Below are 56435 nucleotides of genomic sequence, written 5' to 3' on the forward strand. Positions count from 1 at the left end.
TCACCGAGGCGGTGCGGCAGGTGCTGGCCCGGGCGCGCCAGGCCTGGCGCGAGCAGGCGGGCGACGCGCCCCTGCCCGATGAGGCCACATTGCGCCAGTCGGTGCAGCAGCACCTGGCCCGGCGCTTTGCGCCCCGCTTGCGCTCGGTGTTCAACCTCACGGGCACGGTGCTGCACACCAACCTGGGCCGGGCCCTGCTGCCGCAAGAGGCCGTCGAGTCTGTGGTGCAGGCCCTGACGGCCCCGGCCAACCTCGAGTACGACCTGGCCACCGGCGGCCGGGGTGACCGCGACGACCTGGTCGAAGACCTGCTGTGCGAGCTGACCGGGGCCGAGGCCGCCACGGTGGTCAACAACAACGCGGCCGCCGTGCTGCTGACCCTGAGCGCGCTGGCCGCCGGCCGCGAGGTGATCGTCTCGCGCGGCGAGCTGGTCGAGATCGGTGGCGCCTTCCGCATCCCCGACATCATGGCCCGCGCTGGGGCCCGCCTGGTCGAGGTGGGCACCACCAACCGCACCCATGCCCGCGACTACGAGAACGCCGTGGGCGAGCAGACCGCGCTGCTGATGAAGGTGCATTGCAGCAACTACGAGGTGACCGGCTTCACCAAGAGCGTGCCCGAAACCGAGGTGGCTGCCATTGCCCATGCCCGCCAGCGCCCCCTGGTGGTGGACCTGGGCAGCGGCACCCTGGTCGACCTGCGCCCCTGGGGCCTGCCCCATGAGGTGACGGTGCGCGAAACCATCGCCGCCGGCGCCGACCTGGTCACCTTCAGCGGCGACAAATTGCTGGGCGGCCCGCAGGCCGGCCTGATCGTGGGCCGAAAAGACCTGATCGCCCAGATCAAGAAGAGCCCGCTCAAGCGCGCCCTGCGGGTGGGCAAGCTCACCCTGGCGGCCCTGGAACCGGTGCTGCGCCTGTACCTGTCGCCTGATCTGCTGGCCCAGCGCCTCACCACTTTGCGGCTGTTCACGCGCCCGGTGGCCGACATGCAGGCCCAGGCGCAGGCTTTGCTGCCCCTGGTGCAGGCCGCCGTGGGCCCGGGTTGGGTCGTGGAGGTGGCCGCCATGAGCAGCCAGATCGGCAGCGGCGCCTTGCCGGTGGATCTGCTGCCCAGCCAGGGCCTGCGCCTGAGCCCTGTGCAGGCGCGCCAGGCCGGTCGCCAGTTGCAGCAACTGGAAGCCGCGCTGCGCCAGTTGCCCCGGCCCGTGATCGGCCGCACACAAGACGACGCCCTGTGGTGGGATCTGCGCTGCCTGGAGGCCGCCGACCAGGCCGCCTTCGAGGCGCAGTTGCCGCAGCTCGGCGCCGCATTGAATCACTGAGCCGCCCATGATCATCGGTACCGCAGGCCACATCGACCACGGCAAGACCACCCTGGTGCGCGCCCTCACCGGCGTGGACACCGACCGGCTCAAGGAAGAAAAAGAGCGCGGCATCTCGATCGAACTCGGCTATGCCTACACCCCGCTGCCCAATGGTGAGGTGCTGGGCATCATCGATGTGCCCGGGCACGAGCGCTTTGTGCACACCATGGCCGCCGGTGCGGTGGGCATCGACCACGCCCTGCTGGTGGTGGCCGCCGACGATGGCCTGATGCCGCAGACCCGCGAGCACCTCGACATCGTGCTGCTGCTGGGGGTGCGCCAGGCCACCGTGGCCCTCAGCAAGGCCGACCGCGCCAGCCCCGAGCGCCGTGCCCAGGTGCGGGCCGACATTGCCGCACTGCTGGCGCCCACCTGGCTGGCCGGGGCCCCGGTGTTTGAAACGGCGGCCCAGCAGCCCGACGACCCTGGCGTGGCCGCCTTGCGCCAGCATCTGCACACGCTGGCCCAGGCGGCGCCCGATCGAGCGCGCGATGGCCTGTTCCGGCTGGCGGTGGACCGGGTCTTCACCCTGGCCGGCCAGGGCACCGTGGTCACCGGCACCGTGTTCGGCGGCCAGGTGCAGGTGGGCGACACCCTCCAGCACTCGGCCAGTGGCCTCAGCGTGCGCGTGCGCAGCCTGCATGCCCAGAACCAGAGCCGCCCCGAAGGCCATGCAGGCCAGCGCTGCGCCCTCAACCTGGTGGGCATCGACAAGGCCGAGATCCACCGCGGCGACTGGATCGCCGATGCCCGCGCCCTGCAGGCCAGCCAGCGCATCGACGTGCGCCTGCGCCTGCTGCCCGACGCCCCGGCCCTGGCCCAGTGGGCCCCCGTGCACCTGCACCTGGGCACCGCCCACCTCACGGCCCATGTGGCCCTGCTGCAGGGCGAGCGCATCGAGCCCGGCACCGAGGTGCGCGCCCAGCTGGTGCTCGATGCGCCGGTGTTTGCGCTGCCCGGTGACCGCCTGATCCTGCGCAATGCCCAGGCCAGCCGCACCATCGCGGGCGGCTGCGTGCTCGACCCCGAGGCCCCCGAGCGCAAGCGCCGCAGCCCCGAGCGCGTGGCCACCCTGGACGCCCTCGAAGCCCTGGTCACCACGGGCGATGCCCGCCCCCTGATCGCCAGCGCCCCGCTGGGCCTGGCGCGCTCGCAACTGCAGCGCCTGATGGGCCGGGCGCTGGCGCCCGATGAATTGCAGGACATCGCCCTCGCCATCCCCCTGGGGGCGGATGACGCCTTGCTGATCCACCCCGGGCGTTGGCAGCCGCTGCGCGAGCAACTGCTGGCCCGGCTGGCCCAGTTTCACGACAAGAACCCCGACGAGCCGGGCCTGAACGCCGCGCGCCTGCGCCGCATGGCCCTGCCGGGCTTGGCGCAGTCCCAGCACGATGCCCTGTGGCGGGGCCTCGTCGACACCTTGCTCGGCGAGCACCAGATCGAGCAGACGGGGGCCTGGCTGCATCGGCCCGGCCACCGGGTGCAACTGAGCGCTGCCGAGCACACCTTGTGGCAACAGGTGCAGGGCAGCCTGCAGGCCGGCCGCTACGACCCGCCCTGGGTGCGTGACCTGGCCCGCGACCACCACGGCACCGAAGAGGGCGTGCGCCAGCTGCTGCGCAAACAGGCCCGTCAGGGGCTGGTGTTCCAGGTGGTGAAAGACCTGTTCTATGGCGCCAGCGCGATGGACGAGCTGGCCGCCCTGGTGGCCCGCCTGGCCGCCGAGCAGCCTCAGGGCCTGGTCGAAGCCGCCGGCTTTCGCGATGCCACCGGCCTGGGGCGCAAACGCGCCATCCAGATCCTGGAGTTCTTCGACCGCGTGGGCTACACCCGCCGCGTGCGCGACGCCCACCTGCTGCGCCCCGACGCGCATTGGCAGGGTAGCCCCCTGCCCACAACCTTAGCCCCGGTGGCCTGAAAGCAGGGCAGGGCACCGGTAGAATCCTGCCACCCTGCACCGGCCCCGCGCCGCTGCAGGGGCTTCATTTCTGACCCAGGTCGCCCACCCGGCGGCCTGCGGCACTGGAAGGCATACACACCCGGTGGTGTGCCCGGGCTTCAAACCCGGTCAGGGGCGTCAGCCGCTCCTGGGTAGGTTCGACTCCTGCTGCTTTCCGCCCCCAAGCCCACCCGCTGTTCCGTTCTGCCCATCGGGCGCTGAACCAGAGTGGGCCGCAGGGGGAATCCCCTCTCGCTCCCACACGCAAATCATGGCCTGATCACAATGCCCAGCGCAGGTCTGCCCGGCTGCTCGCGCGCCGTGCCTGCCGCGCCCACACCCCCCACAGAAAGGCGTTCCATGCAGCTCAACTTGAATGGCAAAACCGTGTCACTCGACATCGAGACCGACATGCCCTTGTTATGGGCCATCCGCGATGAGGCCGGCCTCACCGGCACCAAGTTTGGCTGTGGCGTGGCCATGTGCGGTGCCTGCACCGTGCTGCTCGATGGCGAGCCGGTGCGCTCGTGCAGCCTGCCGTCCAGCGCGGCCGTGGGCCGCAAGATCACCACCATCGAGGGCCTGCGCGGCACCTCGGCGCTGCAAAAGGCCTGGATTGCCAAGCAGGTGCCGCAGTGCGGCTACTGCCAGTCGGGCATGCTGATGGCCGCCACGGCCTTGCTGGCGCGCAAGCCGCACCCCACCGATGCCGACATCGACGCCGCCATCACCAACCTGTGCCGCTGCGGCACCTACCCCCGCATCAAGGCGGCCATCCACGAGGCCGCCCAACTGGGCAAGGCCCGCGCTTGAGGAGGCCCGCATGAACACCCCCATCCTTCCCCTCATCCCCACGGGCGCACGGCCCACCTCGCGCCGCAGCTTCCTGAAGGCCGGTGCCGCGGCTGCCACCGGCTTCACCCTGGGCTTTCACCTGCCGGCCATGGCCCAGAAAGCCGGCTCGGCCCCCTCGGACGCTGTCGATATCAATGCCTGGATTCGCATCACGCCTGACAACCAGGTCGTCTGCGAGGTGGCCCGCGCCGAAATGGGCCAGGGCACCAGCACCAGCCTGCCCATGATGCTGGCCGAAGAGCTGGAATGCCAATGGGCCGATGTGCGCATGGAGTTCGCCTCGGTCAGCGAGCACATTGCCCGCAACAAGGTGTACGTGACTTTTGCCACCGGTGGCAGCCGTGGCACCCGCGATTCGCAGGCCGTGATGCGCAAGGCCGGCGCCGTGGCCCGCGAGATGCTCAAGGCCGCCGCCGCCCAGCAGTGGGGCGTGCCGATCGCCGAGGTGGTGGCCAAGGCGGGCCGCGTCAGTCACCCGGCCAGCCAGCGCAGCCTGAGCTACGGCGCACTGGCCGCCCAGGCAGCCCAGCAGCCGGTGCCCGAGTCGGTCAAGCTCAAGGCGCCCTCGGAGTGGAGCCTGATCGGCAAGCCCATCCCGCGCCTCGACATCCCCTCCAAGGTCAATGGCAGCGCGGTGTTCGGCATCGATGTGCGCCTGCCCGGCATGTTGTATGCCGCCATCGTGCAATGCCCGGTGTTCGGCGGTGCGCCGGCCAGCGTGGACGATGGCGCCGTGAAAAGCCGCCGTGGCGTGAAGAAGGTGGTCACCGGCCCCGACTTCGTGGCCGTGGTGGCCGACAACTGGTGGCGGGCCCAGCAGGCCGTCAAGGCCCTCAAGGTGAGCTGGGACTACAAGGGCCAGGACAAACTCGATGACGCCGCCGTGCGCAAGTTGCTGGAGGCCGGTACCCAGGCCGCACGGCCCCTGCGGCAAGAGGGCGACTTTGCCAAGACCCAGACCGAGGTGGGGGCCGGCAAGGTGGTCGAGGCCGAGTACTTCGTGCCCTACCTGAGCCACTTCACCCTGGAGCCGCAGAACTGCACCAGCCTGCTGCAGGGCGACACGCTGGAGGTCTGGGCCCCCACACAGAACGCCGAGGCCACGCTGGCGGTGGCGGCCAAGACCGCCGGCCTGCCGGTGCAGCAGGTGAAGGTGCACCGGCCCTACCTGGGCGGTGGCTTTGGCAGGCGCGGCGGTTTTCAGGACTTTGTGCGCCAGTCGGTGCAAATCGCCCAGGCCCTGCCGGGCGTGCCGGTCAAGCTGCTGTGGAGCCGTGAGGAGGACATGCAGCACGACTTCTACCGTCCCGCCGCCCTGTACCGCCAGCGAGCGGTGATCGACGCCAGCGGCCAGTTGGTGGCCTGGCAGGCGCTGCTGGCTTCGCAATCCATCGTGGCGGCCATCCGCCCCGAGGCCCTGAAAAACGGGCAAGACTTCCAGGCCGGCGAGTCCTTTCACGACATGCCCTACCAGGTGCCGGCCCTGGACGTGCGCCATGGCCTGTGCGACATCAACGTACCGGTGGGCTTTTGGCGCTCGGTCTTCCACTCCCAGAATCCGTTTGCCCGCGAATGCTTTCTCGACGAAGTGCTGGCCGCCGCCGGCAAAGACCCGCTGCAAGGCCGCCTGGACCTGCTGCCTGCCAACAGCCGTGACCGCCAGGTGCTGCAGGCTGTGGCCAGCGCGGCCCATTGGGGCAAGCCCCTGCCCAAGGGCCGGGTGCAGGGCCTGGCCGTGCAGGACGCCTACGGCAGCTACGCCGCAGCGGTGGTCGAGCTGTCGGTGTCGGCACAAAAAGCGGTCACGGTGCACAAGGTGTGGGTGGCGGTCGACCCCGGCCATGTCGCCAACATCGACTCGGCCCGGGCCCAGATCGAAGGCAATGTGATCTACGCGTTGACCACCATGTTCATGAGCGAGATCAACCTGCGCGACGGCCGGGTGCAGCAGAGCAACCTGCCCGACTACCCGCTGCTGCAACTGCGCCAGACCCCGCAGATCACCCCCATTCTCGTGCCCACGGGCGGCGAGGTCTGGGGCGGCATGGGCGAGCCGCCCTATGCGCCCATGACCGCGGCGGTGGCCAACGCCATTGCCAAGGCCACGGGCGAGCGCCTGCGCCAGACACCGTTCTCGCATGCGGGGTATGGCTTGGCCTGAGGGTCGGGACGCGGGTGGGGGGGGAGGGCTCGAGCCGGCCTTTGCCTGCCAAAGCCCATTTCTCGAACCCCAAAAGAAAACGCCCAAGTTGTCGAAACAACTTGGGCGGATAACTGGCGGAAGCGGTGAGATTCGAACTCACGGACCCTTTCGGGCCGCCGGTTTTCAAGACCGGTGCAATCGACCACTCTGCCACACTTCCTTCGCCGCGCATTGTAGCCGGCCTTGGAGGCGTCTTTGGGCTTGGGAGCGGGTGAGGTGGGTTCGGTGAAGGGGTTGCAGGCCGGGTAGGTGGAGGTCCTTCAACTGTCGCTACCCCCCGTACTCAGGGTATGTCAGGACTGTAAGAAGATGCTTACAAACCACGTTTCTAAGCCTGGAACAGGCGGGTATTCAGGGTCTATTTGACTGGCTTGAAGGGGTGCGGCGGTGCGTAGACTTCGGCGTCTTTCGCTCTCGATTGCCCATGCAACACATCCTCGTGGTTGACGATGATGCAGACATCACCCAACTGCTAGCCCAATACCTGTCGCGCTTTGGTTTCACGGCTCACACGGCGCGTGATGCCGACACCATGCGCAGGGTGCTGGCAGCGCAGCCGGTCGATCTGGTGGTGCTGGACGTGATGCTGCCCGGCACCGATGGCCTGGCCCTGGCGCGTGAGCTGCGCTCGCGTTCGCGCATCCCGATCATCATGCTGACGGCCCGGGGCGATCCTTACGACCGGGTGATCGGGCTGGAGATGGGGGCCGACGACTACATGAGCAAGCCCTTTGAGCCACGTGAGCTGGTGGCGCGCATCCAGACGGTGTTGCGTCGCATCACGAGCGGGCAGGCGCCGCCGCCCGAGGAGTCCGAGGTGGTGCACTTTGATGGCTGGCAGCTGCACCGCATGGCGCGTCACCTGATCACCCCAGAGGGGGTGGTCACCCCCTTGTCGAATGCCGAATTCAGGCTGCTTTGCACCTTTTTGTCGATGCCGCGGCGCATCTGCAGCCGTGACCAGTTGATGGAGGATGCACGTGGCCGGTCGATGGAAGTGTTCGAGCGCAGCATCGACCTGCTGGTGTCGCGACTGCGCCAGAAGCTGGGGGACGATCCGCGCGAGCCCCGTTTCATCAAGACCGTGCGTGGGGCAGGCTACCTGTTCAATGTGCGCCACGTGCAGGGGCGCATGGGCTGGCAGCCCTGAGCCCGTACAACCGAGTTCAAAGCCATGTTCACCCTGGTGCTCCAGCCGCTGCTGCATCCCTCGCGCTGGCGCGCCTGCCTGGCGCGCGGCCTGGTGCGTTGCCTGCCGGCCTCGCTGTTTGGCCGCCTGGCCTGGGTGATGGTGGGGATGGCGGTGGTGGGCCAGTTGCTGTTGGGGCCCTTGCTGCTGTCTTTGCACGCCTGGGTGTTCGACCTGGAGGGGGCGGCCCAACGGGCCTCGTCGCCGTTGGCCTGGCAGGGTGCGCTGGAGTGGGCGCTGGGCCTGCTGGCTGCGGTGCTGGCGGCCTGGGTGGGTGCCCGCTGCTGTGCCGCACCGGTCGAGCGCCTGGTGCTGGCCGCACGGGCCATGGGTCAGGGCCTGGAACGCCCCCCTTTGCCAGAGGAAGGCAGCGCCGAGTTCCGTGAAGCCAGCCGGGTCTTCAATCAGCTGCAGAGCACGCTCCAGCAACGCCTGCAGGAGCGCGACCGGGTGGTGGCCTCGGTTTCGCACGACTTGCGCACCCCACTGACCCGGCTGCGCCTGCGGGCCGAGCGCCTGCTCGACCCGGCCGACCGCAGCCTGTTCCGGCGCGACATTGCTGAGATGGATGCGCTGATCACCACCACGCTGGACCACTTGCGCGGTGTGGCCGCTCCCGAGCCACCGGTGTGGCTGGACATCAAGGCCCTGGTTGACAGCCTGGCCGATGACCAGCAGGCCTGCGGGCACTGGGTGCCGGTGCATGGGCGGGCCGGCGCCTTGCTGGTGCAGCCGCTGGCCTTGCGGCGCTGTCTGGGCAACCTGCTGACGAATGCGATCCGCTACGGTGTGCAGGCCGAGATTTTTCTTTGGGACGATGGCCGCGAGGTCGGGATCGAGGTGCGCGACCACGGCCCCGGGCTGCCCGAGGCCGAACTTGAGCGTGTGCTGCAGCCCTTTGTGCGCCTGGAGAGTACCGCCCAGCGGCACCGTGGCGGCATGGGGCTGGGCTTGTCGATTGCGCGAGACATCGCACTGCGCCACCAGGGCCTGCTGCAACTGCGCAACCGGCCGGATGGCGGGGGCTTGTTGGCTGTGGTGCGGCTGCCGCGGCAGGGCGTGCCCCCGGCCCGCGCGGCCTGACTGCTCACACAGCGGGCGTGAGGCTGGTGCCGCAGTGCCTGCACTTGATGGCGTCTTCTTTCACCTTTTCGCCGCATTTCGGGCAATTGAGGAGTGAGAAGCCTCGCACCAGCAATTCACTGTCGAAGTACCCGCTTTCCTCGCCGTCGGGCAAGGTCACCTCGGGTTTCTTGATGGCCATCACCAGGGCAGCCACCCAACCCAGCACGGTCCAGCCGAGAAACAGGTTCAACAGGGCGATGGTCAGGCGCTTGGGTTGCCGGCTTCTGAAGGCCTCGTAACTGGGCAACAGATAAAGCATGGGGCCGAACACGAGCAGCGAATAGGCCACCACGGTGTTGAACCCGTGGTTGCGGGTGTTGGGCGACACACCAGCGTAATAGCTGAACGCCACCAGAACCATCAGCACAAACAAGCGGATGTACATAGCCCCTCACGTCGTATCGGGTAATTAATGACTCGTTACGAACTTAACAGGAGAAGGGAGCAAAAACAAGCATTTGAAACGGATGCCGGCAGGCGCACCCGTGCGTTGTCGACGAACAAACCCGTTCCGGCAGGCCGTGTCAGGCCTGCCGCTGCAGCGGCGATTCAGGCCTTGAGCATGCCCTTGGTCTCGATGAACTCGACCACCTGGGTCAGACCGCTGAGGGTTTTCAGGTTGGTCATCACATAGGGCTTCTTGCCGCGCATGCGCTGGGTGTCGGCCTCCATCACGGCCAGGTCGGCACCCACATGGGGGGCCAGATCAGTCTTGTTGATCACGAAAAGATCGCTTTTGGTGATGCCAGGGCCCCCCTTGCGCGGGATTTTTTCGCCCGCAGCCACGTCGATCACATAGATCGTCAGGTCGCTCAGCTCGGGGCTGAACGTGGCGGCGAGGTTGTCTCCGCCCGACTCGACAAACACCACGTCGGCGTCAGGGAACTGCGCCAGCATGCGGTCGATGGCCTCCAGGTTGATCGAGGCGTCTTCACGAATGGCCGTGTGCGGACAGCCGCCGGTTTCCACCCCCAGGATGCGTTCGGCGGGCAGGGCGCCGCTCACGGTCAGCAGGCGCTGGTCTTCCTTGGTGTAGATGTCGTTGGTGATGGCGATCAGGTCGTACTGTGGGCTCATGGCCTTGCACAGCATTTCCAGCAAGGTGGTCTTGCCCGAGCCGACGGGGCCGCCGATGCCCACGCGCAGGGGCGGAAGTTTCTTGGTGCGGCCGGGGATGTGGTGCAGGGCGGTGCTCATGTGGGGTCTCGGTAAAAGGCAGGGCGGGGGCAGGGTGGGGCTCAACTTCTGAAAAGCCGGGAATACTGGGTTTCGTGGCGTGCCGAGAGCACGGCCAGCCGCGGCGTGAAGGCCTGGCGGTCGGCATCGTCCAGGGCCATGGCACCGGCCACGGCGGCCGGGATCTCGGCCGCCAGCCGGGCCAGGATGCGCTGGCCCGCACTTTGGCCCAGGGGCACGGCCTTGATGGCAGTCTGGCTCATGTTCTCGCACCAGCCAAAGGCAAAGGCGGCACAGATGTCGGCGGCGCTGGCAGGGCTTGCGGCGGCGGCCGCGGCAAAGGCCACCGGGTAGGTCAGGCCCAGGGCCTGTACGCGTTCTGCCTGGGCGGGCTGCAGGTTGCGCAGCCAGTCGATCAGCGAGCGGCCCATCTGCACGCTTTGCAGGCGCAGCTCGCTGGTCTCGCGGGTGTGCAACACCCATTGGTTGAGTTCGGCCAGGCGGTCCAGTCGGTCGGCACGCAAGGCCTCCACGCTGGCCGCCAACACGGCCAGATCGCCGCGGGCCAGGCCCAGGTGCAACTGGTCCAGCAGCCAGCCGGCCGCCTGGGCTTCGTTGTCGACCCCGGCCCATTCGACCGCAGCCTCCAGCCCTTCGGAATAGGAAAAGCCGCCCACCGGCAGGGCCGGCGAGGCCAGCCAGATCAGCGACAGCAGGCCGGCCGTGCCCGGGCTTGGCTGGGCCGGACCAGGGGCTTCAGTGACGGTGCCCATGGTCGTGATCGTGGTCGTGGTCGTGGTTGCAACCCGGGCCGTGTTCATGGCCGTGATCGTGGTCGTGGGTGTGTTGATGCCCGTGCTGATGCCCGTGCTGGTGGTCGTGCCCATGGTCATGGCCGCAATCCTGGGTGTGCTCGTGCGGGGCATCGGGGCCGGGTTCGTGGGCCGCGTGCTTGTGATCGTGGCCGTGGTGCTCATGGCCGTGGTCATGGTCGTGTCCATGGCCGTGGTGGTGCCCGCCGTGGTCGCCATAGGCACCCGACTCGGGTTCGAACGATTCGTCCACCGGGTTCACGATCAGGTGCATGCTGCGCAGCATGTCGGCCAGCACATGGTCGGGCTCGATCTTCAGGTGGTCGGGCTTGAGCTCGATCGGCACATGGCGGTTGCCCAGGTGGTAGGCGGCCCGCACCAGGTCGAAGGGGCTGCCATGGCTGCTGCAGGGCGTGATGCGCAGCACAGGCTGGGGGGCCGCGATCACGCGCACCAGCGAGCCATCCTCAGCCACCAGCACGTCGCCGCCGCGCACCGTGGTGCCGCGCGGCAGGAAAACGCCGAGGTGGCGACCACCCGAGTCGGTGGCATCGAAACGGCTTTTCTGGCGCACGTCCCAGTCCAGTTCGAGGGAGTGGGCGCGCTTGAGCAGCACGGGCGCCAGGCCCTGGCCACCGGGGATGATTTTGGAGATCTGCAGCATGGTCGGCAATCCAGACGGGAAAGTGAGAACGGGGGCCGAAACTTTAACGCTTCGGCCCCGACCCTGGCCGGGTCTCAGGGGATCGACCCGGTCTCAGAACAGGAAATAGCGCTGCGCCATCGGCAGGCTGGTGGCGGGCTCGCAGGTCAGCAACTGGCCGTCGGCCCGCACCTCGTAGGTCTGGGCGTCCACTTCCATGCGCGGCGCATAGTCGTTGAGCAGCATGTCCTTCTTGCCCACAGTGCGGATGTTCTTCACCTCGGCCAGGGTTTTGTGCAGTCCGTAGCGCTGGTCGATGCCTGCCGCCATGCCCGCTTGCGACACAAAGGTGAGCGAGCCCTTGGCAATGGCCCCGCCGAAGGCGCCGAACATGGGCCGGTAGTGCACTGGCTGGGGCGTGGGGATGCTGGCGTTGGGGTCGCCCATGGCGGCCATGGCAATGAAGCCGCCCTTGAGGATCAGCGAGGGCTTCACGCCAAAGAAGGCCGGGTTCCAGATCACCAGGTCGGCCCATTTGCCTTCCTCGATGCTGCCCACGATGTGGCCGATGCCGTGCGCGATGGCCGGGTTGATGGTGTATTTGGCGATGTAGCGCCGAGCCCGGTAGTTGTCGTTGCGTGCCGTGTCGGCGGGCAGCTTGCCGCGCTGCTGCTTCATCTTGTGGGCGGTCTGCCAGCAGCGCAGGATCACCTCGCCCACCCGGCCCATGGCCTGGCTGTCCGAGCTGAACATGCTGATGGCGCCCAGGTCGTGCAGGATGTCTTCGGCTGCGATGGTCTCCTTGCGGATGCGGCTCTCCGCAAAGGCCAGGTCCTCGGCGATGTTGGCGTGCAGGTGGTGGCACACCATCAACATGTCCACGTGCTCGTCCAGCGTGTTGATGGTGTAGGGCCGTGTCGGGTTGGTCGACGAGGGCAGCACATTGGCCTCGCCCACCACGCGCAGGATGTCGGGGGCATGGCCGCCGCCCGCGCCTTCGGTGTGGAAGGTGTGGATGGTACGGCCCTTGAAGGCGGCCACCGTGTCCTCGACAAAGCCCGATTCATTGAGCGTGTCGGTGTGGATGGCCACCTGGGTGTCGGTCAGCTCGGCCACGTTCAGGCAGTTGTCGATGGCGGCGGGCGTGGTGCCCCAGTCTTCGTGCAGTTTCAGGCCGATGGCGCCGGCGTCGATCTGCTCATGCAGCGCTGTGGGCAGGCTGGCATTGCCTTTGCCCAGAAAACCCAGGTTCATCGGAAAGGCGTCGGCCGCCTGCATCATGCGTTCGATGTTCCAGGGGCCGGGGGTGCAGGTGGTGGCAAAGGTGCCCGTGGCCGGGCCGGTGCCGCCGCCGATCATGGTGGTGATGCCGCTGCACAAGGCCTCTTCGATCTGCTGCGGTGCGATGAAGTGGATGTGGGTGTCGATGCCCCCGGCGGTGACGATCTTGCCTTCGCAGCTGATCACCTCGGTGCCCGGGCCGATGATGATGTCCACGCCGGGCTGGGTGTCGGGGTTGCCGGCCTTGCCGATCTTCACGATGCGGCCGTTCTTCATGCCGATGTCGGCCTTCACCACGCCCCAGTGGTCCAGGATGACGGCATTGGTCAGCACGGTGTCGACGGCGCCTTCGGCGCGGGCGCGCTGGCTTTGTGCCATGCCGTCGCGAATGGTCTTGCCACCGCCGAACTTCACCTCTTCGCCGTAACTGCCGGCGGCCAGGGTGTGGTCGTGTTCGATCTCAAGGATCAGGTCGGTGTCGGCCAGGCGGATGCGGTCGCCCGTGGTGGGGCCGAACATTTCCGCGTAGGCGCGGCGTGAAATGGAACTCATGGTGTGTCCTTTGCCTGCAGGCTTTAGAGGGCGCCCTGCACCAGGCCGCGAAAACCGTAGATGTGGCGGCTGCCTGACACGGCCACCAACTCGACCGTGCGCTCTTGCCCGGGCTCGAAGCGCACAGCGGTGCCCGAGGCAATGTTCAGCCGCATGCCGAGCGCCGCGGCGCGGTCAAAGCCGAGCGCCGCATTGGTTTCGGCAAAGTGGTAGTGCGAGCCCACCTGGATCGGGCGGTCGCCCGTGTTGCGCACCAGCAGGGTCACGGTGGGGCGGTCGGTGTTGAGGGCGTGCTCGCCCTCGTCAATGATCAGTTCGCCGGGAATCATGGTCGTTGTTCTCCTGTCGCGGATGTCATGGAATCGGCTGGTGGACGGTCACCAATTTGGTGCCGTCAGGGAAGGTGGCCTCGACCTGGATGTCGGGAATCATTTCGGGGATGCCCTCCATCACCTCGTCGCGGCTGAGCAGGGTGCGCCCTTCGCTCATCAACTGGGCCACGGTCTTGCCGTCCCGCGCGCCTTCCATCACGGCGGCACTGATGTAGGCCACAGCCTCGGGGTAGTTCAGCTTCAGGCCCCGCGCCTTGCGGCGCTCGGCCAGCAGGGCAGCGGTGAAGATGAGCAGCTTGTCTTTTTCCCGGGGGGTCAATTCCATGGGGATGCCTCGATAAGGGTCGGTCTGAATGTCTCCAAATGTTAAAGCAGGAACCTTGCCTGGTGGTGCACCATGCTGGTGCCCGCAACGCCAGAATTCAGTGCATGTCAAGGCCGTGTAGCGGTCTTGTCACGACGCTGAAACAGCCGCTCCGTACGGTGTGGGGTTTACCGAGGACGGAGAACCCACCATGAAAAAAATCCAACAGCACCCCCTGGTCTGGCTGGCCGGCTTGTCCACCCTGGGCGCGGCCCTGGTGCTGCCCGGCTGCAGCGGTGACAGCACCCCCGATGCCGCCAGCGGCGACGCCAACATCCAGGCGGCCTGGGTAGAAATGGGCGACAGCAACCAGGCCATCGCCCGTGTGGTCACCAGCTACACCCCGCCCACCGCGGCTGGCACCAGCGCCAATGCCGCCTGCCCACTGCTGGTGGTGGATGGCAACGCCACTCGCATGAACCTGCGCGTGGGCCCCGGTACGGCCGCACAGCGCACCACGGCCAGTGACCCGGTGGATTCCAAGCCCTCGGCCTTCCCGGTCTCGGTGTGCGAAGCCAACCTGCCGGGTGGGGCGCAGAAGGTGGCCGTGGCCAACCGTGTGCTGCCCGTGCCCAAGGCCAATCCCCAACGCGTGCTGGTGCTGGCCGACACCGGCTGCCGCATGAAGAAGGCCGGCGCCGCCTGGCAGGCCTGCAGCGACCCGGTGGCCTGGCCCTTTGCCAGCCTGTCCAAGGTCGCGGCCTCAATGACGCCTGACCTGGTGCTGCACATCGGCGATTACCACTACCGTGAAAACGCCTGCCCCAGCGACGTGGCCGGCTGCCAGGGCAGCCCCTGGGGTTACGGCTGGGACACCTGGCTGGCCGACCTGTTCCAGCCTGCCGCCCCGCTGCTGTCTGCCGCCCCCTGGGTGGTGGTGCGTGGCAACCACGAAGAATGCGCGCGCGCCGGCCAGGGCTGGTACCGCTTCATGGACGTGCGCAGCTACTCGGCCGCCCGCAACTGCGACGACCCGGTCAACGACGGCACGGCCAACTATGCCGACCCCTACGCGGTGGCTTTGGGCACCGACTCGCAGATCGTGGTGTTCGATTCGGCCAAGACCGGCTCGGCCGCCCTCAAGCCCACCGATGCCCAGTTCGCCCTCTACCAGAAGCAGTTCCAGACCGTGGGCAGCCTGGCGGCCAAGACCGGCGTGGTCAACACCATCTTCACCAACCACCACCCGATCCTGGCCTTTGCCCCGGTGGCCGGCAGCACCCCGGCGCCCGGCAACCTGGCCCTGCAGTCGGCCATGAGCAGCCTGAACGCCCAGGCCTACTACCCGCCGGGCGTCAACGTGGCCCTGCATGGTCACGTGCATGACTTCCAGGCCATCAACTTCGCCTCGGGCCACCCGGCCACGCTGGTCACCGGCAACGGCGGCGACTCCCTGGATGTGGCGCTGCCTGACCCGCTGCCCGCGGGCCTGACGCCCGCCGTGGGGGCCACGATCGACCGCATCACGCACAGCGCCAGCTTCGGCTTCATGGTGATGGACCGCAACGCGGCCCCTGCCACGGGCTGGACCTTCAAGGCCTACAGCGCCGCCGGCAAGCTGATGGCTACCTGTGTGCAGTCGGGCAAGGCACTGAGCTGCGACAAGACCGGCTTCCTGACACCGTGAGGTCGCTGTTGGCGGGCGCCTGGCGCCTTTTGGGCGGACTGCTCGCAGGCAGCCTGTGTGCCGGGGCGCTGGCCGCCCCTGAAAGCGTGGTCCTGGTCTCGGGCGGTGGGGCGCAGAAGGTGCTGGCCGCGATCGGCCGCAGCCCGCTGTTGGCCGCCAAGTACGACGCCACCAGTGCCCGCTTTGCACCCGACCCGGCCCTGGTGGCCCTGGGCCGGCGCCTGTTTGTCGAGCCACGCCTGTCCGAACCGGCGGGTGCCTCGTGCGCCAGCTGCCACGACCCGGCCCGCGCCTTCATGCCGGGGCCGCAGGCCGTGGCCGGCGGGCCCGGCACGCCACGTGGCAGCCGCGCCGGCGAGTTCAGCCTGCGCAACGCGCCCTCGCTGCTGTATGTGCGCTATGTGCCGCGCCGCCACTTCTACCAGGACGACGACGCGCCTTATCCGTCGCCCTTTGGCGGCCTGATGGCCGATGGCCGTGCCGACACCCTGGCCGAGCAGGCGCGCGGGCCCTTGTTCGACCCGCACGAGATGAACAACGGCAGCCCGCGGCAACTGCTGCAGCGCCTGCGCCGCAACGGGCTGGCCCAATCCCTGGCCGACAGCGGGGTGGCCCCCTTCGGCCCGGCCGTGATGCGTGACCCCGAGACCCTGGTACGGGCCCTGGGTGCGGCCTTCGAGGCCTACCTGCAAAGCGATGAGATGGCGCCCTTCAGCTCGCGTTTCGATGCCTACCTGCGCGCGCGCCAACCCTTGAGCCCCACCGAGATGCGCGGTCTGGCCCTGTTCAAGAACCCAGACAAGGGCAACTGCGCCTCGTGTCACGCCCTGTCGGACACGGCTTCACGGCCCGAGCGTTCGCTGTTCACCGATTTCGGCTATGACGCGATTGCCGTGCCACGCAACCGGGCCCTGGCACCCAACCGCCGGGCCGGGCACTTCGATGAGGGCTTGTGCGCCACGGCGCGGGCCCAGCAGTGGCCCGAACCGCAGCAGTGGTGCGCCTACCTGCGCACCCCCGGGCTGCGCAACGTGGCGCTGCGCCAGAGCTTCATGCACAACGGCGTGCTGCACTCGCTGCGCGACGCGGTGGCCTTCTACAACACACGTTCGATCAAACCCGGCCAGTGGTATGCCTCGGGCAGTGTGTTCGAAGACGTGGCCCCGGCCCACCACGGCAACGTCAACGTCAACTCCCCGCCGCTGAACCGCCGCCCCGACCAGCCGCCCGCCTTGAGCGAGCAGGACATTGATGACCTGGTGGCCTTTTTGCGCACCCTGACCGATGCGCCCTACGTGGCGGCCATGCCGCCACCTTGAGCCTGTCTGGCGGCCATGCCACCCCCTGAGAAACCTCGCAGGTTCACAGGGGGGCAAAGGCTCATACCGCGCTGCCGTCGCGGATGCGGTGGGTCTCGTCGATGTCCACCACCCAGACCAGACCGTCCCCGATCTGGCCGGTCTGGCAGGCCTGGGTGATGGCCTGGCGGATGGTCTCCACCATCTCGGCCTGGGCCAGCACCGACACCATCAGCTTGGGGCTGAAGTCGGTCAGTTCTTCGCGCACGCTGCGTTTGTCCACCGCGGCCGGGGCGGTGAAGCCCTCGGCCCGGAAGATGGTCACCCCCGGAAAATTGGGGATGGCGCGCAGCGCATCGCGCAGGCGGTTCAAGCGGCTGGGCCGCACGATGGCTCGGATTTCCTTCATGTCGGCCTCCTTCAGGCTTCGGTGGGCTTTTCGTCGAACCAGCGGTACAGCGTGGGCAGCACCACCAGGGTCAGCAGGGTGGAGGAGATCAAGCCCCCGATCACCACGATGGCCAGCGGGCGTTGCACCTCAGAGCCCGGGCCGGTGGCAAACAGAAACGGCACCAGACCCAGCAGGGCCACGGTGGCCGTCATCATCACGGGGCGAAAGCGCTGCACGCAGCCTTCGCGCACCGCGGCGGCCACCTCCAGTCCGTCTTCGCGCAGGCGCCGGATGCAGGTCACCAACACCACGCCATTGAGCACCGCAATGCCCCACAGCGCGATGAAGCCCACCGAGGCCGGCACGCTCAGGTACTCGCCCGTGACGAACAGGGCCACCAGGCCCCCGATCGAGGCAAAGGGCAACACCAGGATGATCAGGCTGGCCAGCCGCACCGAGTTGAACAGCAGGAACAGCAGGAAGAAGATGGCCGCGATGGTCAGCGGCACGATCACCGCCAGCGTGCCCATGGCGCGCTCCATGTTCTCGAACTGCCCGCCGAAGCGGAACTCATAGCCTTCGGGCAGGCGCACCTCCTGGGCCAGGCGTTGCTGCACCTCGGCCACGTAGCCGGCCAGGTCGCGCCCTTCCACGTTGGCGCCCACCACCACGCGGCGCTTGCCGCTTTCACGGCTGATCTGCGCCGGGCCGTCCACCAGTTCGATGCGCGCCACCGAGTACAGCGGCACCTGGGCGCCGTCAGTCGTGGTCAGCAAGGTGTTGCCGATGGCCTCGGCGCTCTGCCGCGCCGCGGCCGGGAAGCGCACCACCACGTTGTAGCGGCGCTCGCCTTCGTACAGGGTGGTCACTTCCTTGCCTCCGATGGCGGTCTCGATCAGGCTGTGCACGTCGGCCACATTGATGCCGTGGCGGGCGATGGCCTTGCGGTCGATGTCCACCGTCAGTGCCTGCTGGCCTGACAGCCGCTCGATGCGGATGTCTCGGCTGCCGTCCACGCTTTTCAGCACCCGGGCCACCTGCTCGGACAGGCGTTTGAGTTCGCCCAGTTCATCCCCGAAGACCTTGATGGCCAGCTGCGAGCGCACCCCGGTCACCATCTCGTCGACCCGCTCCGAAATCGGCTGCGAGAGCACGATCTGCACCCCGGGGATGGTGGACAGGCGTTGTCGGATGTCTTCGTCGATCTCGTCCTGAGTGCGGTCCGATTTCGGGTCGAGCAGCACGATGGGGTCGGACTCGTTGGGGCCGGCGGGGTCGGCGGGCGACTCGCCCCGGCCCAGCTTGGACACCACCATGCGCACCCCGGGCACCTCGGCCACGGCCTTCATGGCGTCCATTTCCATGCGGATGGATTCGTCCAGCGAGATGCTGGGCACGCGGTTGATCTGTGGCGTCAGCGCGCCTTCCTTCATGGTGGGCATGAAGGACTTGCCCAGCAGCGGGAACAGCGCCAGCGATCCCAGCAGCAGGCCCACGGCCACCCCCAGCGTCAGGCGGCTGCGCAGCGTGGCACCGTCGAGCAAGCGCAGGTAATGGCGCTTCAGGAAGGCGATCAGCCGGGTGTCGTGGTCAGCCCCGCCCTTGAGGAAGTAGGCGCACAGCACCGGTGACAGGATCAGCGACACCACCAGCGACACGGCCAGGGCCATGGCGATGGTCAGGGCCAGCGGCGCGAACATCTTGCCCTCGATGCCTTGCAGCGTCATCAGCGGCAGGAACACCAGGATGATGATGGCCATGCCGAAGATGGTCGGGGTGGCCACCTCGGTGGTGGCGTCCAGGATGGCGCGCACCCGCGCGCCCATGCTTGCGCCGGCCTGACCCACGCGGTGGTACACGTTCTCGACCACCACCACCGTGGCGTCCACCATCAGGCCGATGGCAATCGCCAGCCCCCCCAGCGACATCAGGTTGGCCGAGATGCCATAGCGGTTCATCAGGATGAAGGTCGTCAGCGGAGCAATCACCAGGGTGGCCACCACGATCAGGCTGGATCGCACGTCGCCCAGGAAGATGAACAGGATCACCACCACCAGGAAGATGCCTTCGACCAGCACCTTGCCCACCGTGAACAGGGCCGAATCGACCAGCTCGGTTCGGTCGTAATAGGGCACGATCTGCAGCCCGTCGGGCAGCAGGCCCTGCCGGTTGATCTCGTCCACCCGATCCTTCACCCGGCCGACCACCTGCTTGGCGTTGCCGCCCCGCATCATCAGCACGATGCCCGACACCCCTTCGGTGTAGCCGCCCTTGATGATGGCGCCCTGGCGCACTTCACTGCCCAATTGGACCGTGGCCACGTCGCGCACATACACCGGCACGCCGGCCTGTTCCTTCACCACGATGTTGGCTATGTCGTCCAGGGTGCGGATCAGCCCCAGGCCGCGGATCAGGTACTGCTCGGTGAGCTGCGGCAGGATGCCGCCGCTGGCATTGGCATTGTTGCTGGCAATCGCCTGCACCACCTGCTGCACCGACAGCCCGTAGTGGCGCAGCCGACCGGGGTCGACCAGGGCCTGGTACTGCTTGACATAGCCGCCCTGCGAGTTGATCTCGGCCACACCCGGGATCGAGCGCAGCATGGGGCGGAGCACCCAGTCCTGCACGGTGCGGCGTTCGGCCAACTCTTCGGGGGTCAGCGCACGCTGCCCGTCGTCGGGGCGCTCCAGCGTGTATTGATAGACCTCGCCCAGGCCGGTGGAGACCGGGCCCAGCACCGGCACGATGCCGGCGGGCATGCGTGGCGTCACCTCGATCAGGCGCTCAGTCACCAGCTGGCGCGCAAAGTACACGTCGGTGGTGTCTGTGAACACCAGGGTGATGATGGACAGGCCGCTTTTGTTGAGCGAGCGCATCTCGACCAGGCCGGGCAGCCCGGTCATGGCGATTTCCAGTGGCACGGTCACAAAGCGCTCGATCTCTTCGGGCGAGCGGCCGGGCGCTTCGGTGGCCACTTGCACCTGCACATTGGTCACGTCGGGGAAGGCGTCCACCGACAGCCTGGTGGCTTCACGCACGCCGAAGGCACACAGCACCAGGGCCAGCACCACCACCACCAGGCGCTGGCTCAGCGCAGCACGGATCAGGGAGGCAACCATGGCTTACTCCAGTTCGGCGCGCTTGCGCTCGTTGTTCAGGTGGAAGGCCCCTTCGACCACCACCTCGCTGCCCTCGGGCAGGCCCTTGAGCAACGGGCGCTGGGCGCCGCTGGCGGCCCCCAGCTCGACCGGCATGAGGCGGTAGCGGCCCTCGGCCTGGCGCACGAACACGTGGTCGCGGTCGTTCTCGCGCACCACGGCGGCGGCGGGCACGGCCAGCACCTGCTGGGGTGCGGCGGCGATGCGCATGGTGGCCAGCATCTGTGGCTTGAGGTCGCGACGGGCGTTGTCGACCTGGGTGCGAATGGTGACGGTGCGGGTCTCCGGCGAGACGGTGTCGCCCACGTAGACGATCTTGCCTCGCAGGCGCTGCGCCCCCAGGGCCGGCACCTCGATCTCCACGGCCTGGCCCGGCTGCACCGAGCGTGCCGCCTGTTCGGGCAGGCCGCCCACCACCCAGACATTGCCCAGGTCGGCCACGGTGAACAGGGGGTCACCCGGCTGGGCCACCTGGCCTCGGCTCACCTGGCGTTCAATCACCACGCCCGACAGCGTGGCCACCACGGCCGTCTTGGCCGCCAGCGTGCCCTGGCTGCGCAATTGCTCGATGGCGCCCGTAGGCAGTCCCATCAATTGAAGTTGGTCGCCGGCGGCGCGCAATTCGGCGCGGGCGATGCTCAGCTCGGATTCGCGGCGCTGCAGTTCGGCCGAGCCGATCACGTCGGCCTGGATCAGCTGACGAGCGCGCTCCACAGCCCGTTCGGCCAATTGGCTGGCGGCGTGGGCGCGCAGGTAGGCCAACTGGGCCGTGGTCAGCTCGGGGCTGGCCACGTGAGCCAGGGCCTGGCCGGTCTTGACGCGGTCGCCCACCTCGGCCAGCACATCGGTCACCCGGCCGGTGACCGAAGCCCCGATGCGGGTCACCAGGCGGTCATTGGCCTCGATGCGGCCGGCCACGTCCTGGGTGGGCACCAGGTCGACCGGGGCCAGTTTCTGCACCTTGAACTGGACCGCCATCTCGGGCTTGACGCGCACCTCCATCGGGTCGGTGGCGGGGGCCTCTGCGACAGGTGCGGGCTTGTCGGCCGGGCCGCAGGCGCTCAAGGTGAAGGCGCAGAGCAAGGCCAATGTCAGCGTGCTCAGGGTGGCCAGGGGAGGGAACGTGAATGCGTTCATGATGGGTTTCATGGAAAGAGGGGGCGTCAGGGCTGGTGGGAGGTGGCGGTCGGGCCGGCCGGCGTGGGGGGGGCGGTGGTGGCGGCGGGGAACTCGGGCTCGCCGTGGCGGCCGGCCAGCAGTTCGAGTTCGATGCGCGCCACTTGCTGTTGGTAGCGCGCATCCAGCAGGTCGGCGCGCACGCTGCGCAGCACGCGCTGAGCGTCCAGCACATCGAGGATGCCGCGCTCGCCATAGCGGTAGGCGGCCTGGGCCACGCGCAGCGCAGCCTCGGCTTCTCGCACGGCGCCCTGGCTCAGGGCCTCGGTGCGCCCGCGGGCCAGCTCCAGGGATTTCCAGGCCAGCAGCACCTGCTGGCCCAGTTCGGCGCGGCGCCCGTCCAGGCGGCCCTGCAGGCGCAACAGCTCGGATTCGGCCTCGGCACGGGGGCCGCTGCGCGTGTCCAGCAGCGGGATCTGCACACTCACCCCCAACTGGTTCTGGCGGATCTCGGGGTCACGGGTCTGGCTGTAGCGCAGTTCCAGCCCTGGCCAGCGGCTGGCCCTGGCCTCGGCCAGGCGGGCCTGGGCGCGCTCGATCTCGGCCTGCAGGGCGCGCAGTTCCGGGTTGCGCTCATGGGCCTGGGCGCGCAGCGCGCTCAGGCTGGGCAGCGTCGGTGCATCGTCCAGCGAGGCCTGCAGTCGCCAGCGCTCGGGCAACTGGCCGGCGGCCAGGCGGTTCAGACTCAGCAAGGCCTGTTCGGCCTGCAGGGCCGCGCTTTGCTGGCGCTGGCGGGCGTTGATGATTTCAGCGTCGGCCTTGATGATTTCGTAGCGCGGGGCCTCGCCGCTGTCCACCCGCAGGCGCACGCGTTCTCGCACCTGCTCCAGCAAGGCCAGCGATTCGCTGGCGCTGGCGGCTTCGGCCTGGCGCAGCAGGGCTTCGTAGGCGCGCAAATGCACCTGGGCGATCAGGGCCTGGCGCGTGATTTCGGCCTGTTCGGTGCTGCCCTTCACCCCGGCCCGGGCGGCGTCCTGGCGGGCGCTGCGCAGGGCCGGGTTTTCGATCAACTGCGACACCGCCCAGGTTTGCACTTGGCCCGGTGTGGCCGCGGGCAGGCGGGCACTGTTGTGGCCGCCGCTCACCTCCAGCCGTGGGTTGGGCAGGGCGGCGGCGCTGGTGACGCCGGCGGCGGCGGTCTGGCGCGCCTGCAGGGCGGCTAGCAGTTCGGGGTTGTGCTCCAGCACCCGTCGGGTGAGTTGTTCCAGGCTCATCACCGGCGTGGCGTCTGTGCGGTGGCTGGGCGTGGGCATTGTCTGGGCCTGGACCAGATGGGGGGCGATGCTGCCCAGCGACAGGGCTGCGGTGAGCAGCGCCAGTCTGGGCAGGCGCCGTGGCAGGGAAGAATCAAAAGCGTGCATGGCTTGGGCGGCACAGGGCCGTGAAGAAAAGCGGGTGGGCCGGCCCACAGGCGCCAAGCCTGGGGCCGTGCGTGCGCAACGCGCTCAGGCGTTGCGGGTCCGGCGCTCGCGTCAGCGGCGGCCGGATCGGCAGGCGATGTCAGTCGACAGGGAGGGGGGGGAGGGTGGCGCCGGGCCGTCAGGCGGGCGCGGGCCTCAGGCGGCCAGGCGTGGCGGGCGCAGCAGGGGCCGGGGGCAGACGCTGCTCAGCCGCACCGAGAAGAGCGCGGGGGCGCTGGTGTGGAGAGGGGTGTCCAGGTGGGGCTCTTCGGGCGCCCAGAACATTTCGGTGCGGTCGTCGTTGGTGACCGGGGGTTGGTACAGGCGCACGGCCGTGCGCAGCTCTTCGTCCAGCGTGTCTGGCTCGTCGGCCATCACCTCGCAGGGCGAGGTCACCAGCAGCACATCCCCTTGCAGCAGCTCGGGCTCGCCTGCCCAGGCCGTGTTCTCGCTCTGCAGCAGGGTCGAGCCGAGCAGCAGCACTGAGAGCAGGCAAAGCAGAAGCAGACGCATGGTGAACGGGGAAGAGCCGGTTTTCTGGAGTGGGAACACGCTGGATTGTGTTCGCTGCAGCGCACAAGTTCCCGCTCGATGCAAAAAAACCTGGCAGATCGCAGGGATGCGAGCGTTTCGCGGCGCATGGCATGAATGCTGCACCGCTCTGGGGCATGGCAGGGGACCGGGGCGGTACCCGGAGGCCCGCGACAGGATCAGACCAAGGAGTTCAGCACGCATGAGGGCATCCGAAAGACCCATCGGGCAGAGCGGTTCAAGTGGCCCCAGCGGGCCAGGTGGCCCATTGGGCCAGCCCGCCTTGCTCTCGGCCGGGCCGGACGTCGACGCGCCCGTGAGCGCCGATGCCGGCGCGCCGCAGCAGGTGGTCAAGATCCGCCGCGATTACAACAGCTGGGTGGTGCGCGAGACGCTGGAGGACTACGCCTTGCGCTTTGCGCCGCAGCGCTTTCGGCGCTGGTCGATCTTCCGGGTGGCCAACACCGCCTTCGGGGCCGCCTCGTTCCTGATCCTGGAGGCCGTGGGCGCCACCTTGCTGGTTCAGTATGGCTTCGAGAACGCCCTGTGGGCCATTCTGGCCACCGGCCTGGTGATCTTTCTGGCCGGCCTGCCCATCAGCGTGTACGCGGCGCGCTACGGCGTGGACATGGACTTGCTGACCCGTGGCGCGGGTTTTGGCTACATCGGGTCGACGCTGACCTCGCTGATCTATGCCTCGTTCACCTTCATCTTTTTTGCACTGGAGGCGGCCGTCATGGCCTATGCGCTGGAGCTGGCGCTGGGCATCCCGCCGTCCTGGGGCTACCTGGTGTGTGCGCTGGTGGTGATTCCGCTGGTGACGCACGGGGTGTCGGTGATCAGCCGCCTTCAGGTCTGGACCCAACCGCTGTGGATCGTGATGCTGGTGGTGCCCTTTGTGGCGGTGCTGCTGCGCGATCCTGGTGCGTTTGCCGGCATCACGCACTACGGTGGTGAGGGGCGGGATTTTGCGGGCTTTGATTTGCACCTGTTTGGTGCGGCATCGACGGTGGGGATTGCGCTGATCACCCAGATGGGCGAGCAGGCCGACTACCTGCGCTTCATGCCCCGGCCCGACCCGGCGCACCCGGGGCGGTGGTGGGCGGGCGTGCTGGGCGGCGGGCCGGGCTGGGTCTTGGTGGGCGTGGCCAAGATGCTGGGCGGGGCCCTGCTGGCCTACCTGGCCATCACCCACATGGTGCCGCCCGACCGGGCGGTGGACCCCAACCAGATGTACCTGGCCGCCTATGAGTATGTGTTTCCGCGCTATGGCTGGGCGGTGGCGGCGACGGCCATCTTCGTGGTGCTGTCGCAGCTCAAGATCAACGTGACCAACGCCTATGCGGGGTCGCTGGCGTGGTCCAACTTCTTTTCGCGCGTCACCCACAGCCACCCGGGGCGGGTGGTGTGGGTGGTGTTCAACACCCTGATCGCCTTCATGCTGATGGAGATGAATGTGTTCGAGGCCCTGGGCGATGTGCTGGGGCTGTACTCGAACATCGCCATCGCCTGGATGATGACGGTGGTGGCCGATCTGGTGATCAACAAGCCCCTGGGCCTGAGCCCGCCGGGCATCGAGTTCAAGCGGGCGCATCTGTACGACATCAACCCGGTGGGGGTGGGGGCCATGGCCCTGGCCTCGGCCCTGTCGGTGAGCGCCCACCTGGGGCTGTTCGGGCCCTTGGCCCAGGCCTTCTCGGCCCTGATCGCCTTGGGCACGGCCCTGCTGACCTCGCCACTGCTGGCCTGGCTGACCGGGGGGCGCTACTACATCGCCCGCCACAGCGAGGCCCCCCCTGTGGCGGGGGCCGACCCCAGCACCGCCCTGCGCCGCTGCGTGATCTGCGAGAGCGAGTACGAGGCCCCCGACATGGCCCATTGCCCAGCCTACCGCGGGCCGATCTGCTCGCTGTGCTGCACGCTGGACGCGCGCTGTGGTGATCTGTGCAAGCCCCACGCCAGCCTGTCGGCCCAGTGGTCGGGGGCCTTGCGCTGGCTGCTGCCGCGCCGCATCTGGCCCTACCTGGACACCGGGCTGGGCCATTTTCTGTTGCTGATGCTGATCATCGTGCCGCTGCTGGCCACGGTGTTCGGCCTGCTCTACCACCAGGAGTTGCGCACCCTGGGCGACATGCTGCCGGCCGAGCCGCTGGGGCAGCTGTCGCTGCGCACCGGCTTTCTCAAGGCCTACATGGCCATGCTGGTGATTGCGGGCATCGTGGCCTGGTGGCTGGTGCTGGCGCACAAAAGCCGCCAGGTGGCGCAGGAGGAGTCGAACCGCCAGACCCGCCTGCTGATGCGCGAGATCGAGCTGCACCGCCAGACCGACGAGGCCCTGCAGACCGCACGCCAGGTGGCCGAGCGGGCGCGCCAGCAGGCCGACCAGGCCAATCAGGCCAAGAGCCGCTACATCAGCGCCATCAGCCATGAGCTGCGCACGCCACTCAACAGCATCCTGGGCTATGCCCAGCTGATGGGCGAGGACCCCGGCGTGCCGCCGCACCGCAGGCAGGCGGTGAACGTGATCCGGCGCGGCGGCGAACACCTGCTGACCCTGATCGAGGGCACGCTGGATGTGGCGCGCATCGAGTCCGGCAAGATGACGCTGGAGGTCCGCCCCATGCGCTTTGCCGACTTCGTGCACGACGTGGCGGGCCTGTTCGAGCTGCAGGCGGCGGCCAAGGGCCTGCGCTTCCAGTTCGAGGCCCAGGGCGAGTTGCCCGAGGTGGTGCGCGCCGACGAAAAGCGCCTGCGCCAGATCCTGATCAACCTGCTGGGCAATGCGATCAAGTTCACGGCCCGCGGTCAGGTCACGTTCCGGGTGCGCCACGGCCGCGAAATGGCCACGCTGGAGGTGCATGACACTGGACCGGGCATGAGCGCGGCCGAGTTGCAGCGCATCTTCGAGCCTTTTGCACGTGGCACCACGGCCAGTGCCGGCTCGGGCGGGGCCGGCCTGGGCCTGACCATCGCCAAGATGCTGACCGACCTCATGGGCGGCGAGTTGTCGGTGGACAGCACGCCCGGTCAGGGCTCGGTGTTCCGGGTACGGCTGTTTTTGCCCGAGGTGCACGACAGCGCCCTGCAGCACCCGCCGGCCCAGGCGCCAGCCGCAGCGCAGCGCTCCGGATACCTGGGGCCGCGCCGGCGCCTGCTGGTGGTGGACAACGAAGAGCCCGACCGCGAACTGCTGGTGCAACTGCTGCAGCCCCTGGGGTTTGAGTTGCGCACCGCCGCCAGCGGCCACGATGCGCTGGACCTGCTGGCCGCCGGCTACGCGCCCGATGCGGTGTTCATGGACCTGGCCATGCCCGGCATCGATGGTTGGGAGACCGTGCGCCGCCTGCGTGCCGCGGGCCATACCCGGGCCCAGGTGGCCATCGTGTCGGCCAATGCCTTCGACAAGGGCCTGGAGAACGACGTGGCCATTGCGCCTGAGGATTTTCTGGTCAAGCCTGTGCGCCACAGCGAGCTGCTCGACTGGCTGGAGCGGCGCCTGGGCCTGGTTTGGCAGGGGCCGGGCCAGGCCCAGGACGCTTCGGACGAGGCCAAGCCGGCCCAGATGGGCGTGGAGGCCGAGCCCCTCACGGAGCCCCCGCCCGACGCCGGTGCCCGTCCGAGCGAGCCTCGCCTGAAGGTGTTGCTGGAGGCCGTGACGTTGGGCTACTACCGCGGCGTGATGAACGCCCTGGCCGACATCGAACGCCACGAGCCCACCTGTGCGGCCTGGGTCGAGGGTTTGCGCCCGCTGGCGCGGGGCTTCCAGTTTGAAGCGCTGGCCGAGGCCATCACGGCACAATCGACCTCTTCTGCTTCAGAGCCCGCCCGCCCGACCCCGCCACCATGAACGCGCCCTCTTACGATCAGACCCTGGACCGTGCCAACAGCGATGTGGTGCTGGTGGTGGACGACGTGCCCGACAACCTGGCCATGCTGCACGACGCGCTGGACGAGTCGGGCTACACCGTGCTGGTGGCCACTTCGGGCGAGGCCGCGCTGCAACGCGCCAGCCAGGCCCTGCCGGATGTGGTGCTGCTGGACGCCATGATGCCGGGCATGGATGGCTTTGAAGTGGCCCGCCGCCTGAAGGCCGAGCCGCGCACGGCGCACATCCCCATCATTTTCATGACCGGGCTCACCGAGACCGAGCACCTGGTGGCGGCGCTGGAGAGCGGTGGCGTGGACTACGTGACCAAGCCCATCAAGCCCAAGGAGGTGCTGGCCCGCATGAGCGTGCATCTGCAGGGCGCTCGCCAGGCGCGGCAGGCGGCGCGGCAGGCAGGGCAGGCGCGCAATGCCCTCGATGCCTTTGGCTACGCCAGCATCACCGTGCGGGTGAGCGATGGGCGGCTGATGTGGCAGACCCCGTTGGCGCGTGATCTGCTGATGCGTTACTTTGGCACGGCGGCACCGGTCACGCCCGAGCCGGTGGTGAGCTGGCTGAGGCGCCACCTGCCTGACGCCCAGGCCAGCATCGAGCCGCCGCGCCTGAATCACGACCAGGGCCCGCGCCGGCTCACCTTCCGCCTGCACCAGCAGACCGGCGACAGCGAGGGCGGTGGTGACTGGCTGATCGTGATGCAAGAGGTGTCGGACGACGCGGTGATCGAGGCCATGAGCCTGAGCTTCAAGCTCACGGCGCGCGAGGCCGAGGTGCTTTACTGGGTGGTCAAGGGCAAGATCAACCGCGACATCGGCGACATCCTGGGGGCCAGCCCGGCCACCGTGAAAAAGCACCTGGAGCGGGTGTACGCCAAGCTCGGCGTCGAAACCCGCACCGCGGCGGCCGGCATGGCCATGAACCGCATCCGGCAGTTGCACCCCCAGTTTGAGGGGTAAGGGCCCCAGCCCCGCCTGACGAGGCCGGGGCCTTCAGGGCTCGGCCACGGCAAACGCCGGATCGAAGCGGTCCAGGTCGCCGAACAGCGCCCGCACCAGGGCCGCGTCGCCACTGACTTCGATGGATCCGTCGTCGATGGCGTCGGCCAGACCGTCGGCACTGGCCAGGGCCCGCGACAGGGCGGCCCGCCGGCAGCGCAGGGTGGCCGTGGCCGCCGCGCCATGGCGGCCCGGGCGATGGCTCAAGGCCCCGTGGCTGAGGGTCAGTCGGTGCTCGCTGCCTTCGTCCAGCAGCAGCCAGTCGATTCGGGCCTGCAGGTGCGCCACTGCCGGGCCCTTGATGCGGATGGCCAGTTGGTCCAGCACGTGGGTCATGGGCAGCAGCGCCACCACGCCCTGCTGTGCGCCGCTGACCCTGCTTTGGGCTTTCGGTTTGCCCTGGCGCAACTCCCGGGCGGCCAACAGGTAGCTGTTGCGCCAGGTGGCCGATTCGCTCTGGTAGCCCAGTTGTTCGAGCGCGTTGGCGGCCAGGGCCCGGGCCTCGGCGTGGCTGGGGTCGGCAAAGACAGCGTGGTTCATCACCTGCACCACCCATCGGAAGTGGCCTTGCTGGTAGTCGCTGCGGGCCCGCGCCAGCGCGGCGTCCATGCCCCCCATGTACTCGATGTAACGGGCCCCGGCTTCGGTCGGGGGCAGTGGGTTCAGGTGGGCCGGGTTGCCGTCGTAGGGCCCCATGTAGTGGGCGTAAATGGCCTGCACGTTGTGCACCACGGCCCCGTAGTAGCCCCGGGTATGCCATTTTTTGTCCAGTCCCTGGGGCACCAGCAGTTGCTCTGCAATCTCGAGTGCGGTCAGGCCGTGTGCCATCAGGCGCAGGGTCTGGTCGTGCAGATAGCGGTACAGGTCGCGCTGCTCGGTCATGAAGGTGTTGACCCGCTCGGCGCCCCACACTGGCCAGTGGTGCTGGGCAAACACCACGTCCACCTGGCCGGCATAGCGGTCGAGGGCCTCGTCAAGGTAGCGCGCCCAGGCCAGGGCGTCGCGGGTCTTGGCGCCGCGCAAGGGGCACAGGTTGTGCAGCGTGTGGCAGGCGTTCTCGGCGGTGTTGAGGGCGCGCAGACCCGGAAAATACAGGTTCATCTCGGCCGGGGCCTCGGTGCCCGGCGTGAGCTGAAACTCGATCTCGATGCCGTCAATGAGCTGTCGCTGGCCCGAGGTGCTGATGCTGAGGGTGGGCGGAATCAGGCCGGCTGTGCCTTGGCCCACGGCCTTGCCCAGGCCACTGTCCACGTGCGACCGCACACCGGGGGGCAGTGTGGTGCCAAATTGGAACTGCGCGCGTCGTCGCATGGGCACGCCTGCCAGGATGTTCTCGGACACCACTTCTTCCATGAACTTGTCGGGGGCAATCACCGGCACCCTGCCGGCCAGCACGTCGGCCTCATCGAGCACGCCGCGCACCCCGCCGTAGTGGTCGATGTGGCTGTGGCTGTAGATCACGGCGCGCACCGGTCGGGCACCGCGGTGCTGGCGGTACAGGGCCAGTGCGGCCCGTGCGGATTCTTCAAAGGTCAGGGGGTCGATCACGATCAGGCCGGTGTCGCTCTCGATGAAGGTGATGTTGGCCAGGTCGAAACCCCGCACCTGGTAGATGCGGGGGGCGACCTCGAACAAGCCGTGCAGGTGGTTCAGCCGGGCCTGGCGCCACAGACTGGGGTTGACGCTGGGGGGCGCGCTGGCCTGATCGAGGAAGGCATAGGGGGCGAGGTTCCAGACCGGCGCCCCCTTGGCGCGCGGCACCAGCGCGTGCTCGACCGTGCCGATGAAGCCGCGCCGGGCATCGTCGAAATCGCCTTGGTCACCGAAATCGAGTTGGCTTTGCACCTGACGCTGGCGGGCTTCGGTGTGCGGGTGGGCTGGCTGGGCACCCAGGTCGGGTGCAGGGAGGGCCTGGGGCATCGAAAGCCTTTCAAAACAGGCAGGTTACGAGGAGCCATCCGGCCGCAGTGTGCAGTTGGGCCCTTGGCTCTGACCTCTGGTGCGGCTGCCTGGGCAGGTCGTGCCTTGTGGCCTGATTCACTCGGCCTTCAGACCGAGTTTGAGCACCAGTCGGCGCCACTCGGCCATGTCTTGCGTCAGGGTGGTGCGGAACTCGGCGGGGGTGATGGGGGGCAGCTCGGTCAGTTGCAGTTGGGCCAGACGCTGGCGCACGGCAGGGTTCTGGAAGGCCTGGTTCAGGCTGCTGTTGAGCTGGTTGATGATGGCCGCCGGCGTGCCGGCCGGTGCAAACAGGCCCAGCCACGAATAGGCCGTGAAGGGGTAGCCCGATTCGGTCAGCGTGGGTACCTGGGGCAGGGTGGGCATGCGGGCTTCGGCGCTCAGGGCCAGGGCCCGCAGGCGGCCCTGGCGCACCAGTTCGAGCGCCAGCGAAGCGTCGGCGAAGGCCGCGCTCACCTGGCCGGCGAGCAGGTCGTTGACACAGGCCGCACTGCCTTTGTAGGGCACGTGCACCAGGTCGAGCCCGGTGTCTTGCATCAGGCTGGCCATGGCCAGGTGACCGCCCGAACCCTGGCCCCATGAGCAGTAGCTCAGCTGTTGGGGGTGGGCCCGTGCATAGGCCAGGAACTCGGCCACCGTGTGCACGGGCAGGCGGGCAGACACCACCAGCAAGGTGCCACCCCGGCCGATCTGCATCACGGGCTCGAAGTCGCGCAAGGGGTCGTAGCCGGGCTTTTTGTACAGCAAGGGGTTGACCACCATGGTGGCCGCGTAGGTGAACAGCAGGTGGTAGCCGTCGGGCGCCGCTCGGGCCGCCAGGGCGTTGCCCAGCAGGCCGTTGGCCCCGGGGCGGTTGTCGACCACAAAGGCTTGGTGCAGTGCCTGGCCCAGCGCGTCGGCCAGCACCCGGGCCACGGCATCGGTGCCACCGCCCGCGCTGGTGGGCACGATCAGGGTCACGGGCCGTTGCGGGTAGCTCGGGCTGGCATCAGCGGCCACCGCCTGGGTTGCCAGCCCCAGCAGGGTGAGCGCGCCGACGGCACCGCTGCGCAGCCGTGCGGCCCATGTTGCCGAGGCAGGGGGCTGTGAAAGAGGGGGTGAAAGGCTGCGTTGGATCAGGCGGGTCATGGTGATCTCCGGCACAAGATAGGGGCATCAAGAGGATGTCAGTCGGGCAGGGCCTGCAGCGCCGGAGCGATCCAGTGCCTGGCTTCTGGGCGGGGGTGGTACAGGCGCATGACCAGGTAGAACGGGCCGGCGGGGGTGGGCAACCAGTGGGACGTTCCGGCAGGAGGCTGGTGTGCAAAGTGGATCAGCAGGCTGCCGTCGGGTTCGGGTCGCAGCCAGGGGCTGCGGTCACCGGCAGCATGGCGCCCCAAGGGGTTGTCGTACAGAAAACGGTCAGCGTCGTACAGCGTGACCGACCAGAACGCATCCGCCGGTGGCCAGTGACCGGGCTCGAAACGCAGGGTGTAGCGGCGCTGGCCATGAAGCGGGCGCAGGTCGCTGCTGAAATGGCTCGTGGCATAGACCGCCTCGTCGGGGCTGAGGGCCCCCAGGCCCATGCAGGCGGTGAGGGCGCGAGCCAGGTAATCGCTGCCATAGCGACCGATCACCGTGCTGGTACGCCAGGGCTGGGTGCCGTGGCCTTGGGGCATGCCGTCCAGCAATCGGATGGCTTCGGCAAAGCCCTGGGCCAGGCCTTCGCGGCACCAGGGGGCCAGGGTATTCCAGTCGAACCGGGGGTTGGCGCGCAAACCGGCCTGGGTGATCCAGCGCAGCAGATTCTGGTCTTGTGGCCGGCCCGGGGCCTCGTGCAGGGCTTGGCAGAAATGGGTGAAGAAGCCTGGAGCCAGGTCTTCACCCCGTACCGAAGGTTTGCGCAGGGCGTGCATCACGCTGGTGGTCGGGCCTTGCCAGCGGGCCACCGCCCAGGGCATGTGGGCCAGCGGGCTGTCGGTGTGCAGACGAATGTCCGATTGCAAGGCCTGGGCCGCCGGCAGGTCTTCACTGTCGCGCACCAGCACTCGGGCGATCAGCCACACCAGCCGGGTGGGGCAGGGCACGGTGCGGGCGCCGTCCGGCACCGCCCCGCCGTCGGGCCCCAGCAGCCAGACGGTTTCGCCTTCAGGGGCGCAGTTGAGCGGGCCCAGGTTCATGAAGTTCTCGGTGTAGGCGTCGTACAGCGCCAGCACGAAGTAGCGGCCCGGGTGGGCCGCCGAAGCCGGCACGCTGAGGCCCAGCGGGCCATCGGTCAGCGACAGCCAGGCATTGGTGTAGAGCAGGTCATGGGCCGGCGTCACCACGTCGCGCTGTTGTGCCGTGGCGGGGTGGTTGATGTGGATCAGTGTGTTGATGTCACGCCGGGTGGGCGACGGGACCTGGGTCTGCAGCGTGCAGGTACGGTAGATTTCTACCAGGGGGTAGGCAAACAGGGTGGCTCCCAGGCCGATGGCCCGGGCCAGGCTGACTTGCGGGGTGACGGCTTCGGGGGGCGCCAGGGAGAAGTCGAAGTTCAGGGGCATGGGGGCTTTCGGTGGGGGGCGGGGCGCGGCGCTGCGGGTTGGTGAGGATGCGGGGGGCGGGTTCAAAAGTCTTGCCGCAGGCCCAGCCCCAGCAGCCGCAGGTCGTGGCCGCTGTTGAGCGGGATGCTGACCCCGCCCAGGGTGGCCGAGGCATCGGCGCGGTTGTTCAAAACCATCCAGCGGGCGTACAGGCGGGTGCGCGGTGCCAGGTGGTAGTCCAGGCCCAGGCTCAGGGCCTGCTGGGTGCGCGGGCTGTGCTCGACCCGGCGCCAGACCGCTTCGATCAAGGCGGTGCTGTGGGGGCCCAGGCCCTGCTGCAGCCCCAGCGCGAGCAGGCGCGCCGAGGCCTGCCCGGGCTGGCTGTTGCCCAGGTGCATGAGGTGGGCGTGCAGGCTGCGCCCGGGCTGTCGCCAGGAGGCGCTCAGGGCCTGATGCTGGCTGTGGCCGCCAAGCGGGGCTGGGTTGGCGGCCTGCTGCCGCGCGTAGGACAGCGACAGCGGGCCTGGCTGCCACGACAGGGCGGCGCCACGCAGGCCGCTGCCGGCACCCGAGCTGGCGCCGGCGCCCGAGGCCCAGGCCAGGTCAAGCGCCCAGGGCTGGCCGGTCACGCTGGGGCTTCGGTAGCGCAGAAGGCCGTTGCCGCGGGCCGCAAAGGCTTGTTGGCCGGCTTGCGCATCGAGGCTGCCCATCAGGTGCAGGGGCGAAAACACGGCATTGAGCCCGAAGGGGTCGTGCCCGAACACGGCCAGGAACATGGGGGTGTATTGGCGGCCCATGTCGATCTGGCCCCAGGGGCCGGTCAGGCCCAGAGACGCCACCCGGTTGAACTGCAGCCCCCCGCCTGGTGCAGCCCCGGCGCCTGAGGTGGGCGACAGGCCTGCCTCGAGTTGAAATCGGCTGCTCAGCCCCCCACCCAGCGGCTCCGCGCCCCGCAGGGCGATCAGCGAGGCGTTGTGTCCGCCCTCCGCCAGGGCGGTGCCGGACATCGGCCCGGCCTGGACCCGCGCCAGGTAGGCGTCCAGCACCACGTTCAGGCTGAGCGCTGCGGCGCTGCTTTCGGTCTGGCCCCAGGCGCAGGCAGAGGCCGCCCAAAGCAGGGGCAGCAGGCCTGCGCACATGGCGGCCCTGGGGCATGGCAAGTCGAGCAGAGGGCGCATCTGTTCTGTCCATAGAGAGCTACCGTCAATGAAGCTGTCTGCGCCGGGGCGATCGAGCGCAGAAGGGGTAGACCTATGATGAAAAGTTCGATGCTGCAAATCTGTCAGTGCGCCGACAGAGACCCTCACATGGCGCCGGGATGGGCGCCGGAAAGCCCCCCATGACTCTCGAACCTATGCCCTTGCTGCCCCTCGCCAGGCAGTCAGCGCCAGGCAGTGAGCTTGAACTGATCGAACGATCTCTGCGCTGGAACGAGCTGTTCAGCCCTTGGCCTGACGAGGCCAGGCGCCGTCTCGCCAAAGAGGCCCGTCTGCGCACCTACCATCGGCGTACCCAGGTGCTGGCGCATGACCGCCACGCCCGGGATCTGCTGGCCGTGGTGTCAGGCTGTCTGGAGGTAGGTTGCGTGGATGCCGAGGGCCGCAAGTATGTGCATGGGCTGCTGGGGCCTGGCCATCTGGCCCCCTTGGTGCGTCTGCTCGAAGACGAGCCCCTGCCTTACGACTACCACGCCCATGAGGATTCGTTGATTGTTCACCTGGCTTGCGACGCGGTGCTGTCGGTGCTGGCCGAGCAGCCCCAGCTGTGGCGCGAGGTGGCCCGGCTGGGCCTGCAGCGCCAGCGTTACAGCTTGCAGGCGCTGCACGAACAGGTCTTGAGTGGTATCCCGCAGCGCTTGGTGGTGACCCTGCTGCGCCTGGTGGACTTTTATGGCGTGGCCGAGCCTGAAGGCCTGGCCCTGCGGGTGCGCTTGTCGCAGCATGACCTGGCGGCCATGCTGGGGGTGTCGCGCCAGACCATCAACCGCGAATTGGGCCTCTTGATCGAGCAAGGCATTCTGGACGCCACCTACAACCGCATCATCATCAAAGACCTGGCGCGGCTGAAGGATCGAGTCCAGTTGCCCTGAACCCGCCCCATGGCCCTGAATGCCCCGTGCGCTGGCGCTGCCGCCAGGGCGTGGCAGCGTGGGGGCCGCGTGGGCTCAGGGGTAGAGGCCGCGTTCCTGACGGGCGGTCAAGATGCGTTCGCAGGCCACGGCAAAGGTGGCGGTGCGCAGCGTGATCTTGTGGCGGTCGGCCGTGTCCCAGATCTGCTGCAGGGCATTGCCCATGATGCGGTCCAGGCGCTGGTTGATCTCGTCCTCGTCCCAGAAGAAGCTGGAGAAATCTTGCACCCACTCGAAGTAACTCACGGTGACGCCGCCGGCATTGCAGATCACGTCGGGCACCACCAGCACGCCCCGGCTGGCCAGGATGTCGTCCGCTTCGGGCACGGTGGGCCCGTTGGCGCCTTCGAGCACCAGGCGGGCCTTGAGGCGCTGGGCCCGGGCTGCGGTGATCTGGCCCTCCAGGGCCGCCGGGATCAGGATGTCCACCGGCAGATCCCAGAACTCTTCGTCGGCAATCGCCTCGCCGCCAGCAAAGCCGGCCACGCCGCGGGTACGGGACTGTGGCAGCAACTGACTCAGATCGAAGCCGTTGGGGTTGTAGATGGTGCCGGTGTGATCTTGCACCGCCACGATCTTGGCGCCAGCCTCGGCAAACAGTTCAGCGGCCACCGAGCCCACGTTGCCAAAGCCTTGCACCGCGATGCGTGCCCCCTGCAGGTTCAGTCCCAGGCGGCGGGCGGCTTCGCGACCCGTCACGAACACGCCACGGCCGGTGGCCTTGACCCGGCCCAGCGAGCCACCCAGGTGGATGGGCTTGCCCGTGACCACGCCGGTGGCGGTGGTGCCGGTGTTCATCGAGTAGGTGTCCATCATCCAGGCCATGATCTGGGCGTTGGTGTTGACGTCGGGGGCCGGGATGTCTTGTTGCGGGCCAATGATCACGCCGATCTCGCTGGTGTAGCGGCGGGTGACCTTTTCAAGCTCTTGCTGCGACAGCTGCTTGGGGTCGACGCGGATGCCGCCCTTGGCGCCGCCGTAGGGCAGGTTGACGGCCGCGCACTTCACGGTCATCCAGGCCGACAGGGCCATCACTTCTTCCAGTGTCACATCGGGGTGGAAACGCACGCCCCCTTTGCCCGGGCCACGCGACAGGTTGTGCTGCACGCGATAGCCCTCGAAATGGGCGATGCGGCCGTCATCCATCTCGATGGGCACGTCCACGATCAGAGCGCGCTTGGGGCGCTTCAAGGTTTCCGACCAGCGAGCCAGGGGGCCGAGATAAGGCAGCACGCGGTCGACTTGAGACAGGTAGGTTCCCCAGGGGCTGTTGGCGGTGGGGTGGACATAGGAGAGGGGCTGATTCATGCGGATCTCGCTTGGGTGAACAGAGCCTCTACGGTACGCCCGGTGTTGATCAGTCGCCAAGGGTTATGCACGCCGTGAGGCGGGTTATGCCGTGCCGTTCATGCCGGATATGCAGAGGGTTATGCGCGAGACGCCATGACGCCGGCATTTTGATTTATGTCAATTTTGTTCTTCCAGTGAATAAGCGCGGTTTCCTAGCCGTTTTCGGGGGCTTGCGGATAGAGGTTCCACTCTAGAGTGGATGCGAGCGTTTTAACTCCCAACCCCACCCCACCCGTTACCACAGGAGGCCTACATGGCTGCAGTGATGAGCTCGTTTCCCGTTTCAGACATCATCGTTCCCGACCCCAGGGTTGCCGGCATCGATCCGGTGCCCGAAGGCGCGACTGCGACGACGGTGCAACATCTGCCCTTCACGGTGCGGCTGGTGCGCACGGAAGACGAGCTGGCCAAAGCCGTGGCTGTGCGTCACGCCGCCTATGCACGGCACCTGCCGGTGTTTGCCGAGCAACTGAGGCAGCCTGAGTTGTCCGATTTCAACTCGGACGCCGTGGTCCTGCTGGCCGAGTCACGGCTTGATGGCTCACCTTTGGGCACCATGCGCATCCAGACCAACCGGAACGATGCGCTGCCGCTGGAGCAGTCGGTGCGTTTGCCTGAATGGCTGCACCGGCGTCGCCTGGCTGAGGCCGTGCGCCTGGGCATCAAGGATGGGGTGGCCGGCCACCTGGTCAAGACCGTCCTGTTCAAGGCCTTCTATCTGTATTGTGTGCAGTCTCAGGTGGACTGCATGGTGATTGCCGGACGCCCGCCAATTGATCGCCAGTACAAGCGCCTGCTGTTTTCCGATGTCTTTCCTGAGTTGGGTTGTGTGCCGCTGAAACATGCGGGCAATCTGCCCCACCGGGTGATGTCCCTGAAAGTGGCGGACGTGGAGCCCCTGTGGCGTGCTTCACAGCACCCGCTGTACGATTTCTTCTTTCATACCTGTCACCCGGACATTGAGATTGAACAGGAAGCGGCTGTTGTGAGGCCGGCGCTGCAGCCCATGTCAGTGCGGCGCTCAACTGCCGAGGTTCATCTTGCGGCCCAGTGAGCCGGGTGGGATCAGGTCGGATGGCAGTTTGCGCTGCTCTTCCAGGCCGGCGACCATGGCCTTCAAGCCCTCGTCCTGAATGAAGTCGGCCGAGGCATCTCCTTGCAACATGTCGTTCGGATCGCGCGATTTCGAGATGATGAAGCCTTGCACGTAATCCACCCCGATGTCGGCCAGCGTTTGCACTGTGGCCGGGTCTTCGGCCCACTCGGCGATGGTCTTCATCCCGAGGTTGCGCGCCAGGCTGACGATGGCCTCGACGATGGCCACATTGGCCGGGTGCTGGTTCATGTTGACGATGAAATTGCCGTCGATCTTGAGCAGATCGGCCGGCAGATCTCGCAAGTACGAGAACGAGGTGTAGCCGGCCCCGAAGTCGTCCAGCGCCACCTTGGCGCCCAGGCTGCGCACCCGGTCGACAAAGCGCCGGGTGTTCTCCAGGTCGTGCAGGGCGACGCTTTCGGTGATCTCCAGGCACAGGCTATTGACGATGGTCGCATGGCGCTGGAGCATCTGGAAGACCTCCTGCACAAAGCGCTCGTCATTGAGCGAAGCGCCGCTGAGGTTCATGCAGACGAACAGGGTCTGCTTCAGCCGACTCTGGTTGGCCTCGATCCAGCTCAGCGTCTGCGAGAGCACCCAACGATCGATCACGCCCATGCGGCCGCTGAACTCGGCCGCTGCAATCAAGCGCGAGGTCGGTGTGAGCTGTCCCTTGCTGTCGCGCATCCTGAGCAGAACTTCAAAATTCAGCGATTTGAACGGGGCATCCAGCGACATGATGGGCTGCATTTCCAGGAACAGCCCCTCGGGCGCTTCACCGGTGGCCGAGAGCTGCTCCACCAGGCGCATCTCTGCCTGGTGTTCCTGGAACAGGGGCGAGTTCTTTTCAAAAACCACCAGGTGATTGCCATGGCTTGCCTTGGCGTCACGACAGGCCCGGTCGGCGGTGGAGATCGCGTCCTTTGATTCGGTACCGAGCTGTACCTCGATCAGGCCGATGGAGCCGCGCACGTGAAAACTGCGGTCGCCCACCTTGTAGGGGCGGCTGCTGATGCTGTTGATGATGCCCTGGCACAGCAGAGTGGCGTGTGCAATGCGTGTCTGAGGCATGGTGACCAGGAACTCGTCACCGCCGACCCGGCCGATCGACATCTCGTTGGACAGCAGGTGGGTGACTCGGCTCACGACCTGGCGCAGCACCTCGTCGCCAGCAGCGTGCCCATACAAGTGGTTGATCAGCTTGAATCGGTCCAGATCCAGGTAGGCCAGTGCCAGCGATGCGCCTGGCCGGGTGTTCCAGACGGCTTCTTCCAACACATCCTGGATGGCAGTTCGGTTCAAGGCCTTGGTCAGTGCGTCGTGATGCGCCAGGAACTGAAGGTGGGCGGTGGCCCGCGAGCGCTCGGTGATGTCTTCCAGCGAACCTTCGATGTGCTCGCCCGCCAGGGTCGCCTTGACCAAAAATTTGCTGGCGTTGTCACTGCGCCGGTCGCGGGTGCTCTGGACCTCGATTTCGGCATTCACCCGGGCGTTGAGCATGTGCTGCAGGCGCAGCCAGGAGTCCGGGCCGAAATACTGGTCCCAGCGGTTGCTGCCAGGGGCCAGCACCGCGGGGCCCAGGGCCGAGATCAACGTCGGATTGGCACTCAGAAACGCGCCGTGGCTGTCCAGCGTGAACAGGCCGATGGGTAGTGCCTCATAGGTCTGTTGCAGTTTGGCCTGAGCCTGCAGTCGACGGGTGTGCTCATCACGCATCTGGGCTGCGATGGCCAGAGAGGCCAGCAGGCTGGACGACAGCGCTGCCGTGACGCTGTTGACCGAGCCGATCAGGGACTTGTAGCCCAAGGCTGCGGCGATGACTTCATACAGGCTGGATGCCAGCATCACTGCAATGGAGGCTCCGTACCAGGCGGCTACCGTGGACCTCGTGGACAGCAGGATCCTGAGCAAGTAGAACACCAGCGTCGCACAAGTGATGGTGGCGCAGACCCAGAGCATGGGTAGAAAGGTTGGGAAGCCCAGAAACAACGAGCACGCCAGGACAGGGGGACACGACCATTGCGTAAATCGCATCAGCCACGACCCATCGACCTCCTTCAGATGTTCCTTGAACAGACTCTTGTACAGCGTGACGGTGACCACATAGATCAGGGCCACCGTGATCAGCCTGACACGCTGGATCCATTCCGCCGGGATGGTCATGTCCAGCCATTGGGTGTCCCAGCCCGCTGACAAGGCCGCCATGCGAAGGTTGATGGTCAGCCAGATGGCGAACAGCAGGTAGGTGCTGTTGCGATTGATCAAGGCCGTGATCAGGACGAACACGGACAGCACGATCAGGCCTCCGTCGAGCAGGCCTGAGTTGCGTTCGTAGGATCGGGCCGCGATGGCCAGATCGGCGTTCTTCCACAGCTCCACCGTGAGCCGGGCAGGGCCGATGAACTGGGCCTGGCAGGTCAGTTCGAGATCGGCTCGCCCCTCGGGCACGGGGTAGGCAAAGGCCCTGCGGGAGGCGATCAGATCACCTTGAAGTTGTTCACGTGTGGCCTGTCCGACGGATCGCATGTCAAGGCGGTCCCAACATGCCAGGCTTATCAAATGGCGAGATGGAAACTCAACAGTTTCATTTCTCTCATTTTCTTTTCGATGCAGGCTGAACTGGAACCAGACCGGATTTTCGGACAGTCGGGTATCGAAGAATTCGAAGCTGGGGGCCTTTGCCAGTTGGCGATCTGCCTTCAGAGGGTCTGAAGTCGCGCGCTCTTGAAGTTGGGCCTTGAAGCTCAGCCGGTGGCTCTCCACCTCAGGGTGCGCTGAAGGCCAGACCCACATCGCCCAGAGAGAAAACAGGGCAATCGCGACCGGCAACAGATAGGCCGAGAAGCCAAACAGGCCCCGGTAGATCCACCGATCGAGTCGCTGGAATGCAGTGGTGGTCACGGTTGCTGGCAGCGCATGGATCGCTTGAGAAGTGGTGGGGCGACGGGGTTGGCTCGGGACAAGCTTTACTGATGAATCTGGCAAAAACGGCTTCAAACATTATGAAGTGTTTGGGCCTCATCAGTTCGACAGACGGTTGCTTTGATGTAGCTCACGGAGTGATTTCAGGGTCGAAGCTGTTGGGCTGACGCCACGTTGCATCCAGGTGGCCCGGGCAGATCCGGTTCGACCTTGTAGCGCCGCATACGCCACCCGGCGTATTTCCGCATCGCGCCCCGGTTCCTACGATCACTTCCGTCGTCACTGATTTCCCAGGCACCCGCCGCAGTGACGCAACGATCCAACCTCAACCGGAGTCCCCTCATGCAACGTCGCTTCACCCTCAAGGCCCTCACCGCCGCCGTCGCGCTGGCGGGCATCAGCGCCATCCCGGCCCACGCCGCCGAAGACACCATCAAGGTCGGCGTGCTGCACAGCCTGTCGGGCACCATGGCCATTTCTGAAACCGTGTTGAAAGACACCGTGCTGATGGCGATTGAAGAAATCAACGCCAAGGGTGGTGTGATGGGCAAGAAGCTTGAGCCCGTGGTGGTGGACCCGGCCTCCAACTGGCCGCTGTTTGCCGAGAAGACCAAGCAGCTGCTGACCCAGGACAAGGTGGCTGTGATCTTCGGCTGCTGGACCTCGGTGAGCCGCAAGTCGGTGCTGCCGGTGGTGGAAGAACTCAACGGCCTGCTGTTCTACCCCGTGCAATATGAAGGTGAGGAACTGAGCAAGAACGTGTTCTACACCGGTGCTGCGCCCAACCAGCAAGCCATTCCTGCGGTCGACTACCTGATGAGCAAGGATGGCGGTGCGGCCAAGCGTTGGGTGCTGCTGGGCACCGACTATGTGTACCCCCGTACCACCAACAAGATCCTGCGCGCCTACCTGAAGAGCAAGGGCGTGAAGGAATCCGACATCGACGAGAAGTACACCCCCTTCGGCCACTCTGACTACCAGACCATCGTGGCCGACATCAAGAAGTTCAGCCAGGGCGGCAAGACGGCCGTGGTGTCCACCATCAATGGCGACTCGAACGTGCCTTTCTACAAGGAACTGGGCAACGCCGGCCTGAAGGCCAAGGACGTGCCGGTGGTGGCCTTCTCGGTGGGTGAAGAAGAGCTGCGCGGCGTGGACACCAAGCCGCTGGTGGGCCACCTGGCCGCCTGGAACTACTTCATGTCGATCAAGAACCCGACCAACGACGAGTTCATCAAGAAGTGGAGCGCCTACGCCAAGGCCCACAACGTGGCTGGCCACAAGGACAAGCCGCTGACCAACGACCCGATGGAAGCCACCTACATCGGCATCAACATGTGGAAGCAGGCCGTCGAAAAGGCCAAGAGCACCGATGTTGACAAGGTGATTGCCGCCATGGCCGGCCAGACCTTCAAGGCCCCGAGCGGCATCGTGTCCAAGATGGATGAGAAGAACCACCACCTGCACAAGTCGGTGTTCATCGGCGAAGTGAAGGCTGACGGCCAGTTCAACGTGGTCTGGAAGACCCCGGGCCCGGTCAAGGCCAAGCCCTGGAGCCCCTACATCGAAGGCAACGACAAGAAGGCCGACGAGCCTGAAAAGAAGTAAGGACCTGACGAGGCCTGACGCAGGGTTGACCACCGACCCTGCTCAGCGCGTGTTCAAGGTCTTAGACCGACCTGCAACCCGCCTTGCAGGTCCCCGGGGCGCCGCGCCGGCCATGCGGCCGGGTGCGGCGCCCGAACCTGATTGCCGAGGCGCCATGCTGACCCGATTTCTCCTCTTACTTGCTGCCGTGCTGACCAGCCTGCAGGCCCATGCCCTGGAGCCCGCACTGGCCCAGGCGCTGGCCGCTGGCGACACCGACGCCCGCATCGAAGCCCTGGCCAAGGCCACGGCCAACCCCGACGAAAAAACCGTGGCCCTGATCCAGGCCCTGGCCGACGACGCCGTCAAGATCAAGGCGGGCGACAAGTCCGTGCAGGTCTGGCTGGTCCGCGATGGCAAGGCCATCGACCCCGCCACCGGCGCTGAAAGCGCCGTGCCCGACGATGCCGAAGACGTCATCAACAACAACCGCATGCGCGCTGAGCTCGATGCCGCGCTGGCCGGCCTCAAGCTGCTCTCGCCCGACGAGAAACTGCGCCGCGAGGCCCTCAAGACCCTGGAGGCGGAAACCGACGAAGCCCGCCTGCCCCTGATTGAAAAAGCACTGGCCGCCGAAAGCGTGGCCAGCCTGAAAGAGCAGCTGACCCTGGTGCGCGCCCGCATCCTGCTGGGCAGCGCCGACCGGGCCAGGCGCCTGGAGGCGGCCCGCCTGCTGGGCGACAGCCACAACGCCAGCACCAAGACCGTGCTGGTGGAGCGTCTGAAAGACGAGGCCGACCCCGAGGTCAAGGGCGTGATCCAGGTTTCGCTGCAGAAGATCGAGGCCTCGCTGGTCTGGAGTGACCGCCTGGGCGCGCTGTTTTCGGGCATCAGCCTGGGCTCCATCCTCCTGCTTGTGGCCCTGGGGCTGGCCATCACCTACGGGCTGATGGGCGTCATCAACATGGCGCATGGCGAGCTGATGATGATTGGTGCCTACGCCACCTATGTGGTGCAGGGCCTGTTCCAGAAGTACTTGCCCGGTGCCTTCGATTGGTACCTGCTGGCTGCGGTGCCGGTCTCTTTTGCTGCCTCGGCCCTGATGGGCGCCGCGCTGGAGCGCAGCGTGCTGCGTTTCCTGTACGGTCGCCCGCTCGAAACCCTGCTGGCCACCTGGGGCATCAGCCTGATGCTGATGCAGTTGGTGCGTTCGGTCTTCGGTGCCCAGAACGTGGGCGTGGAAAACCCCAGCTGGATGAGTGGTGGCGTGGTGCTCATGGGCAATCTGCAACTGCCCTGGAACCGCATCATCATCATCGCCTTTGCCGCCGCCGTGCTGCTGGCCATGGCCTTCCTGATCGGCAAGACCCGCCTGGGCCTGTTTGTGCGCGGCGTCACGCAGAACCGCCCGATCGCCTCATGCATGGGCGTCAACACGGCCCGCATCGACACCTATGCCTTCGCACTGGGCTCGGGCATTGCCGGTCTGGCCGGCTGTGCGCTCAGCCAGGTGGGCAATGTGGGGCCTGACCTGGGCCAGGGCTACATCGTGGACTCGTTCATGGTGGTGGTGCTGGGCGGGGTGGGCCAATTGGCCGGCACCGTTTACGCCGCGCTGGGCCTGGGCATCCTGAACAAATTCCTCGAAGGCATCGCCGGGGCCGTGCTGGCCAAGATCGCGGTGCTGGTGTTCATCATCGTCTTCATCCAGAAGCGCCCGCAAGGCATCTTCGCGATGAAGGGCCGCTCCGCCGAAGCCTGAACCAGGAGCGAACTCCATGACCATGAGCATGACCCCCTCTTCACGCACCTCCTCATCCTTCACCCTGCCGGCGCCAGCGCCTTTGCTGACCGGCGCCGGTTGGGGCGCCTTCCTGCTGGCCCTGATCGTGGTCTGCGCCGTGGCGCCCGCTCTGAATCTGCTGGTGCCGGTCGACAGTGCCCTGCACCTCAGCGACTACGCCGTGGCGCTGGTCGGCAAGATCATGTGCTACGCCATCGTGGCCCTGGCCATGGACCTGATCTGGGGCTACACCGGCATCCTGAGCCTGGGCCACGGCCTGTTCTTTGCCCTGGGCGGCTATGTGATGGGCATGTACCTGATGCGCCAGATCGGCCGCGACGGCAACTACAAGAGCGACCTGCCCGACTTCATGGTGTTCCTTGACTGGAAGGCCCTGCCCTGGCATTGGGCGCTGTCCGACAGCTTTGTGGCCACCCTGCTGCTGATCGTGCTGGTGCCCGGCCTGGTGGCGTTGGTGTTCGGTTTCTTCGCCTTCCGCTCGCGCATCAAGGGGGTGTACTTCTCGATCATCACCCAGGCCCTGACCTTTGCGGCCATGCTGCTGTTCTTCCGCAACGAAACCGGCTTTGGCGGCAACAACGGCTTCACCGATTTCAAGCGCATCCTCGGCCTGCCGATCGCCACCCCCAGCATGCGCATGACGCTGTTCGTGCTGACCGGGCTCACGCTGCTGGGCTTCTTCCTGATGGCGCGCTGGCTGATTCGCAGCAAGTTCGGCCGTGTGCTGCAGGCCATCCGCGACGCCGAGAGCCGGGTCATGTTCTCGGGCTACAACCCGCTGCCCTACAAGCTGACCATCTGGACGCTGTCGGCCGTGATGTGCGGTGTGGCCGGGGCCCTGTATGTGCCCCAGGTGGGCATCATCAACCCCAGCGAGATGAGCACCGCCGCCTCGATCGAGATGGCCGTGTGGGCTGCGGTGGGAGGGCGTGCCACCCTGATCGGGCCGGTGATCGGGGCCTTCATCGTCAATGGTGCCAAAAGCTGGCTGACCGTGACGGCGCCCGAGTTCTGGCTGTATTTCCTGGGGGCGCTGTTCATTGCGGTGACCCTGTACCTGCCGCATGGGGTGGTGGGCCTGGTGAAGAAGATTCGTGAAGGGGGCGCCAAATGACGCCAGATCTGTTGGAACAGGGCGCTCGCCGCGTCGAAGCCCGCATGGCCGCCCTGGAAAGCGGCAAGAACAACACCGAATCGGGGGGCCGCACGGCCGGCTTTGGCCGCGTCATGGTGCCCGGTGAGGTGGACGTGAGCCACGGCCGCATCCTGTACCTGGAGGATGTGAGCGTGAGCTTTGATGGCTTCAAGGCCATCAACAAGCTGTCGCTGGACATCGCTCCTGGCGAGTTGCGCTGCATCATCGGGCCCAATGGCGCCGGCAAGACCACGATGATGGACATCATCACCGGCAAGACCCGGCCCGATGAGGGCAAGGTGTTTTTCGGCAGCACCATCGACCTGCTGCGCTACCGCGAAGCCGAGATCGCCCAGTTGGGCATCGGGCGCAAGTTCCAGAAGCCCACGGTGTTCGAGCACCTGACGGTGTTCGAGAACCTGGAGCTGGCGCTCAAAACCCACAAGGGCGTGCGGGCCTCGATGTTCTTCAAGCTCGACTCGGCCCAGAAAGACCGCCTGGCCGAAGTGCTTCACACCATCCACCTGGCCGATTCGGTGAGCCGGCTCTCGGGCAACCTGAGCCACGGCCAGAAGCAATGGCTGGAGATCGGCATGTTGCTGATGCAAGACCCCAAGCTGCTGCTGCTCGACGAACCCGTGGCCGGCATGACCGACGAAGAGACCGCCCGCACGGCCGAGCTGTTCCTCACGCTGAAGGGCAAGCATTCGCTGATGGTGGTGGAGCACGACATGAGCTTCATCCGGACCATTTCTGACATCGTCACGGTGCTGTGCGATGGGTCGGTGTTGGCGCAGGGCACGCTGGATCAGGTGCAGGCGGATGAGCGGGTGATTGAGGTTTATCTTGGAAGGTGAGGGTTTGTTGATGTTTGGCGTCTGCCCTTCGGTGCGCTTTCTTCCTGCTGCTCTTTGTTTGAGGGCGGAGGCCGGGATTGCGGCCCGGCGGCCGCCTCACTTTCTTTGCTTCGCCAAAGAAAGTAAGCAAAGAAAGGCGACCCGAAGTCAGGGCCACTTCGTGGTTCCCTGCGCTGCTCGCGCCAGGGGGGTCCCCGCTAAACTCGCTGCGCTCAAACAGACGCGGGGCCTGATCCCCCTGTCGCTGCGCTGCTCGGCCCTGCCCCACGGGGCAAGCGGGATCGGGGGCGGGCGAGCTTGCGAAGGCACTGACGAAATCAGTAACCCTGGTGCATCCAGCAGCGCTGGTGCGCATCTGTTTGAAGTGTTGGGCAGAGCGCCTGTGCACCCCCGCGCTGCGAAGCAGCCGCGCCCTCCGATTGAAACAAACAGGCGCCGCTGCGCAGCAGCAGCCGTTGGCTCCCGATCCCCACCTCCCGTCGGGCACGGCGAGCAGCGCAGACTTGGGCGGATAAGGGCTCGCGTCTGTTTGAGCGCTAGCGAGTTTAGCGAGACCCCGCCCAAGTTGAGCAGCGCAGCGGACCCTGCGCAGCAGGGCGTGCACGTCGGGTCGCCTTTCTTTGCTTACTTTCTTTGGCGAGACAAAGAAAGTGAGGCGCCCGCCGGGGCGCAATCCCGGCCTCCGCCCTGCAACGAACAGCAGACCCATCAGAGCGCAGCGGCGCCGCTGACCCCTTCGACGACCCCTCACCCGGCAGAGCCAGAGAAACACCCATGCTGACCGTCAAGAACATCAACCAGTACTACGGCGGCTCCCACATCCTGCGTGACGTGAGCCTGCAAACCACCCTCGGCAAAGTCACCGTGCTGCTGGGCCGCAACGGCGTCGGCAAGACCACCCTGCTGAAAAGCCTGATGGGCCTGGTGCCCATCAAGACCGGCAGCATCGAGTTCGACGGCCGGGCCATCGAAAAGGCCACGCCCTATGAGCGAGCCCGGGCCGGCATCGGCTTTGTGCCCCAGGGGCGCGAGATCTTTGCCCGCCTCACGGTCGAAGAGAACCTGCGCATGGGCCTGGCCTACAAGCCGGGCAGCACCCCGGTGCCAGCCGAGCTGTATGAGCTGTTTCCGGTGCTCAAGCAGATGCTGCACCGGCGTGGCGGTGACCTGTCGGGCGGGCAGCAGCAGCAGCTCGCCATCGCCCGGGCCCTGGCCGCCGGGCCGCGCCTGCTGATCCTGGATGAGCCCACCGAAGGCATCCAGCCCAGCATCATCAAGGACATCGGCCGCGTCATCCGCATGCTGGCCGACCGGGGCGACATGGCCATCCTGCTGTGCGAGCAGTATTACGATTTTGCCGAGGAGCTGGCCGACGACTACCTGGTCATGGAGCGCGGCGAGGTGATCGCCCGGGGCCCGGGCAGCGAGATGGCTGACAAGGGCATCCGGCAGCTGGTGGCGATCTGATCAGGTCGGGCCCTGTGGCAGGGCCTTCAGCAACCGAGCTGCTCGGCCAGGTGCAGCAGGCTGGTGCCGTGCAGCTCATTGCCGGGCTGGGGTGAGCTGTCCTTGGGGTGAGCCGCGCCATGCTCCAGCGGGCGCTCGATGTAGGCCGTGCGCAGGCCGCACTGGCGCGCCGCGGCCAGGTCGTCGTGGTGGGTGGCCACCAGCATCACCTGATGGGGCGCCACGTCGAACACCTGGGCCACGCCCAGGTAGGTGGCCGGGTCGGGTTTGTAAGCCCGGAACACCTCGGCACTCAGAATGCAGTCCCAGGGCAGGCCGGCGCGTTTGGCCATGTTGGTCAGCAGGCCCAGATTGCCGTTGGACAAGGTGCACAGGGTGTAGCGCTGCTTCAGTCGGTGCAGGCCGGCCACGCTGTCGGGCCAGGGGTTCAGGCGGTGCCAGGCGCGGTTCAGGTGCTGGCGCGCCGCCTCGTCGAGGTGATCCAGGCCGAAGCGGGGCAGCAGCTCGTCCAGGATCATCCGGTGCAGCTCGTCGATGCGCGTCCAGCCCAGCTCGCCGCTCATGACCCGTGCCATGGCGGGTTTGTAGCCGGCCCGCCAGGCGTTGGCGAAGGCGTCGCCATCGGTGCCTGGAGACAGGGCTTCGACCTCGGCGCGAAGGCTGCCGTGCCAGTCGACCACGGTGCCGAAGATGTCAAAGGCCAGCACCTGAAGCCCGGCGGTGACGGGGTTGGCTGGGCGCTCAGTGGCAGGGTTGGGGGTCATGCGGGGCCTCCGGGTTGGTTGCACACTTTAAGCCCGTCGCGGCTCGGCCACCCCTACATGGCCCAGATGCGCGGTGGGGTGCTGCCCAGTTGCCACAGCTGGGTACGCCAGCGGGCCCAGACCGCGCGCAGCAACTGCATCACCGGTTCGACCTGCGGGCCCAGCACGCGCACCACCACCACCTGCTCGTTGGGGCAGGTGGCGCCGCTCCAGTCGGCCAGGGTGTGGCCGGCACTGGCTTCGCGGGCCAGGGCCAGGGCCTGTTCGCTGCGTTGGCGGCCCAGGGCGCTGCCGGCCACCAGGAACAGCGAGCCTACGCAGCGCTGGCCGGCCAGGCCCAGCGGGCTTTGCAGCAGCCGCGTGTCGGTGGCCGCAATGCGGCCCCGCTCCAGCCACACGCCGGGCAGCTCGATGTGCTGGGCAAAGCTGCCCTGCGCGAAGGGTTGGTCGGCATGGGGCAGGCCCAGGGCGGTGATGTCCCAGCCCATCAGCTCGGCCCCGGGGGCCAGTTCCATGCGCAGTTCGTTGCGGGCCTCGCAGGCGTTGTAGGCCAGGGCCTCCAGCGGCAGCCATTCAAGGCGAGCGCCCTCGGCCAGTTGCAGGTGGGTGCGCTGCAGGGCAGGCTCACCCAGGGATCGGTAGAAACGGGTGGCACCCGGTGTCGTCACCAGACCGTGCGCGCCGGGTTCCACCTGAACGCGGATGTCCAGCGTGTCGCCCCCCACCAGGCCTCCGGGGGGGTGCACCAGCACGTTGTGGCAGATCGGGCCCTCGGGGTAGAGGCTTTTGAGAATGCGCAGCGGCCCATCATGCTGGTGGTGAGCCACGGTGCGGCGGGCAGGGGCTTCGGCGTCGGCCCCGGATCCGGCGGGGCTGGCTTGCAGGCGGTATTGGAGATCGAGTCGGGCGTGCCAGGACATGCGTTGGAGTGTAGGGGAGCCGAAGAGGCCTCAGAGGGTCAGGGCCGACATGGCGCACGATTGCGCAGGATTGCGGCGCTTTCCTCAGGGCCTCTGGTGAAGGGTGCCAGGGGGCTTCAATCCGACAGCGGAAACGCCGGTCTGGCCACCCCGGGTGGCAGGCCAATGGCGCTGAGCCTGAACACGTTGTGATGCGGGTCGGCCAGCACCGCCTGCCATTGCCCGTAGTACGTGGCGTAGGGGGGCTTGATCAGACGCCCGCCCAGGGCGGTCACGCGCTCGGCGCCGTGGCTGACCGCCTCGGCGGTGTCGAGCATGAAGGTGCAGTAGGCGCTCACTGGCGGCACGCTGCCCGGGGCCGGGGCCCGCTCTGGCAGGCCCAGCAGTTCGTAGGCCGGGTGGGCGTTGAAGCCCAACTGGAAGTCGGCCGTCTCCAGCGCCCGGTAGATGGGCGAGCGGCTGGCCACGGACTCGGGCAGGCCCAGCAGGGCCTGGTAGAAATCCAGCAGGGCCTGCGGGTCGGGGGTGAATAGGTTGAACCAGAGTTTCATGGGTTGGCCGGGGTGGTGTCCGAGGTGGGCAAGGCCGCGGGCGCGTAGGTCTTGAGGTACATCTGGCGCAGGTGCTCGCCCGCCGTGCAGGGGCTGTAGCGCGGCGTTTCGCCCGGGGCCACGGTGCCCGGCACGGGCTCGATCGGGGCCAGGTAGTCGGGCTCGTAGAAGAAGGGGATCGAGTAGCGCGCCTGGCCGCCCGAGTGGCGGTTGCGCACGCGGTGCGGGTTGGAGTGGTAGAGGCCGTTGGTCCAGCGCGGAATCATGTCGCCCAGGTTGACCACCAGGGTGCCGGGCAGGGGCGTGGCATCGATCCACTGGCCCGACGGGGTGCACACCTCCAGGCCGCCATGGCTGTCCTGGGCCAGCAGGGTCAGCGCGCCCCAGTCGGTGTGGGCGCCGGCCCCGAAGGTGCGCTCGTCAGCACTGTCGGGGTGGGGCGGATAGCGCACCATGCGCAGGGTCACCATGGGGCTGCCGTTGCTGGGGTCGAAGTAGGTTTCGGCCAGACCCAGTGACAGCGCCATCAGTTGCATCAGCCGCCTGGCCAGGGCCAGCATGGCCTGCTGGTAGGCCTCGCAGCGGGCCGGGGCCTCGGGCAGCTGAGGCGGCCACTGGTTGTGGCCATAGGTCTGGTAGCCCGCGCGCACATAGGGGTGGTCGTCGGGGTAGGCCAGACCGCAGTAGAAGCTTTCCTTGAGGTCGGGGTGGGCCTGGGCGTCCAGGGTCTGGGCGCCCAGGGCCTCGTAGCCCCGAGAGGACGGCGAGTGGCGGATCGACAGGGCGTCGCGCACGCCGGCAGGCAGGGTCAGCAGTTGTTCGGCCAAGGCGAATTGCTGCGCGATCAAGGCTTCGGGCACGCCGTGGTGGCGCACGTAGAAGAAGCCTGAGTCGCGGGCGGCGGCGCCGAACTGGCGTGCCACTTCAGCGCTGCGCGCCGCGCCCGGCAGCAGGGCGTCGGTCAGGTCCAGGATGGGCAGTTGCGGCATGGGGTGGACTCGGTTGGCAGGTGAGCAGGCGGGTTCAGGCCTTCAGCTTGCGATCGGCCGCGGTGGGCAGGAAGCGGTCGGTCCAGAACTCGGCCAGCGTGGGCGAGCCCTTGAGGCCGAAGGCGGTCACGGTCTCGTCGATGGTGGCCTGCAGCCGGGCCGGGGTGGCGGCCCCCCAGCCATTGGCGCGGGTGTCGGCGGTCTTCATGGTGCCGTCCACGATCAACTTGAGGCGTTCGTATTCCAGTTCTTCGTTGGCCAGGGGCTCGCGGGTCTTGATGGCGGCGGCTCCGGCGCGCGGGTCGGCCATCACTTCGATCCAGCCTCGGGTCGTGGCCTTCACGAAGGCTTTCATGGCGTCGGGGCGCTCCTGCAGGCTTTTGGGGTTGGCCACCAGGCCGTTGCCATAAGACTTCATGCCCAGGTCGGAAAACCGGAACACCGTGAGTTGCTCAGGGCCCATGCCGCGCGCCTTGAGGTTGAGCAGGCCGGTGAAGAAGAAGTAGGCCGCGCCGTCGAAGTCGCCCTTCACAAAGCGGGTGTCGCCGATGTCGGGCGAAACGTTTTCCCACTTCACGCCCGACGGGTCGAAGCCCTGGGCCTTGGCAAAGGCCGGGAACAGCTTGCGCGAGGCGTTGAAAGGCTGGCCCAGCAAGGTTTTGCCGGCGAGGTCGGCCGGCTTCTTGATGGGGCCGTCCTTGCGCACGATGATCGAGTTGGGGTTCAGGTCGTACTGGATGGCCACGGCCAGCAACTGCGCCGTGGGGTTGGCCAGGTTGAATTCGATCATCGTCGACAGGTCGGCCGACGCCACGTCGTAGGCGCCGCTGCCCACCAGGCTGATGGCTGCGGCCGAACCGTTGCCGGTGTCGATGCTCACGTCCAACCCGGCGTCCTTGTAGTAGCCGCGTTGCTGGGCCAGCAGAAAGCCGGCACCCGAGGCTTCGATCTTCCAGCCCAGGTTGAACTTGAATTTCTGCAGCGAGCCCTGGGCGCGCACCCAGGGGGTGGCGAGAGCGGTGGTGGCGAGTGTGGCGGCGGCGCTGGCGCGCAGCAGGGAACGGCGTTGCATGGAAAAAGCACTCCTCGGTTGGCGTGTGGGGCACGTTGGGCTGGAGGCGCGGGCCGGCGCTGTCTCGGGATGCCACCCGTGCGGCCAGCCCCTGAAGACAACGCTGCTCCGGGAAGAACCCGGTGGCCTGCGCCTGACTTCAAGAGCAATTTCCGAGCGGCTGGGCCGCTGAACGCTTCTACTCTTGCCGGACACCGGCTGCAGTTTTCATGCCACCCCCAGAGGGTTGCCACAGTGCGGTGCTGGCTGGGGGCGGTGCGGCTGAGCTGGACCTGGCAGCACCGGGCTGAGGCGTTTTGCGCCACGATGGTGCGTTTGATGCGAGCCAGGCCTGGCCTGAAACCTGCTTGAACCTTGGCAAGAGTAGAAGCGTTCAGCTGCCCGAGCCGGTCCATGTGCCAGGCCTGGGGCAGACCGGGAATTGCTCTTGAGGCCCGGCGGGGCCAGCCTGACAGCAGGCCGGTGCCCGCATGTGCCTCAGGGGCCAGCCCGGCCGGTTGGATCGAACTGGATTGACGCCAGGCGATTGATCAGGGGCAGTCTCTGGGGTACGGGCTGTGTTGCCACCCCCTGATCCCGCTTGAAGGAGCCCTGAATGAGCACTGCCACCCTCTTGTCCCCCGCCGCCCCCTTGCCACCCACCGCCTCGGCCCAGTCTGAACTGGCCAAGGAATCGCGCATGGGCGCCATGGGGTCTGAAACCGGCCAGCGTGAGATCCGCCGCATCTCGCTGGCCGACTATGAAACCCGCAAGGCCCAGATTGCCGACGAGCTGTGGTCGGCCGCCGTGGATGTGGGCTTCTTCCAGATCATCGACCACGGCATCGACCTGGCGGCGGTGCGCGAGGCCTTTGCCACCTCGGAGCGCTTCTTTGCCCTGCCCGATGCGGTCAAGGCCCAGTGGCCGCACCAGAAGGCCAACAACGTGGGCTGGGAAACCAAGGCCCAGGTGAGGCCCAGCACAGGGACCCCGGACCAGAAGGAGTCCTACCAGATCACGCGCCCCCACATGGCAGGCCTGTGGCCCACCGAGTCGGAGTTGCCGGGTTTCCAGGCCACCATGCTGGCCTTCGAGGCCGACTGCTGGGCCTTGGGCATGAAGGTGCTGTCGTGCTTTGCGGACAAGCTGGGCTTTGCCAGCGATTTCTTCACCGGCGCACACGACCCTGCCAGCCCCGAGTACCAGAGCACGCTGCGACTGCTGCACTACTACGCCATCCCGCCTGAAGCCCAGGCCCATCTGGACCTGTGGCGTGCCGGCGCGCACACCGATTTCGATTGCCTGACGCTGCTGTTCCAGCGCCCGGGCCAGGGCGGGCTGCAGGTGTGCCCGGGCAAAGAGATGGATTCCCAGGCCTGGACTTCGGTGGAGCCCGATGAGGCGGCCATCACTTGCAACATCGGCGACATGCTGATGCGCTGGAGCGATGATCTGCTGCCCTCCAACTTCCATCGTGTGAAGAACCCTCAACCCGGCGAGTCCATGGGCCCCCGCTACAGCGTGGCCTTTTTCTGCCAGGCCAACCGTGACGCGGTGATCGAAGGCCCCCACAAGAAGTACCCGGCCATCACCGCGGGCGACTACCTGCGCCAGCGTGTGGCGGCGAACTTCAAGCCGTATTGAACCGGGCCGGGCTGGGGCCGGGCGCGATCAGCGCGTGGCCCAGAAGCCCTGGTGCGGAGCCAGCAGCTCCTCGCGCAGGGTGGCGAACGGTCCCAGCACCTGCACGGCACGTTGACCGCACGAGAACACCTCGCGGCAGGGCAGGTCCAAGGTCGGGTTCTCCGGGTGATCGCCGGTCAGGCTCAGCAGGTCGGTCTCTGAGGCCCCATAGACCACACGCCCGATGCCGGCCCAATAGATCGTCCCGGCGCACATGGCGCAGGGTTCGAAGGTGGTGACCAGGCTGCACTGCGCCAGCTCGTCTGCCGACCAGCGCGACGCGGCTTCCCGGGCCAGTGTGGATTCCGCATGGTTGACCGTGTCGATGTTGCCTTGTTCAGCCAGCACCGTCACACCATCCGGGGCCAGCAGCACGGCCCCGAAAGGGTGGCGGCCCAGGGTCATGGCCTGCAGGGCCACCCGGTTGGCATGGTGCAGGGCTTGCAGGCATTGCTCATGGCTCAGGGGTGACATGGGTGACATGGGCATCCCCCTGGCTTACTCGCCGTGCGAGCCCCGGTGGGCCCAGCCGGTGGTGCGCTTCTCGATCAGGCTGAACAGCTCGTACATGGCCATGGCCATGGCGCCGACCACCAGCAGGCCGGCAAAGGCCAGGCCCATCTGCATGGCCGAGCCAGCGCTGATCAGCAGGTAGCCGATGCCTTCATTGGCCGCGGTCATCTCGGACACGGTGGTGCCCACAAAGGCCAGGGTGATGGCCACCTTGAGCGAGCCATAGAAGTAGGGCATGGAGCGCGGCAGCCCGACCTTCATCAGCACATCCCAGCGGCGCGCACCCAGCACGCGCAGCACGTCCTCCAGCTCGGGCTCCAGCGTGGCCAGGCCGGTGGCGATGTTGACCATGATGGGGAAGAAGCTGATCAGGAAGGCGGTCAGGATGGCCGGCCCCACGCCGATGCCGAACCACACCACCAGGATGGGCACGAAGGCCGCCTTGGGCAGGGCATTGAAGGCGGTCATCAGCGGGTAGACCGCGGCATAGGCCAGGCGTGAGCTGCCGATCACAAAGCCCAGCAGCACGCCCACCACGATGGCCAGGCCGAAGCCCGCCATCGTCACCCAGAAAGTGCGCCAGGCGTGGCCCGCGATGATCCACTTGAACTCCATGAACTGGCTGCCGATGCGCGCCGGGCTGGGAAAGATGAACTCGGACACATTGAAGGCCGAGCACAGCACCTGCCAGGTCACCAGCACCGCCACCAGCAGCAGCCAGGGCGACCAGCGTTCGATCATTTTCTTGTTGTTGGCCATGAATTGCCTGCCTTACTGGTGGATGGCCGCGCCGGTCTTGCGCAGGGCGCCGATGTGCCCGCGCAGCTCGTGCACGATGTCGGTGAATTCTTTGGTGTAGGTCAGCTCCAGCTCGCGCGGACGCGGCAGCTCGATCTCGCGCTTGACCACGAAACGGCCCGGGCTCTTGCTCATCACGTACACGGTGTCGGCCAGAAAGACCGATTCGCGCAGGTCGTGGGTGACCAGGATCACGTTGAATTTCTGCTCGGTCCAGAGATCGCGCAGGATGCACCACAACTCTTCGCGGGTGAAGGCGTCCAGGGCCCCGAAGGGCTCGTCGAGCAACAGCATCTTGGGCTCATGGATCAGGGCGCGGCAGATGCTGGCGCGCTGTTGCATGCCGCCCGAGAGCTGCCAGGGAAACTTGTCCTCGTAGCCGGCCAGGCCCACCTTCTGCAGCAGGGCGCGGGCGCGGGCCTCATACTCCTTGCGCTTTCGCTTGAAGCTGGAGCGGTAGGGCTCGACGATCTCCAGCGGCAGCAGCACGTTGTCGACCGTGGTGCGCCAGGGCAGCAGTGAAGGTGCCTGGAAGGCCATGCCCGAAATCTTCAGCGGCCCGGTCACGGCTTGACCGTCGATCAGGATGCGGCCCATCGAGGGCATCTTGAGCCCGGTGGTGAGCTTCATGAAGGTTGATTTGCCACAGCCCGAGGGCCCGACGATGGCGATGAACTCGCCCTGACGGACCTGCAGGTCGATGCCTTCAACGGCGAAATGGTTCTGGGCCAGCAACTCGTCGTTGTAGGCCAGCCAGACATCCCGGAAATCGACGAAGTAGGGGGCTTCGCTGGCGCCGCTCAGGGCGGCTTGGGCCGCAGCGGAATCGGGGGGGGCGAGGGGGGCGGACATGCGAAACTCTCCGGACGCGGGTTGGCAGCAGTGCACAAGCTCGAAAGGCGCGGCATGGCCGCCCGTCACCGCGGGTCGGCCGGGCGCCTTCCTTTTACTTGCGCGGCAGGATGTTGAGCTCGGCGGCCGACGGCAAGTAGGCGCCGGTCCAGGCGGTGTCGGGGTTGGCCCGGGTCTTGGTGGCATAGGCATCGGAGACCTGTGAGGCCATCAGCGACAGGCGAGCCGCGTTGACCTGGCCAAAGCCCTCGGCGCGGGCATCGGGGCTGTTGATCACGGTGTCGATGGCCAGCTTCAGGCGGCGGGCTTCCAGCTCGGTGTTGATGATGCCGTCGCGTTGCTTCACGTACTCGATCGCGGCCTCAGGCTTGGCAATGACCTCCTTGGCGCCTTTGGTGAAAGCCAGCAGGAAGGCCTTCACGGCGGCGGGGTTCTCCTTGAGCAACTTGGGCGAGGCGATGATGGCGTTGCCGTACAGCTTCACCCCAAGTTCCGAGTAAGGCATCACCACGACGTCGCTGGCCTTGGCGCCGCGCGCCTCCAGGTTGAGCAGCGAAGTGAAGGTGAACCCGGTGATGGCGTCGATGTCGCCACGCACCAGCATGGTCTCGCGCAGTGGGGGGTCCATCGCGGTCCATTGCACCGCGCCCACCTGGTTGGCCTTGGCAAAGATCGGGAAGGCCCGGCGGCCGGCGTCGAACACCGGTGCACCCAGCTTCTTGCCGTTCAGGTCGGCCGGTTTGGTGATGCCGCTCTTCTTGAGCGCCATCACCGAGGCCGGCGTGTTGTTGTAGACCATCATCACGGCCACCGGCTTGTTGGGGGCGTCGGGGTTGTTGGCCTGGAATTCCATCAGGGCGGCCAGATCGGCAAAGCCCATGTCGTAGCTGCCCGAGGCCACGCGCTGCACGGCGCCGCCCGAGCCATTGCCGGCATCCACCGTCACGTCGAGCTTGGCGTCCTTGAAGTAGCCCTTGGCGGCCGGCAGCAGGAACAGAGCGGCCGGGCCTTCAAAGCGCCAGTCGAGCTGGAACTTGATCGGGGTGTTCTGGGCTTGGGCGCTGCCCAGGGCCAAGGCCAGGCTCAGGGCCAGACCCGCTTGGAAGAAGGCACGTTTTTTCATCAACACAGGCTCCATTGGTTGGAAGGCATCAAAGCAAAAACGATGCCCAACCCTTGGGCTCTTCTGGCGGCGCATGAAAAAACC

At 67.2% G+C, this 56435-nt stretch carries 45 protein-coding genes and 2 tRNA genes (1 of these 47 running past the window's edge); 19 read left to right on the forward strand and 28 right to left on the reverse strand.

Annotated features, from left to right (window positions below; genetic code table 11):
* The 5 genes from selA to AC07VS_RS14460 form a co-directional block, all read left to right on the forward strand.
* Window positions 1-1325, forward strand: partial view of an L-seryl-tRNA(Sec) selenium transferase gene (gene selA / locus AC07VS_RS14440; protein WP_494751303.1) — the 3' portion only. Its footprint begins 124 nt before the window's first position; the window shows 1325 of its 1449 coding nt (coding positions 125-1449); the start codon falls outside the window, past its left edge; it ends in the stop codon at window positions 1323-1325.
* Between the two features lie 7 nt (window positions 1326-1332).
* Window positions 1333-3285 (forward strand): selenocysteine-specific translation elongation factor, encoded by a 1953-nt coding sequence (gene selB, locus AC07VS_RS14445; RefSeq protein ID WP_494751304.1) that lies wholly within the window; start codon window positions 1333-1335, stop codon window positions 3283-3285.
* Window positions 3286-3391: 106 nt separating this feature from the next.
* Window positions 3392-3484 (forward strand) — tRNA-Sec (locus AC07VS_RS14450).
* Window positions 3485-3666: 182 nt separating this feature from the next.
* Window positions 3667-4119 (forward strand): (2Fe-2S)-binding protein, encoded by a 453-nt coding sequence (locus tag AC07VS_RS14455; RefSeq protein ID WP_494657001.1) that lies wholly within the window; start codon window positions 3667-3669, stop codon window positions 4117-4119.
* A 10-nt stretch (window positions 4120-4129) separates the two neighbouring features.
* The gene (locus tag AC07VS_RS14460) at window positions 4130-6322 is read left to right on the forward strand and encodes a xanthine dehydrogenase family protein molybdopterin-binding subunit (protein WP_494751305.1); all 2193 of its coding nucleotides are present in this window, start codon (window positions 4130-4132) and stop codon (window positions 6320-6322) included.
* Between the two features lie 114 nt (window positions 6323-6436).
* Here the strand turns inward: AC07VS_RS14460 and AC07VS_RS14465 are convergent.
* A tRNA-Ser gene (locus tag AC07VS_RS14465) sits at window positions 6437-6524 on the reverse strand.
* A gap of 264 nt (window positions 6525-6788) precedes the next feature.
* Between AC07VS_RS14465 and AC07VS_RS14470 the strand changes: the two genes are divergently transcribed.
* Together AC07VS_RS14470 and AC07VS_RS14475 are read left to right on the forward strand one after the other, a co-directional pair.
* Window positions 6789-7514, forward strand: a complete 726-nt coding sequence (locus AC07VS_RS14470; protein WP_492349846.1) for a response regulator — start codon at window positions 6789-6791, stop codon at window positions 7512-7514.
* A gap of 24 nt (window positions 7515-7538) precedes the next feature.
* Window positions 7539-8636 (forward strand): ATP-binding protein, encoded by a 1098-nt coding sequence (locus AC07VS_RS14475; protein WP_494751306.1) that lies wholly within the window; start codon window positions 7539-7541, stop codon window positions 8634-8636.
* Window positions 8637-8640: 4 nt separating this feature from the next.
* Here the strand turns inward: AC07VS_RS14475 and AC07VS_RS14480 are convergent, their stop codons facing one another.
* The 7 genes from AC07VS_RS14480 to ureA all read right to left on the reverse strand — a co-directional run bounded on the left by AC07VS_RS14480 (window position 8641) and on the right by ureA (window position 13799).
* The gene (locus tag AC07VS_RS14480) at window positions 8641-9063 is read right to left on the reverse strand and encodes a superinfection immunity protein (RefSeq protein WP_494656998.1); all 423 of its coding nucleotides are present in this window, start codon (window positions 9061-9063) and stop codon (window positions 8641-8643) included.
* A gap of 164 nt (window positions 9064-9227) precedes the next feature.
* Window positions 9228-9875: an urease accessory protein UreG gene (gene ureG / locus AC07VS_RS14485; RefSeq protein WP_019574817.1), complete on the reverse strand. Its 648-nt coding sequence runs from the start codon at window positions 9873-9875 to the stop codon at window positions 9228-9230.
* A gap of 41 nt (window positions 9876-9916) precedes the next feature.
* Complete coding sequence (locus AC07VS_RS14490) at window positions 9917-10627, reverse strand: urease accessory protein UreF (RefSeq protein ID WP_492349900.1); 711 nt, start codon at window positions 10625-10627, stop codon at window positions 9917-9919.
* Window positions 10611-11330 (reverse strand): urease accessory protein UreE, encoded by a 720-nt coding sequence (ureE, locus tag AC07VS_RS14495; RefSeq protein ID WP_494751307.1) that lies wholly within the window; start codon window positions 11328-11330, stop codon window positions 10611-10613. Before ureE ends, AC07VS_RS14490 begins: the two co-directional genes overlap by 17 nt.
* 93 nt (window positions 11331-11423) lie before the next feature.
* The gene (ureC, locus tag AC07VS_RS14500; protein ID WP_494751308.1) at window positions 11424-13142 is read right to left on the reverse strand and encodes an urease subunit alpha; all 1719 of its coding nucleotides are present in this window, start codon (window positions 13140-13142) and stop codon (window positions 11424-11426) included.
* Between the two features lie 23 nt (window positions 13143-13165).
* Window positions 13166-13471 (reverse strand): urease subunit beta, encoded by a 306-nt coding sequence (locus tag AC07VS_RS14505; RefSeq protein ID WP_494751309.1) that lies wholly within the window; start codon window positions 13469-13471, stop codon window positions 13166-13168.
* Window positions 13472-13496: 25 nt separating this feature from the next.
* The gene (gene ureA / locus AC07VS_RS14510) at window positions 13497-13799 is read right to left on the reverse strand and encodes an urease subunit gamma (protein WP_019574812.1); all 303 of its coding nucleotides are present in this window, start codon (window positions 13797-13799) and stop codon (window positions 13497-13499) included.
* Between the two features lie 190 nt (window positions 13800-13989).
* Between ureA and AC07VS_RS14515 the strand changes: the two genes are divergently transcribed.
* Both AC07VS_RS14515 and AC07VS_RS14520 read left to right on the forward strand, forming a co-directional pair.
* Entirely contained in the window at window positions 13990-15465 is a 1476-nt protein-coding gene (locus tag AC07VS_RS14515; protein WP_494751310.1) for a metallophosphoesterase, read from the forward strand.
* Window positions 15462-16784, forward strand: coding sequence for a cytochrome-c peroxidase (locus tag AC07VS_RS14520; protein WP_494751311.1), 1323 nt, complete (start codon window positions 15462-15464; stop codon window positions 16782-16784). The genes AC07VS_RS14515 and AC07VS_RS14520 overlap by 4 nt, the downstream gene beginning before the upstream one ends.
* Before the next feature lie 61 nt (window positions 16785-16845).
* On the opposite strand, the gene AC07VS_RS14525 is transcribed toward AC07VS_RS14520, so the two are convergent.
* From AC07VS_RS14525 to AC07VS_RS14545, 5 genes are all read right to left on the reverse strand, one after another.
* On the reverse strand, window positions 16846-17172 hold the full coding sequence (locus AC07VS_RS14525) for a P-II family nitrogen regulator (protein WP_019574809.1): 327 nt from the start codon (window positions 17170-17172) through the stop codon (window positions 16846-16848).
* A gap of 11 nt (window positions 17173-17183) precedes the next feature.
* Window positions 17184-20273: an efflux RND transporter permease subunit gene (locus AC07VS_RS14530; protein ID WP_492349839.1), complete on the reverse strand. Its 3090-nt coding sequence runs from the start codon at window positions 20271-20273 to the stop codon at window positions 17184-17186.
* Between the two features lie 3 nt (window positions 20274-20276).
* Complete coding sequence (locus tag AC07VS_RS14535) at window positions 20277-21449, reverse strand: efflux RND transporter periplasmic adaptor subunit (protein WP_492349838.1); 1173 nt, start codon at window positions 21447-21449, stop codon at window positions 20277-20279.
* A 26-nt stretch (window positions 21450-21475) separates the two neighbouring features.
* Complete coding sequence (locus tag AC07VS_RS14540; RefSeq protein ID WP_492349837.1) at window positions 21476-22849, reverse strand: TolC family protein; 1374 nt, start codon at window positions 22847-22849, stop codon at window positions 21476-21478.
* Between the two features lie 195 nt (window positions 22850-23044).
* Entirely contained in the window at window positions 23045-23401 is a 357-nt protein-coding gene (locus AC07VS_RS14545) for a hypothetical protein (protein WP_492349836.1), read from the reverse strand.
* A 220-nt stretch (window positions 23402-23621) separates the two neighbouring features.
* Between AC07VS_RS14545 and AC07VS_RS14550 the strand changes: the two genes are divergently transcribed.
* Together AC07VS_RS14550 and AC07VS_RS14555 are read left to right on the forward strand one after the other, a co-directional pair.
* On the forward strand, window positions 23622-27266 hold the full coding sequence (locus AC07VS_RS14550; protein WP_494751312.1) for a hybrid sensor histidine kinase/response regulator: 3645 nt from the start codon (window positions 23622-23624) through the stop codon (window positions 27264-27266).
* A complete protein-coding gene (locus tag AC07VS_RS14555) occupies window positions 27263-28258 on the forward strand; it encodes a response regulator transcription factor (RefSeq protein WP_027478163.1) in 996 nt (331 codons plus the stop codon). Before AC07VS_RS14550 ends, AC07VS_RS14555 begins: the two co-directional genes overlap by 4 nt.
* A gap of 33 nt (window positions 28259-28291) precedes the next feature.
* Here the strand turns inward: AC07VS_RS14555 and AC07VS_RS14560 are convergent, their stop codons facing one another.
* The 4 genes from AC07VS_RS14560 to AC07VS_RS14575 form a co-directional block, all read right to left on the reverse strand.
* Window positions 28292-30217: an alkyl/aryl-sulfatase gene (locus AC07VS_RS14560; protein WP_494751313.1), complete on the reverse strand. Its 1926-nt coding sequence runs from the start codon at window positions 30215-30217 to the stop codon at window positions 28292-28294.
* A gap of 117 nt (window positions 30218-30334) precedes the next feature.
* The gene (locus AC07VS_RS14565; RefSeq protein ID WP_494751314.1) at window positions 30335-31384 is read right to left on the reverse strand and encodes a Bug family tripartite tricarboxylate transporter substrate binding protein; all 1050 of its coding nucleotides are present in this window, start codon (window positions 31382-31384) and stop codon (window positions 30335-30337) included.
* Between the two features lie 38 nt (window positions 31385-31422).
* On the reverse strand, window positions 31423-32781 hold the full coding sequence (locus tag AC07VS_RS14570) for a DUF1254 domain-containing protein (RefSeq protein ID WP_494751315.1): 1359 nt from the start codon (window positions 32779-32781) through the stop codon (window positions 31423-31425).
* Between the two features lie 62 nt (window positions 32782-32843).
* Entirely contained in the window at window positions 32844-33938 is a 1095-nt protein-coding gene (locus AC07VS_RS14575) for a porin (protein ID WP_494751316.1), read from the reverse strand.
* A 161-nt stretch (window positions 33939-34099) separates the two neighbouring features.
* Here AC07VS_RS14575 and AC07VS_RS14580 point away from each other — a divergent pair, with 161 nt between their 5' ends.
* Window positions 34100-34849, forward strand: a complete 750-nt coding sequence (locus AC07VS_RS14580) for a Crp/Fnr family transcriptional regulator (protein ID WP_494656987.1) — start codon at window positions 34100-34102, stop codon at window positions 34847-34849.
* Window positions 34850-34924: 75 nt separating this feature from the next.
* On the opposite strand, the gene AC07VS_RS14585 is transcribed toward AC07VS_RS14580, so the two are convergent.
* Window positions 34925-36196 carry a Glu/Leu/Phe/Val family dehydrogenase gene (locus AC07VS_RS14585; RefSeq protein WP_492349829.1) on the reverse strand — a complete coding sequence of 424 codons (1272 nt, stop codon included), beginning with the start codon at window positions 36194-36196 and terminating at the stop codon, window positions 34925-34927.
* A 295-nt stretch (window positions 36197-36491) separates the two neighbouring features.
* On the opposite strand from AC07VS_RS14585, the gene AC07VS_RS14590 reads away from it, so the two are divergent.
* Window positions 36492-37292: an N-acyl amino acid synthase FeeM domain-containing protein gene (locus AC07VS_RS14590; protein ID WP_492349828.1), complete on the forward strand. Its 801-nt coding sequence runs from the start codon at window positions 36492-36494 to the stop codon at window positions 37290-37292.
* Here the strand turns inward: AC07VS_RS14590 and AC07VS_RS14595 are convergent.
* Window positions 37260-39860 (reverse strand): EAL domain-containing protein, encoded by a 2601-nt coding sequence (locus AC07VS_RS14595; RefSeq protein WP_494656986.1) that lies wholly within the window; start codon window positions 39858-39860, stop codon window positions 37260-37262. The two genes, AC07VS_RS14590 and AC07VS_RS14595, sit on opposite strands and share 33 nt — an antisense overlap.
* A 738-nt stretch (window positions 39861-40598) precedes the next feature.
* Here AC07VS_RS14595 and urtA point away from each other — a divergent pair.
* From urtA to urtE, 5 genes are all read left to right on the forward strand, one after another.
* Complete coding sequence (gene urtA / locus AC07VS_RS14600; RefSeq protein ID WP_492349826.1) at window positions 40599-41864, forward strand: urea ABC transporter substrate-binding protein; 1266 nt, start codon at window positions 40599-40601, stop codon at window positions 41862-41864.
* Window positions 41865-42018: 154 nt separating this feature from the next.
* Entirely contained in the window at window positions 42019-43605 is a 1587-nt protein-coding gene (gene urtB / locus AC07VS_RS14605) for an urea ABC transporter permease subunit UrtB (RefSeq protein ID WP_494656985.1), read from the forward strand.
* Window positions 43606-43633: 28 nt separating this feature from the next.
* Complete coding sequence (gene urtC, locus AC07VS_RS14610) at window positions 43634-44761, forward strand: urea ABC transporter permease subunit UrtC (protein WP_492349824.1); 1128 nt, start codon at window positions 43634-43636, stop codon at window positions 44759-44761.
* Window positions 44758-45639 carry an urea ABC transporter ATP-binding protein UrtD gene (urtD, locus tag AC07VS_RS14615; RefSeq protein ID WP_494656984.1) on the forward strand — a complete coding sequence of 294 codons (882 nt, stop codon included), beginning with the start codon at window positions 44758-44760 and terminating at the stop codon, window positions 45637-45639. Before urtC ends, urtD begins: the two co-directional genes overlap by 4 nt.
* A gap of 774 nt (window positions 45640-46413) precedes the next feature.
* Window positions 46414-47106, forward strand: a complete 693-nt coding sequence (urtE, locus tag AC07VS_RS14620; protein ID WP_492347813.1) for an urea ABC transporter ATP-binding subunit UrtE — start codon at window positions 46414-46416, stop codon at window positions 47104-47106.
* A gap of 26 nt (window positions 47107-47132) precedes the next feature.
* On the opposite strand, the gene AC07VS_RS14625 is transcribed toward urtE, so the two are convergent.
* The 5 genes from AC07VS_RS14625 to AC07VS_RS14645 form a co-directional block, all read right to left on the reverse strand.
* Window positions 47133-47870, reverse strand: a complete 738-nt coding sequence (locus tag AC07VS_RS14625) for a haloacid dehalogenase type II (protein ID WP_494751317.1) — start codon at window positions 47868-47870, stop codon at window positions 47133-47135.
* A gap of 53 nt (window positions 47871-47923) precedes the next feature.
* Window positions 47924-48790: an urease accessory protein UreD gene (locus AC07VS_RS14630; RefSeq protein ID WP_494751318.1), complete on the reverse strand. Its 867-nt coding sequence runs from the start codon at window positions 48788-48790 to the stop codon at window positions 47924-47926.
* A 116-nt stretch (window positions 48791-48906) separates the two neighbouring features.
* Window positions 48907-49341: a VOC family protein gene (locus AC07VS_RS14635; RefSeq protein WP_494751319.1), complete on the reverse strand. Its 435-nt coding sequence runs from the start codon at window positions 49339-49341 to the stop codon at window positions 48907-48909.
* Complete coding sequence (locus tag AC07VS_RS14640) at window positions 49338-50330, reverse strand: isopenicillin N synthase family dioxygenase (protein WP_494751320.1); 993 nt, start codon at window positions 50328-50330, stop codon at window positions 49338-49340. Before AC07VS_RS14640 ends, AC07VS_RS14635 begins: the two co-directional genes overlap by 4 nt.
* A 34-nt stretch (window positions 50331-50364) precedes the next feature.
* Window positions 50365-51402: an ABC transporter substrate-binding protein gene (locus tag AC07VS_RS14645; protein ID WP_494656978.1), complete on the reverse strand. Its 1038-nt coding sequence runs from the start codon at window positions 51400-51402 to the stop codon at window positions 50365-50367.
* 595 nt (window positions 51403-51997) lie between these two features.
* Here AC07VS_RS14645 and AC07VS_RS14650 point away from each other — a divergent pair.
* Window positions 51998-53026, forward strand: a complete 1029-nt coding sequence (locus AC07VS_RS14650; protein WP_494751321.1) for an isopenicillin N synthase family dioxygenase — start codon at window positions 51998-52000, stop codon at window positions 53024-53026.
* Between the two features lie 27 nt (window positions 53027-53053).
* Here the strand turns inward: AC07VS_RS14650 and AC07VS_RS14655 are convergent, their stop codons facing one another.
* From AC07VS_RS14655 to AC07VS_RS14670, 4 genes are all read right to left on the reverse strand, one after another.
* Window positions 53054-53539, reverse strand: a complete 486-nt coding sequence (locus tag AC07VS_RS14655; protein WP_494751392.1) for a nucleoside deaminase — start codon at window positions 53537-53539, stop codon at window positions 53054-53056.
* 24 nt (window positions 53540-53563) lie between these two features.
* Window positions 53564-54337: an ABC transporter permease gene (locus AC07VS_RS14660; protein WP_492347820.1), complete on the reverse strand. Its 774-nt coding sequence runs from the start codon at window positions 54335-54337 to the stop codon at window positions 53564-53566.
* 12 nt (window positions 54338-54349) lie between these two features.
* On the reverse strand, window positions 54350-55228 hold the full coding sequence (locus AC07VS_RS14665) for an ABC transporter ATP-binding protein (protein ID WP_492347821.1): 879 nt from the start codon (window positions 55226-55228) through the stop codon (window positions 54350-54352).
* Between the two features lie 94 nt (window positions 55229-55322).
* Entirely contained in the window at window positions 55323-56351 is a 1029-nt protein-coding gene (locus AC07VS_RS14670) for an ABC transporter substrate-binding protein (protein ID WP_494751322.1), read from the reverse strand.
* Window positions 56352-56435 lie beyond the last annotated feature (84 nt).

The sequence above is a fragment of the Curvibacter sp. GW821-FHT01G03 genome (genome assembly GCF_059422285.1).

What these genes read in the sequence shown, in the direction of transcription:
- AC07VS_RS14490 (WP_492349900.1), bottom strand. Translation starts at nt 10,627, where the DNA reads ATGGGCACCGTCACTGAAGCCCCTGGTCCGGCCCAGCCAAGCCCGGGC.
- urtE (WP_492347813.1), top strand. Translation starts at nt 46,414, where the DNA reads ATGCTGACCGTCAAGAACATCAACCAGTACTACGGCGGCTCCCACATC.
- AC07VS_RS14640 (WP_494751320.1), bottom strand. Translation starts at nt 50,330, where the DNA reads ATGCCGCAACTGCCCATCCTGGACCTGACCGACGCCCTGCTGCCGGGC.
- AC07VS_RS14555 (WP_027478163.1), top strand. Translation starts at nt 27,263, where the DNA reads ATGAACGCGCCCTCTTACGATCAGACCCTGGACCGTGCCAACAGCGAT.
- AC07VS_RS14630 (WP_494751318.1), bottom strand. Translation starts at nt 48,790, where the DNA reads ATGTCCTGGCACGCCCGACTCGATCTCCAATACCGCCTGCAAGCCAGC.
- AC07VS_RS14505 (WP_494751309.1), bottom strand. Translation starts at nt 13,471, where the DNA reads ATGATTCCCGGCGAACTGATCATTGACGAGGGCGAGCACGCCCTCAAC.
- AC07VS_RS14635 (WP_494751319.1), bottom strand. Translation starts at nt 49,341, where the DNA reads ATGAAACTCTGGTTCAACCTATTCACCCCCGACCCGCAGGCCCTGCTG.
- AC07VS_RS14665 (WP_492347821.1), bottom strand. Translation starts at nt 55,228, where the DNA reads ATGTCCGCCCCCCTCGCCCCCCCCGATTCCGCTGCGGCCCAAGCCGCC.
- ureE (WP_494751307.1), bottom strand. Translation starts at nt 11,330, where the DNA reads ATGCTGCAGATCTCCAAAATCATCCCCGGTGGCCAGGGCCTGGCGCCC.
- ureC (WP_494751308.1), bottom strand. Translation starts at nt 13,142, where the DNA reads ATGAGTTCCATTTCACGCCGCGCCTACGCGGAAATGTTCGGCCCCACC.
- AC07VS_RS14460 (WP_494751305.1), top strand. Translation starts at nt 4,130, where the DNA reads ATGAACACCCCCATCCTTCCCCTCATCCCCACGGGCGCACGGCCCACC.
- AC07VS_RS14455 (WP_494657001.1), top strand. Translation starts at nt 3,667, where the DNA reads ATGCAGCTCAACTTGAATGGCAAAACCGTGTCACTCGACATCGAGACC.
- AC07VS_RS14540 (WP_492349837.1), bottom strand. Translation starts at nt 22,849, where the DNA reads ATGCACGCTTTTGATTCTTCCCTGCCACGGCGCCTGCCCAGACTGGCG.
- AC07VS_RS14535 (WP_492349838.1), bottom strand. Translation starts at nt 21,449, where the DNA reads ATGAACGCATTCACGTTCCCTCCCCTGGCCACCCTGAGCACGCTGACA.
- urtA (WP_492349826.1), top strand. Translation starts at nt 40,599, where the DNA reads ATGCAACGTCGCTTCACCCTCAAGGCCCTCACCGCCGCCGTCGCGCTG.
- urtB (WP_494656985.1), top strand. Translation starts at nt 42,019, where the DNA reads ATGCTGACCCGATTTCTCCTCTTACTTGCTGCCGTGCTGACCAGCCTG.
- AC07VS_RS14470 (WP_492349846.1), top strand. Translation starts at nt 6,789, where the DNA reads ATGCAACACATCCTCGTGGTTGACGATGATGCAGACATCACCCAACTG.
- AC07VS_RS14655 (WP_494751392.1), bottom strand. Translation starts at nt 53,539, where the DNA reads ATGTCACCCCTGAGCCATGAGCAATGCCTGCAAGCCCTGCACCATGCC.
- AC07VS_RS14650 (WP_494751321.1), top strand. Translation starts at nt 51,998, where the DNA reads ATGAGCACTGCCACCCTCTTGTCCCCCGCCGCCCCCTTGCCACCCACC.
- AC07VS_RS14525 (WP_019574809.1), bottom strand. Translation starts at nt 17,172, where the DNA reads ATGAAGGAAATCCGAGCCATCGTGCGGCCCAGCCGCTTGAACCGCCTG.
- AC07VS_RS14670 (WP_494751322.1), bottom strand. Translation starts at nt 56,351, where the DNA reads ATGAAAAAACGTGCCTTCTTCCAAGCGGGTCTGGCCCTGAGCCTGGCC.
- AC07VS_RS14530 (WP_492349839.1), bottom strand. Translation starts at nt 20,273, where the DNA reads ATGGTTGCCTCCCTGATCCGTGCTGCGCTGAGCCAGCGCCTGGTGGTG.
- AC07VS_RS14590 (WP_492349828.1), top strand. Translation starts at nt 36,492, where the DNA reads ATGGCTGCAGTGATGAGCTCGTTTCCCGTTTCAGACATCATCGTTCCC.
- AC07VS_RS14575 (WP_494751316.1), bottom strand. Translation starts at nt 33,938, where the DNA reads ATGCGCCCTCTGCTCGACTTGCCATGCCCCAGGGCCGCCATGTGCGCA.
- ureA (WP_019574812.1), bottom strand. Translation starts at nt 13,799, where the DNA reads ATGGAATTGACCCCCCGGGAAAAAGACAAGCTGCTCATCTTCACCGCT.
- AC07VS_RS14660 (WP_492347820.1), bottom strand. Translation starts at nt 54,337, where the DNA reads ATGGCCAACAACAAGAAAATGATCGAACGCTGGTCGCCCTGGCTGCTG.
- urtC (WP_492349824.1), top strand. Translation starts at nt 43,634, where the DNA reads ATGACCCCCTCTTCACGCACCTCCTCATCCTTCACCCTGCCGGCGCCA.
- AC07VS_RS14625 (WP_494751317.1), bottom strand. Translation starts at nt 47,870, where the DNA reads ATGACCCCCAACCCTGCCACTGAGCGCCCAGCCAACCCCGTCACCGCC.
- AC07VS_RS14560 (WP_494751313.1), bottom strand. Translation starts at nt 30,217, where the DNA reads ATGCCCCAGGCCCTCCCTGCACCCGACCTGGGTGCCCAGCCAGCCCAC.
- AC07VS_RS14475 (WP_494751306.1), top strand. Translation starts at nt 7,539, where the DNA reads ATGTTCACCCTGGTGCTCCAGCCGCTGCTGCATCCCTCGCGCTGGCGC.
- AC07VS_RS14645 (WP_494656978.1), bottom strand. Translation starts at nt 51,402, where the DNA reads ATGCAACGCCGTTCCCTGCTGCGCGCCAGCGCCGCCGCCACACTCGCC.
- AC07VS_RS14595 (WP_494656986.1), bottom strand. Translation starts at nt 39,860, where the DNA reads ATGCGATCCGTCGGACAGGCCACACGTGAACAACTTCAAGGTGATCTG.
- AC07VS_RS14480 (WP_494656998.1), bottom strand. Translation starts at nt 9,063, where the DNA reads ATGTACATCCGCTTGTTTGTGCTGATGGTTCTGGTGGCGTTCAGCTAT.
- AC07VS_RS14515 (WP_494751310.1), top strand. Translation starts at nt 13,990, where the DNA reads ATGAAAAAAATCCAACAGCACCCCCTGGTCTGGCTGGCCGGCTTGTCC.
- AC07VS_RS14580 (WP_494656987.1), top strand. Translation starts at nt 34,100, where the DNA reads ATGACTCTCGAACCTATGCCCTTGCTGCCCCTCGCCAGGCAGTCAGCG.
- AC07VS_RS14570 (WP_494751315.1), bottom strand. Translation starts at nt 32,781, where the DNA reads ATGCCCCTGAACTTCGACTTCTCCCTGGCGCCCCCCGAAGCCGTCACC.
- selB (WP_494751304.1), top strand. Translation starts at nt 1,333, where the DNA reads ATGATCATCGGTACCGCAGGCCACATCGACCACGGCAAGACCACCCTG.
- AC07VS_RS14565 (WP_494751314.1), bottom strand. Translation starts at nt 31,384, where the DNA reads ATGACCCGCCTGATCCAACGCAGCCTTTCACCCCCTCTTTCACAGCCC.
- urtD (WP_494656984.1), top strand. Translation starts at nt 44,758, where the DNA reads ATGACGCCAGATCTGTTGGAACAGGGCGCTCGCCGCGTCGAAGCCCGC.
- AC07VS_RS14550 (WP_494751312.1), top strand. Translation starts at nt 23,622, where the DNA reads ATGAGGGCATCCGAAAGACCCATCGGGCAGAGCGGTTCAAGTGGCCCC.
- ureG (WP_019574817.1), bottom strand. Translation starts at nt 9,875, where the DNA reads ATGAGCACCGCCCTGCACCACATCCCCGGCCGCACCAAGAAACTTCCG.
- AC07VS_RS14545 (WP_492349836.1), bottom strand. Translation starts at nt 23,401, where the DNA reads ATGCGTCTGCTTCTGCTTTGCCTGCTCTCAGTGCTGCTGCTCGGCTCG.
- AC07VS_RS14585 (WP_492349829.1), bottom strand. Translation starts at nt 36,196, where the DNA reads ATGAATCAGCCCCTCTCCTATGTCCACCCCACCGCCAACAGCCCCTGG.